This is a genomic window from Trichocoleus sp. Lan, from assembly GCF_039961855.1.
GTDB lineage: Bacteria > Cyanobacteriota > Cyanobacteriia > Cyanobacteriales > FACHB-T130 > FACHB-T130.
In genome coordinates this window covers 1-57,671 of the sequence record NZ_JAMPKA010000007.1, presented here as the reverse complement: position 1 = coordinate 57,671, position 57,671 = coordinate 1, and the positions used below count along the sequence as shown (strand labels likewise).

The 57,671-nt window shown below is 45.9% G+C and carries 27 protein-coding genes (1 of these 27 running past the window's edge); 23 read left to right on the top strand and 4 right to left on the bottom strand.

Going from position 1 to position 57,671, the window contains the following annotated elements:
• The 9 genes from NDA03_RS08250 to NDA03_RS08210 all read left to right on the top strand — a co-directional run.
• Window positions 1-1,194, top strand: the final stretch of a protein-coding gene (locus tag NDA03_RS08250) for an SDR family NAD(P)-dependent oxidoreductase (protein ID WP_348237793.1). Its footprint begins 3,438 nt before the window's first position; the window shows 1,194 of its 4,632 coding nt (coding positions 3,439-4,632); the start codon falls outside the window, past its left edge; it ends in the stop codon at window positions 1,192-1,194.
• Between the two features lie 295 nt (window positions 1,195-1,489).
• On the top strand, window positions 1,490-8,068 hold the full coding sequence (locus NDA03_RS08245) for an amino acid adenylation domain-containing protein (protein ID WP_348237792.1): 6,579 nt from the start codon (window positions 1,490-1,492) through the stop codon (window positions 8,066-8,068).
• A gap of 3 nt (window positions 8,069-8,071) precedes the next feature.
• The gene (locus NDA03_RS08240; RefSeq protein WP_348237791.1) at window positions 8,072-12,895 is read left to right on the top strand and encodes an amino acid adenylation domain-containing protein; all 4,824 of its coding nucleotides are present in this window, start codon (window positions 8,072-8,074) and stop codon (window positions 12,893-12,895) included.
• On the top strand, window positions 12,885-18,803 hold the full coding sequence (locus NDA03_RS08235) for an amino acid adenylation domain-containing protein (protein ID WP_348237790.1): 5,919 nt from the start codon (window positions 12,885-12,887) through the stop codon (window positions 18,801-18,803). The genes NDA03_RS08240 and NDA03_RS08235 overlap by 11 nt, the downstream gene beginning before the upstream one ends.
• 157 nt (window positions 18,804-18,960) lie before the next feature.
• Complete coding sequence (locus NDA03_RS08230; protein WP_348233790.1) at window positions 18,961-20,010, top strand: TauD/TfdA family dioxygenase; 1,050 nt, start codon at window positions 18,961-18,963, stop codon at window positions 20,008-20,010.
• 23 nt (window positions 20,011-20,033) lie between these two features.
• Window positions 20,034-23,531, top strand: coding sequence for an amino acid adenylation domain-containing protein (locus tag NDA03_RS08225; RefSeq protein ID WP_348237789.1), 3,498 nt, complete (start codon window positions 20,034-20,036; stop codon window positions 23,529-23,531).
• On the top strand, window positions 23,528-29,242 hold the full coding sequence (locus tag NDA03_RS08220) for an amino acid adenylation domain-containing protein (RefSeq protein ID WP_348237788.1): 5,715 nt from the start codon (window positions 23,528-23,530) through the stop codon (window positions 29,240-29,242). The genes NDA03_RS08225 and NDA03_RS08220 overlap by 4 nt, the downstream gene beginning before the upstream one ends.
• A gap of 195 nt (window positions 29,243-29,437) precedes the next feature.
• A complete protein-coding gene (locus tag NDA03_RS08215) occupies window positions 29,438-33,871 on the top strand; it encodes an amino acid adenylation domain-containing protein (protein ID WP_348237787.1) in 4,434 nt (1,477 codons plus the stop codon).
• Window positions 33,858-34,598 carry a thioesterase II family protein gene (locus NDA03_RS08210; protein ID WP_190666750.1) on the top strand — a complete coding sequence of 247 codons (741 nt, stop codon included), beginning with the start codon at window positions 33,858-33,860 and terminating at the stop codon, window positions 34,596-34,598. Before NDA03_RS08215 ends, NDA03_RS08210 begins: the two co-directional genes overlap by 14 nt.
• Window positions 34,599-34,692: 94 nt before the next feature.
• On the opposite strand, the gene NDA03_RS08205 is transcribed toward NDA03_RS08210, so the two are convergent.
• The 4 genes from NDA03_RS08205 to NDA03_RS08190 form a co-directional block, all read right to left on the bottom strand.
• Entirely contained in the window at window positions 34,693-36,762 is a 2,070-nt protein-coding gene (locus NDA03_RS08205; RefSeq protein WP_348234229.1) for an acylase, read from the bottom strand.
• Between the two features lie 475 nt (window positions 36,763-37,237).
• Window positions 37,238-38,071, bottom strand: coding sequence for an ABC transporter ATP-binding protein (locus NDA03_RS08200; RefSeq protein WP_190985789.1), 834 nt, complete (start codon window positions 38,069-38,071; stop codon window positions 37,238-37,240).
• A gap of 8 nt (window positions 38,072-38,079) precedes the next feature.
• On the bottom strand, window positions 38,080-39,123 hold the full coding sequence (locus NDA03_RS08195) for an iron ABC transporter permease (protein ID WP_348237786.1): 1,044 nt from the start codon (window positions 39,121-39,123) through the stop codon (window positions 38,080-38,082).
• On the bottom strand, window positions 39,120-40,151 hold the full coding sequence (locus tag NDA03_RS08190) for an iron ABC transporter permease (protein WP_348237785.1): 1,032 nt from the start codon (window positions 40,149-40,151) through the stop codon (window positions 39,120-39,122). Before NDA03_RS08190 ends, NDA03_RS08195 begins: the two co-directional genes overlap by 4 nt.
• 315 nt (window positions 40,152-40,466) lie before the next feature.
• Here NDA03_RS08190 and NDA03_RS08185 point away from each other — a divergent pair, with 315 nt between their 5' ends.
• The 14 genes from NDA03_RS08185 (at window position 40,467) to NDA03_RS08120 (ending at window position 57,388) form a co-directional block, all read left to right on the top strand.
• Entirely contained in the window at window positions 40,467-40,871 is a 405-nt protein-coding gene (locus NDA03_RS08185; RefSeq protein WP_190531335.1) for a hypothetical protein, read from the top strand.
• A gap of 6 nt (window positions 40,872-40,877) precedes the next feature.
• Window positions 40,878-41,303 carry an HNH endonuclease gene (locus NDA03_RS08180; protein WP_190531333.1) on the top strand — a complete coding sequence of 142 codons (426 nt, stop codon included), beginning with the start codon at window positions 40,878-40,880 and terminating at the stop codon, window positions 41,301-41,303.
• 60 nt (window positions 41,304-41,363) lie between these two features.
• Window positions 41,364-42,437, top strand: a complete 1,074-nt coding sequence (gene dhaK, locus NDA03_RS08175) for a dihydroxyacetone kinase subunit DhaK (protein ID WP_190677463.1) — start codon at window positions 41,364-41,366, stop codon at window positions 42,435-42,437.
• A 56-nt stretch (window positions 42,438-42,493) separates the two neighbouring features.
• Window positions 42,494-43,129: a dihydroxyacetone kinase subunit DhaL gene (gene dhaL, locus NDA03_RS08170; RefSeq protein ID WP_348237784.1), complete on the top strand. Its 636-nt coding sequence runs from the start codon at window positions 42,494-42,496 to the stop codon at window positions 43,127-43,129.
• Window positions 43,130-43,144: 15 nt separating this feature from the next.
• Window positions 43,145-44,170: an LD-carboxypeptidase gene (locus NDA03_RS08165; protein ID WP_348237783.1), complete on the top strand. Its 1,026-nt coding sequence runs from the start codon at window positions 43,145-43,147 to the stop codon at window positions 44,168-44,170.
• 395 nt (window positions 44,171-44,565) lie between these two features.
• Window positions 44,566-44,706 (top strand): hypothetical protein, encoded by a 141-nt coding sequence (locus NDA03_RS08160; protein ID WP_190415779.1) that lies wholly within the window; start codon window positions 44,566-44,568, stop codon window positions 44,704-44,706.
• A gap of 200 nt (window positions 44,707-44,906) precedes the next feature.
• Complete coding sequence (locus NDA03_RS08155) at window positions 44,907-46,433, top strand: glycosyl hydrolase family 57 (RefSeq protein WP_348237782.1); 1,527 nt, start codon at window positions 44,907-44,909, stop codon at window positions 46,431-46,433.
• A 332-nt stretch (window positions 46,434-46,765) separates the two neighbouring features.
• Window positions 46,766-47,305, top strand: a complete 540-nt coding sequence (locus NDA03_RS08150; protein WP_190415776.1) for a retropepsin-like aspartic protease — start codon at window positions 46,766-46,768, stop codon at window positions 47,303-47,305.
• Window positions 47,306-47,314: 9 nt separating this feature from the next.
• Window positions 47,315-47,506, top strand: coding sequence for a hypothetical protein (locus NDA03_RS08145; RefSeq protein WP_348237781.1), 192 nt, complete (start codon window positions 47,315-47,317; stop codon window positions 47,504-47,506).
• Window positions 47,507-47,589: 83 nt separating this feature from the next.
• The gene (locus NDA03_RS08140) at window positions 47,590-50,730 is read left to right on the top strand and encodes a HEAT repeat domain-containing protein (protein WP_348237780.1); all 3,141 of its coding nucleotides are present in this window, start codon (window positions 47,590-47,592) and stop codon (window positions 50,728-50,730) included.
• Between the two features lie 184 nt (window positions 50,731-50,914).
• On the top strand, window positions 50,915-52,555 hold the full coding sequence (locus NDA03_RS08135) for an SWIM zinc finger family protein (RefSeq protein WP_348237779.1): 1,641 nt from the start codon (window positions 50,915-50,917) through the stop codon (window positions 52,553-52,555).
• A gap of 312 nt (window positions 52,556-52,867) precedes the next feature.
• The gene (locus tag NDA03_RS08130) at window positions 52,868-53,392 is read left to right on the top strand and encodes a hypothetical protein (protein ID WP_190429718.1); all 525 of its coding nucleotides are present in this window, start codon (window positions 52,868-52,870) and stop codon (window positions 53,390-53,392) included.
• A 526-nt stretch (window positions 53,393-53,918) separates the two neighbouring features.
• Window positions 53,919-55,322: a reverse transcriptase family protein gene (locus NDA03_RS08125; RefSeq protein WP_348237778.1), complete on the top strand. Its 1,404-nt coding sequence runs from the start codon at window positions 53,919-53,921 to the stop codon at window positions 55,320-55,322.
• A gap of 227 nt (window positions 55,323-55,549) precedes the next feature.
• Complete coding sequence (locus tag NDA03_RS08120; protein ID WP_348237777.1) at window positions 55,550-57,388, top strand: VWA domain-containing protein; 1,839 nt, start codon at window positions 55,550-55,552, stop codon at window positions 57,386-57,388.
• Window positions 57,389-57,671 lie beyond the last annotated feature (283 nt).

Here is a 57,671-nt window from a genome sequence, read left to right as displayed (position 1 = left end):
GGCATGGGAGGGATGGGCTTAGTCTTCGCCGAATACCTTGCCAAGACAGTACAAGCCAAGTTAATTCTAATCGGACGTTCTGCACTGCCTGCAAAAGAGCAGTGGCAGCAATGGCTAGCAACCCATGATGCGCTCGATCCTACCAGCCGTAAGATTCAGAAATTGCAGGAATTGGAAGCATTAGGCGCTGATGTTCTGGTAGTCGCTGCCGATGTTGCGAATGATGAACAAATGCAGAATGCGATCGCGCAATCCCTAGAACGTTTTGGTGAGATTCACGGAGTTATCCACGCCGCCGGAGTTGCAGGTGGTGGCATGATTCAACTCAAAACACCAGAAGTTGTAGAAAGCGTTTTTGCTCCTAAAGTGATGGGAACTTTGGTACTAAATGATGTCCTCAAGGATGTCAATTTAGACTTCGTGGTTCTCTGTTCATCTCTTAGCTCAATCCAAGGCGGATTTGGACAAGTAGACTATAGTGCTGCCAATGCCTTTTTGGATGCCTTTGCTCACCGCAATCCTTTTAAATCCGCTCATACAATCTCGATTAACTGGGATGCGTGGCAAGAAGTTGGCATGGCGGTGAATACTGCCGTTCCTGAAAAGCTCAAACAGTGGCGGGAAGAAAGTCTGAAAAATGGAATTTTATCCGCAGAAGCGGTGGATGTCTTGAGCCGAATTTTGGAAAATTCCCTTTCTCAAGTTATCATTTCAACGCAAGATTTATCCGATGTCATTGAGCAAGCTTCTAACTTTTCTTTATCGACTTATCACGCTCAAACATCAGATGATTCTAGTCAATTATCAGCAACAAGACATCCCCGACCTCTCCAAGCAAATTCCTATGTGGCTCCTCGCAATGAGATTGAACAAGGGATTGCGAATATCTGGCAAGAACTCATCGGAATTGAAAAAATAGGAGTTTACGATAACTTCTTTGAGTTGGGTGGACACTCTTTACTCGCTGTACAAACGATTTCCCGGCTGCGTGAAGCCTTCCAAGTGGAATTACCGCTGCGTACTCTGCTTTTTGAAGCTTCTACAGTCGCTGAACTTGCTACTGTCATTGCTGAAAAACAGCCTAATCCAGAACAAATAGCTGAGATAGAGCAGATGTTAGCGGAGGTGGAAAATCTCTCTTTGGATGAAATACAAGCGCTGGTTGCTAAAGAATCACAAGCAAGCTTTCGTTAGCAAGCATAAAAATTAGATCGGTTATATCTGATTTGCGAACATTATCTTTGTGAACGAACCGCCAAGACGCAAAGAGCGCCAAGGAAGAGAGGAAGAGAAATGGAAAATCTTACAAATTGTTTATGGTGCTATATAGCAATCCTATTTGATTCGCGAACTCATCTTCTCTCTTCTTCTCTTTCCTCTGCGCCCTCGGCGTCCTCTGCGGTTCGTTAAAAAAATCTCACGAATCAAATGGGATTGCTATATACTCTCAGTTCTTTCTCTAGCACTAAGCTTTTATGGGTAATTAATTATGAATAATATTTCTCAAAGAATTGCTGGTTTATCTCCGGAACAACGGGCGCTACTGGAACTTCGGCTCAAACAAAAGGGTTTGAGTTCTGTTAAAAATCACTCGATTACTCAACGAAAAGATTCCAAATCGTTGCCTTTATCTTTTCATCAACAACGGCTGTGGGTTCTTCATCAGCTAGAGCCAGCTAGCCCTATTTACAATGTCCCCATCGCTATCCGATTGACAGGATTTTTAAATGTAAAAGCACTAGAAAAAAGTCTAAATAAAATTCGACAACGGCACGAAGTTCTGCAAACCCGTTTTATGGCGGTGGGGGGAGAACCCGTGCAGGAAAAATTTTCAGATTTGGTGTTAAATCTGCCCGTAATTGATTTGCGGGATTTGCCTGAAAACGAAGGGCAGCAGGTGTTAGAAGATGCGAAAAAAGAGGAAGCACAACGTCCTTTCGACCTATCCCAGGAACCACTGCTGCGAGTGAAGCTGTTGCATCTGAGTGAGGCAGAACACCTGATGTTGTTCACGATGCACCACATTGTTTCTGATGGTTGGTCTCGTGGTGTGATTATTCAAGAATTGGCAGCATTGTATGAAGCTTTTTGTCAAGGAAATCCCTCACCTTTACCTGAACTTCCAATTCAGTATGCCGACTTTGCGGCATGGCAACGACAGCAGCTTGTGGGAGAAGTTCTAGAAACTCAGCTTAACTACTGGAAGCAGCAATTAACGGGTGCTTCCCCAATTCTGGAACTGCCTACAAATAGACCGCGACCAACTGTTAATACTTTTAAGGGCGCTAGGCAATTTTTCACCATTTCCCAACCGCTTGCCTTATCGCTGAGAACGTTGAGTCAGCAGTCAGAAAGCACGCTGTTTATGACGCTATTAGCGGCTTTTAACACGCTGCTTTACCGCTATACGGGGCAGGAAGACATCTCGATTGGCACTCCCATGACCAATCGTAGCCAGAGGGAAACGGAGAATCTGATTGGGTTTTTTGTCAACACGCTAGTTTTACGCACGCTGCTGTCTGAAAACATAAGTTTTCGAGAATTGCTGGCGAGGGTGCGAGAAGTGGCGCTACAAGCCTATGCTCACCAGGATCTGCCCTTTGAAAGGCTGGTAGAGGAACTACAGCCAAGTCGCGATCGCAGTTATACACCCCTGTTCCAGGTGATGTTTGCCCTCCACACTGCCCCTAAAACAGCGTTGCAGTTACCAGGTCTGAGTTTGAGCCTTTTGGAGGTGGAAACTGGCACCGCCAAGTTTGATTTGACGCTAGAGATAACGGATACCGAGGAAGGGTTGACAGGGACGTTGGAGTACAACACCGACTTGTTCGATGAAGCCACAATTACTCGGATGCTGGGGCATTTTCAAACGCTGCTGGAAGGTATTGTGGCGAATCCCGATTGCCGTTTGTCGGACTTGCCGTTATTGACGGAGGCGGAAAAATATCAGTTGTTGGTGGAGTGGAATCAGACTCAGACTGATTACCCCGCCGATAGCTGCTTTCATCAGTTGTTTGAACAGCAGGTCGAGAAAACACCGGATGCTGTTGCTATCGTCTTTAAGAACCAACACCTCACCTACAAACAGCTAAATGAACGTGCGAACCAACTGGCGAATTATCTGCAAAAACAGGGGATAACAACGGAATCTCTGGTTGGCATCTGTGTAGAACGCTCTTTGGAGATGATGGTCGGACTCATCGGCATTCTCAAGGCAGGGGGAGCTTATGTGCCGTTAGACCCCTCCTATCCCCAAGAGCGCCTATCTTTCATGCTGTCAGACGCTCAGATGTCGGTGTTGTTAACTCAACAGCATTTGGTCGAAAAGCTACCTCACCACACCGCTAAAGTTATTTATTTAGATGCAGACTGGGATTGCATTTCCCAAGAAAGTGTAGCCAGTCCAGCCAAAGAAGTTAACGCTGATAACCTCGCTTATGTCATCTATACTTCCGGTTCCACAGGTAAGCCAAAAGGAACATTAATTCCCCATCGAGGATTGGTTAATTACTTAAGTTGGTGTTCGCAAGCTTACGCCGTCGAAGCCGGAAAAGGCGCTCCAGTTAACTCTTCCCTGAGCTTCGATATGACGATTACCGGGTTATTTTCACCTTTATTAGTGGGAAATCGGGTAATCTTGCTGTCTGAAGCGCAGGGTATCGAAGCTCTGAGTATTGCGCTGCGTCAAGGTGGTGACTTTAGTTTAATTAAAATCACCCCGGCTCAGTTGGATTTGCTGCGCCATCAGTTAGTACCTGAGGAAGTCGCAGGTCGAACCAAAGCCTTTATTATTGGCGGCGAAAATCTTTTAGCTCAAAGCCTTGAATTTTGGCGAAAATTTGCTCCAGATACTGTGTTGGTAAATGAATATGGCCCTACAGAAACGGTTGTGGGATGCTGCATTTATCAAGTTCCTTTAGGCAAGCATCAATCAGGCTCGGTTCCGATTGGTCGTCCGATTGCCAATACGCAACTTTATATTTTGGATCGGCATCTGCAACCTGTTCCAATTGGCGTAATTGGTGAGCTACATATCGGCGGTGCAGGAGTGGCGCGAGGGTATTTAAATCGTCCCGAATTGACAGCCGCAAAGTTTATTCCCAATCCGTTTAGCGATGAACCAAATGCACGGATGTATAAAACCGGGGATTTGGCGCGTTACCGAGCTGATGGCACGATTGAGTATCTGGGAAGATGCGATCGCCAAATCAAGCTCAGAGGCTTTCGGATTGAACTAGAAGAAATCGAGTCGGTGTTAGCACAGCACCCACAAATTCGAGACGTGGTGGTGCTAATTCGGGAAGATGAGGGAAATTCTAAATTGGTGGCTTATGTTGTTCCTAAGTCAGCAGCAGTTCCCACAGTTAGCGAATTGCGCTCTTACTTACAACAGAAACTGCCAGAGTATTCGATCCCATCTGCCTTTGTGACTTTGGAGTCTTTACCGCTAACTCCCAACGGCAAGGTAGATCGTCAAGGATTGCCATCTCCGGGGGTAGCTAGACCCAACTTAGACGATGCGTTTGTGGCACCTAGAACGCCCGCAGAGCAGGTGCTGGCGGAAGTTTGGCGCGAAGTTCTCAAGCTGGAGCAAGTTGGCATCCACGACAACTTCTTTGCTTTGGGTGGTGATTCGATTCGGAGTATACAAGTGCGATCGCTTGTGCAAAACCGAGGCTTAAATTTCTCTATACAACAACTCTTCCAATATCAGACGATTTCTGAACTTGCACCACATCTAGAAGCAAGTGAAATTGAAAAGACTGCTCCCGTTGCACCTTTTAGCCTGATTTCGGAAGCAGATCGTCAAAAATTACCCAATGGAATCGAGGACGCCTATCCCCTCACCAAGTTGCAAGCGGGGATGCTGTTCCATAGCGAATACAGTCCAGAAACAGCAGTTTATCACGACATTGTAAGCTTCCAGGTGCAAGCTACTTTTAACCTCGAAGCATTGCGAACAGCCATCAAATATCTAATCAGTCGTCATGCAGTATTACGCACCTGCTTCGACTTAACTACTTTCAAAGAACCCCTACAACTCATTCATCAGACAGTTGAAGTTCCTCTGCAAGTAGAGGATTGGCGTCATTCTGAACAAGCAGACGCACTCACTCACTGGTTTGAAATCGAAAAAAGCCGAAACTTTGATTGGACTCGTCCGCCGCTACTGAAATTTCACGTACATCGCCGCAGTGAGGCAACCTTTCAACTTACCCTCAGCTTCCACCATGCTATTCTCGACGGTTGGAGTGTCGCTTCTTTATTCTCTGAGTTGTTTCAACAGTATTCTGCCTTGCTGAAAGGCGAAAAAGCGCTAGCAACGCCATCACCCGTTAGTCATTTCCGAGATTTTGTATCTTTAGAACGTCAAGCGATCGCCTCCGAGGAATGTCGCAATTTTTGGAGCGAGAAGTTAAAAGACAGTACCATTACCAAACTGCCTCGCTGGTTTCCTCGCGCTGAAGAAACGCATCAAAAGAAACCCTGCGTGCAGGAAATATTCCTCTCTTCTGAGACTTCCGCAAATTTAAAGCAACTCGCTGAATCCGCAGGCGTTCCCCTAAAAAGTGTTCTCCTTGCAGCACATCTGCGAGTATTAAGTTTGTTGAGCGGTCAATCAGCAGTTTTAACTGGCTTAGTCTCCAATGGAAGACCAGAAAAAAAAGATGGTGAAAAGGTTCTAGGACTTTTCCTGAACACGCTGCCATTTCGCCAAGAATTGCCAGGAGGAACATGGATAGATTTAATAAAACAAACTTTTGCCTCTGAGCGGGAATTGCTACCTTTTCGCCGCTATCCCCTGCCAGAGTTGCAGAATGTTTTAAATAGAGAATCGCTTTTTGAAACAGCTTTTAACTTTACGCATTTTCATGTTTATGAAAGTGTTTTAGGTCTGGCAAACATTGAGATATTAGACGCAGCCTTTTTTGAAAAGACAAACTTTGCTTTAATTGCTAATTTTGTCTTGAATCCGGTAAGCGATCGCGTTCAAGTCAAGCTGGAATATCAAGCCTCATTTTCTCTACAAGAAAGAGAGGCGATTAGGGGATATTACGCTAAGACTCTTGAAGTCATGGCAAGCCAACCTACGGCACGTTATGAGTTATCCACTCTGCTTTCAAAACAAGAACAACATCAGTTACTCGTAGAATGGAACGACACTCAAGTTGACTACCCGAAAGATGCGTGTCTCCATCAATTATTTGCTGCTCAGGTAGAAAAAACACCAGATAATATTGCTGTTGTTTTTGAAGGCAAACAATTAACTTATGAAAAATTAAATCAACAAGCCAACCAAGTAGCGCATCGCTTGCAAAAGCTAGGCGTAAAACCAGAAGTTTTGGTTGGTATTTGTATGGAACGCTCCCTAGAAATGGTGGTGGGATTACTTGGCATCCTGAAAGCGGGTGGAGCTTATGTTCCTCTCGATCCATCCTATCCTCCAGAACGCCTAGCTTTCATGCTAGAAGATGCTGGGGTTCCCGTGCTGTTAACTCAACAGCATTTAGTTGAAAATCTTCCCAAACACAATGCTCAAGTTTTATGTCTCGATACAGATTGGGAAATCATTGCCCAAGAGAGCTTAGAAAATCCTTCTAGCAGGGTGACGGCAGAAAATTTAGCTTACGTTATTTATACCTCTGGCTCCACAGGAACTCCCAAAGGGGGGATGAATACCCATCGCGGTATCTGCAATCGCTTATTGTGGATGCAAGATACTTATCAACTAACACAAACTGACCGAGTTTTACAGAAAACCCCCTTCAGCTTTGATGTTTCTGTATGGGAATTCTTTTGGCCTTTGATAACGGGTTCTCGTCTGGTTGTCGCTAAACCAGGAGGACATCAAGATAGCGCTTATTTAGTGGAGCTGATTGCCCAGGAAGAAATCACTACGATTCATTTTGTGCCGCCAATGCTTCAGATTTTCCTAGAAGAGTTGGAAGTGCAAAAATGTCAATGTCTCAAACGAGTGATTTGCAGTGGTGAGGCTTTATCCTACGAACTTCAACAACGGTTCTTTGCGCGGTTGGACGCCCAATTACACAATCTTTATGGTCCAACGGAAGCAGCCATTGATGTCACGTATTGGGCTTGTCAACGGGAAAGCGAACTCCCTATCGTTCCGATTGGTCGCGCGATCGCGAATACTCAACTTTATATCCTCGATAGGCACCTGCAACCTGTCCCAGTCGGTGTGGCTGGTGAACTCCACATCGGCGGCGTTGGCTTAGCGCGAGGCTATCTCAATCGTCCTGATTTGACACAACAGAAGTTTATTCCTAATCCGTTTAAAAACCTAACGATTCAGCCCGATTCCTTAGCAGGGGACTCTTTGGGGGAGAGTCGCTTATACAAAACTGGAGATTTGGCGCGTTATCTACCTGATGGCAACATTGAGTTTCTTGGCAGGATTGACAATCAGGTAAAACTGCGGGGTTTCCGCATCGAACTGGGAGAAATTGAAGCAGCGCTAATGCAGCACCCAGCTATACGAGAAACAGTAGTTTTGTTGCGGGAGGATAACCCAGGTGACAAGCGTTTAGTCGCTTACATTGTGCCGAAAGAACAAGCACCCGACATTCACGATCTACGGGACTTCTTGAAGCAGAAACTGCCGAGTTATATGGTGCCATCTGCGTTTATGTTTTTAGAGGCGTTACCTTTAACTGCAAATGGCAAAATCGAACGTCGAGCATTACCTGCACCGAAAAATCTATCTTTATCAACAGTTGCTTATATACCTCCCCGGAATCCGTTTGAAGAAAAACTAGCGCAACTTTGGGCTGAAGTTCTCGACCTTGAGCGGGTAGGCATTCACGACAACTTCTTTGAGTTAGGCGGTAACTCTTTAGTCGCAACTCAACTGATTTCTAAGGTGCGTCGCACATTTCAAGTAGAAATTCCTTTGCGAAATCTATTTGAGTTGCCAACAATTGCTGGACTTGCTGAAAGCATTTCACAAACCAAAGAGAGTAACGCTGATGCTCAGGAAGCGGCGATTCAGCCAATTTTCAGAACGGCTCGACGCGGTTCCCATAATCAATCAAAAAAGGGAGAGTAAACGATGACATTGCATTCTTCCTGGGATGCTACAACAGACATTCAAGAAGACGATATTTTCGTTCTTCCGACTTCTTTTGCACAAGCAAGATTGTGGTTTCTGGATCAATTTGAACCAGGCAGTCCTTTCTACAACATTCCTGCCGCTGTCCGCCTTACAGGGAAGCTGAACATTGCTGCTTTGGAGCAAAGTCTCAATGAAATGGTGCAACGCCATGAAGCTTTGCGGACGACGTTTGCGGTTGAAGATGGTCAGCCAGTGCAAGTTATCCGAGCCAGCTTGACTCTAAACTTGCCGATTGTAGATTTAACAGCGCTACCTGCAAGTGAGCGAGAAGCTGAGATTTATGCAAGAGCAAATGAGGAAATCCAACAACCTTTTGATTTAACTAAAGTTCTTCTGTGGCGAGTCACGCTGTTACGACTAGATGAAGCAGATCATGTGTTGCTACTGACCATGCACCATATCATCTCTGATGGTTGGTCTTTGGGGGTATTTCTGCGAGAAATGGCAGCACTTTACGAAGCCTTTTCTAATCGCAACCCCTCACCGCTTCCGGAACTTCCAATTCAGTATGCAGACTTTGCTGTTTGGCAGCGTGACTGGCTTCAGGGGAAAGTTTTGGAAACTCAGCTCAATTACTGGAAACAACAATTGAGTGGTTCTTTGCCAGTGCTGCAACTGCCAAGCGATCGCCCTCGACCTGCTATTCAGTCTTACACGGGGAAAAAGCAATTTTTTGTCCTATCCAAAACCTTGACAGCAGCGCTCAAATCTCTAAGTCAGCAAACAGGTGTGACTTTGTTTATGACAATGCTGGCGGCATTCAAGACGCTAGCACACCGCTACACAAACCAAGATGACCTGATTGTGGGGAGCGCGATCGCTAATCGCAACCGAGCGGAAGTTGAGGGATTAATCGGGTTATTTGTCAATACCTTGGTGCTGCGAACAGATTTAAGTGGCAATCCCACTTTCAAAGAGTTACTAAATCGGGTTCGGGAAGTAACGTTAGGTGCTTATGCTCACCAGGATTTGCCCTTTGAAAAGCTAGTAGAAGAACTCCAACCAGAGCGGGATTTGAGTCAAAATCCTCTATTTCAGGTGTGGTTTGCTCTTAACAACGCTCCCATGCCAGCGATGCAGCTAGCGTCGGGACTAACCCTGACTCCTTTGGAAGTGGACAGCGGTACGGCACAGTTCGATTTGAGCCTGGATATGGTCGAGCGGGGAGAAGAACTGATTGGCTCGTTTGAGTACAACACTGACCTATTCGACGCGACCACGATTACTCGTATGGTGGGGCATTTCCAAACCTTGCTAGAAGGTATTGTTGCTGATTGCGATCGCCCCCTATCACACTTGCCATTACTAACAGAAGCCGAACAGCATCAGTTGCTAGTTGACTGGAATGACACCCAAGCGAATTACTCTCAAAATCTCTGTATTCATCAGTTATTTGAAGCGCAGGTAGAGAAGACACCAGATGCAGTTGCCGTTGTATTTGAGAACCAACAACTAACTTATGCAGAACTCAATGCAAAGGCGAATCAACTAGCGCATCACTTGCAAAAATTAGGGGTCAAACCAGAAGTTTTGGTTGGCATCTGTGTAGAACGCTCCCTAGAGATGATCGTCGGAATTTTAGGCATTCTCAAAGCGGGGGGCGCTTATGTACCGCTAGACCCTGCCTATCCTTCAGAGCGCTTGGCTTTCATGTTGTCAGATACCCAAGTGCCTGTGTTGCTGACTCAAAATCGGTTGTTAAACAGTCTGCCTCAACACGAAACAAAAATTGTGTGTCTGGATGCAGATTGGGAGGTAATTTCACAAAATAGTACCAAGAATCCACTTACCAAAGTGACTGCTGAGAACCTGGCATATATTATCTATACTTCCGGTTCTACTGGCAAAGCTAAAGGAGTGATGATTCAGCATAGCAGCCTGGTTAGTATCTATCTAGCTTGGGAAGAAACTTATCAACTTCGCGCTGCATCAAGTTGTCACCTTCAGATGGCGAATTTCTCCTTTGATGTATTTACAGGAGACTTCGTTCGTGCCTTATGTTCTGGTGGAAAGTTGGTTCTGTGTCCCCGCGAATTCCTACTAGATCCGCCAAAGCTTTATGAGTTGATGCTCCAGGAAAAAATTAACTGTGCGGAATTTGTTCCGGCTGTTTTGAGGAGCTTAGTTCAATATGTAGAGGAGAACAACAAACGTCTCGATTTTATGCGGCTGCTAGTTTGTGGTTCTGATAGTTGGTATGTACGAGAGTATGAAATAATCCGCCAATTTTGTGGAATTCAGACGCGACTGATTAACTCTTTTGGCTTGACAGAAGCCACGATTGATAGTTCTTATTTTGAAGGAACGGCTCATTTATCGAGTGAGCAGTTAGTACCAATTGGACGTCCCTTTACCAACACTCAGCTTTACATTTTAGACTCCCATTTACAGCCGTTACCCGTCGGCGTTCCTGGAGAATTGTATGTTGGGGGTGCTGGCTTGGCGCGGGGTTATCTCAACCGCCCTGAGTTGACAGCAGAGAAGTTTATTTTTACTCCTTTTAGAGTCAGAACCTCACCCCCTAGCCCCCTCTTTGCAAGCAGCGCGGGGGGACAAGAAATTTGTAATGAGCCAGAGTCCCGCCTCTATAAAACTGGAGATTTAGCGCGGTTTCTACCTGATGGGAATATTGAGTTTATTGGCAGAATTGACTATCAAGTAAAAATTCGCGGCTACCGGATTGAGCTAGGAGAAATTGAGGGGGTGTTAAGTCAACATCCTGCGGTGCGTGAGGCTGTGGTTTTAGCTGGCGAGCATGAACCAGGAAACCAACGCTTGATTGCTTATATAGTGAGCAATATTAATAATGTTGAATTAGGACAAACGCACGGCTGTGCGTCCCTACAAGATTCAGAATTAATTAAAGAATTGCGTAGTTTTTTGAAGGAAAAGCTACCGCATTATATGGTGCCATCGGCTTTTGTGGTGTTGGAGGCTTTACCGCTAACACCTAATGGTAAATTAGATAGGCGATCGCTTCCAGTTCCAGATCCCACTCGTTCCCAAGTCGAAGCAGCTTACACCGCACCTCAAACCACAAGGGAAGAAGTTCTGGCGAGAGTTTGGGCGCAGGCTCTGGGAGTTGAGAAAATTGGCATTCACGATAACTTCTTTGAGTTAGGTGGAGATTCTATCCTAAGTCTTCAGATAATCTCTAAAGCGCGTGATGCAGGACTTCAGCTAAGTCCAAAACAAATTTTTCAATATCAAACAATTGCAGAGTTAGCGGCGGTAGCGGGTACCACCCAGACCACAATTGAAGCTGAACAAGGTATTGTAACTGGAACGGTACTTTTAACACCCATTCAGCAATGGTTCTTTGAGCAAAATCTACTTGATGCTCACCATTGGAACCAGGCAGTTTTGCTAGAAAACCGGCGAAATTTGGATGTTACTTGGTTGAAAAAGTCAGTACAGGCATTACTGAGACATCACGATGCACTTCGATTGCGCTTTGTTAAGGATGCATCCGGTTGGCAACAGTTTCACGCTGATGTTGATGAAGTAATACCACTCATCAAACTTGATTTTTCTAACCTGTCAGCAACTCAGCAAAAACAAGCGATTGAAGCTACGGCTAATGAACTTCAAGCTAGCTTAAATTTATCTGAAGGGTCGCTGATTCGAGTAGCTTTATTTGAGCTTGGCGACAATCAGCCGAACCGTTTACTAATTGTCATTCATCACTTAGCGGTTGATGGTGTTTCCTGGCGAGTTTTACTTGAAGATTTACAGACAAGTTACGAACAAATCAGTCAAGGCAAATCAATTCAGTTTCCGCCTAAAACAACTTCGTTTAAACAGTGGTCTGAACAACTACGAGAATATGCAAATTCAGCCGCCTTAAAGCAAGAACTAAATTATTGGCTAACAGAATTGCAAAAACCGATTTCTTGCTTACCCATAGATGCTAACGGAATAGATGCTAACGGAATAGATGCTAACGGAATAGATGCTAACGGAATCAATACAATGGATACGGCTCAAACTGTATCCGTTAGCTTGAGTCAAGAAGAAACTCAAGCTCTATTACAAGAGGTTCCCAAGGTTTATAACACCCAAATAAACGATGTGTTACTAACCGCTTTGGGACAAGCTTTTTCACAATGGACGGGGATGGATTCGGTTCTCGTGGATCTGGAAGGACACGGACGAGAGACGTTCTCAGAATCAATCGATTTATCCCGCACTGTAGGCTGGTTTACTTCAGTCTTTCCTTTGCTGCTGAATGTAGGTAAAAATTGCAAACCCGGAGAAGCTTTAAAAGCAGTTAAAGAACAACTCCGCCGGATTCCCAATCGTGGCTTTGGCTATGGTGTGTTGCGCTACCTCAGCAGCGAAGAAGTCGCCTTGGCACTAAAAGCATTGCCTCAAGCGGAGGTAACTTTCAACTATCTTGGTCAATTCGACCAAAGTTTACCGCCATCCTCGCTATTTAAAATCGCCTCTGAATCTACTGGAAACCTTTACAGCCCACGGGGAAGCCGAGCCTATCTATTAGAAATTAATGGATTAGTTGCAGTCGGTCAACTGCGCCTGGAATGGAGTTTTAGCGAATCAGTACATCGCCGGGAAACAGTGCAGCGACTGGCAGAGGGATATATAGAGGCGTTGCGATCGCTTATTGCTCACTGTCAATCTCCAGAAGCAGGCGGCTACACTCCCTCAGACTTTATCGCCGCTAAAGCTAGTACCAGCGACTTCGATAAGTTGCTCGCCCAAATTAGTCAATCTACCAAAGGCAGCCGCCATGAAAGTTGAAAATCTAGAAGACATTTACGAACTTTCACCGATGCAGCAGGGGTTGCTGTTTCATACGCTGTATGCCCCAAAATCGGCAATGTATTTCGAGCAGTATAGCTGGACGGTGCAAGGAGATTTTAATGCCTTGGCGTTTAAGCAAGCTTGGCAAAGCGTAATCGACAGACATCCGATTTTGCGGACTGCCTTCTTTTGGCAAGATTTGGAAAAGCCCTATCAAGTGGTGTACCGCCAAGCTGAACTAATTTGGCAGGAACAAGATTGGCGGCATTCGCAGGAGTTGCAAGCAGAACGGTTAGAAATGTTTTTGCAAGCAGATCGCGATCGCGATTTCGACCTTTCCCAAGCCCCCTTGATGCGTCTCGCCTTGATTCGGTTAGCAAATGATACCTATCAAGTGGTTTGGAGCCATCACCACATCCTTTTAGATGGTTGGTCGGGTCCCCTGGTCTTTCAGGAAGTTTACGCCTTTTATCAAGCCTTCTGCCAAGGTCAAGAATTACACCTGGAACGCCCCCGTCCGTTCCGGGAATACATTACCTGGCTACAGCAGCAAGATTTGTCGAAAGCGGAAGCGTTCTGGAGAAAGACACTGCAAGGCTTTACCGCACCGACTCCGCTAGGACTAGACCGGATGCACGATCGGGCGAGTCTAGAAAACAACGAGAACGAGCAGCAAATCAAGCTATCGCCGGCTGTCAGCGCTGCTCTGGAAGCCTTAGCTCGTCAGCATCGCTTAACGATTAACACGTTAGTGCAAGGAGCCTGGGCGATTCTGCTGAGTCGCTACAGTGGCGAACAGGATGTAATTTTTGGGGCGATTTCTTCTGGGCGTCCAACCGATTTAGTGGGGGTGGAATCGATTGTCGGGATGTTTGTCAACACCTTGCCGATGCGGGTAGATGTAAATCCCGAAGCCGAACTTTTGCCTTGGTTAAATCGTTTTCAAGCTCAACAAGCAGAAATGCGTCAGTACGAGTATAGCCCTCTCGTCAAAATTCAGGGATGGAGTGAAATTCCTGCCAACGTATCTTTCTTTGAGAGCATTGTCACCTTAGAAAACTATCCCGTTGAACCGGAACAATGGGAAGAAAATCAGAACCTAAAGATATACAATTTGCAGGTTTTTGAGAAGACAAACTATCCCCTAACGATCATGGCAGGAACGGGAACCCAGTTGTCGCTCAGAATTTTGTACGACGATCGCCGTTTTGATACCGCCACAATTACCCGGATGCTGGGGCATTTCCAAACATTGTTGGAAAGTATTGCTGCTAATCCTAATCAGCGTCTTGGCGACTTACCAATTTTGACCGCCGCAGAACGATATCAATTATTAGTGGAATGGAACAATATTCAGGCGCAGGATAATGTAGAGACACGATTAATCGCATCTCTACAATCGATTCATCAGTTATTTGAACAACAGGTACAAAAGACACCTGATGCGGTTGCGGTAATTTTTGATAATCAACAGCTAACTTATACCGAACTCAATAGTCGAGCGAATCAATTAGCGCATTACCTGCAAAAACTCGGCGTGAAACCAGAAGTTTTGGTTGGCGTCTGCATGGAACGCTCTTTGGAAATGGTGATTGGACTTTTGGGGATTCTCAAAGCAGGTGGTGCTTATGTACCGCTAGATCCCAAGTATCCCCAAGAACGCTTAGCGTTCATGTTAGAGGATACGCAAGCATCGGTATTGTTGACGCAACAGCAACTGATTGAGAGTCTTCCTAAACACAATGCGAAGGTTGTTTCTCTAGACTCTGACTGGGACATGATTGCTCAGTCAAACCCGGAAAATCCTGCCACTCAAGTAAGCGCAGATAACCTCGCCTACATCATTTATACTTCTGGTTCTACTGGCAAACCGAAAGGGGTTGCGATCGCACATTACAACACTGTGGCGCTAATTGATTGGGCGAAAACAGTGTTTACACCAGCGGATATGGCAGGGGTTTTGGCTTCTACTTCTATCTGCTTCGACTTGTCAGTTTTTGAATTGTTTGTGCCCTTAAGCTGTGGTGGTACGGTCATTCTGGCTGAAAACGCCTTGTATTTGCCGACTTTACCAGTGGCGGATCGGGTGACGTTAATCAATACTGTGCCCAGTGCGATCGCGTCCTTACTCCGAGATAACGCTATCCCCGCAACAGTCCGCACCGTGAATCTTGCTGGCGAACCCCTGCCAAATAATCTGGTGCAGCAACTCTATCAGCTAAACCACATCCAGCAGGTATTTAATCTCTACGGGCCTTCGGAAGATACTACCTATTCAACATACGCCTTAATCGAACGCGGTAGCCAAGGCACTCCGCCTATTGGTCGCCCGATTGCCAATACACAAGTCTATGTATTGGATAACTCTCTACAACCTGTCCCCATCGGCGTTGCTGGCGAACTCTATCTTGGCGGTGCAGGACTGGCGCGAGGTTATCTCAATCGTCCAGAACTGACAGCCGAAAAGTTTATTGCCAACCCATTTAATCAAAACCTAACCCCCCTGCCCCCTTCCCTACGAAGGAAGGGGGAGTCTGACGCCCCTTCCCTCGTAAGCGAGGGGTTGGGGGAGAGGTTGCGCCTCTATAAAACAGGAGATTTAGTTCGTTATCTTCCTGACGGCAACCTAGAGTTTTTAGGTCGAATTGACCATCAAGTAAAAATTCGCGGCTTCCGCATCGAATTAGGGGAAATTGAGGCTGTATTGGCTAAACATCCAGCCATTGAGAAAACCGTTGTCTTAGCTCAAGAGGACGACCTGAATACTCAGCGTCTTGTTGCTTATTTGACAACAAAACAACTTCCTCAAGATTCAGATAAATTGCCAGAAACACAATGGCATTCTGAGCAGGTATCGGAATGGGAAACAGTCTTTGAAAAGACTTATCACCAAAATTCCAATATTCAGGAAGATACTTTGAATATTAGTGGTTGGAATAGTAGCTATACAGGCTTACCAATTCCAGCCGAAGAAATGCGGATGTGGGTTGACAGCACTGTTGAGCAAATTCTCGCCTTAAAACCCTCTCGCATTCTTGAAATTGGTTGTGGTTCTGGTCTACTTTTGTTCCCCATTGCGCCTCATTGTTCCCATTACTTGGGCACCGACTTCTCTCAATCTGCACTTGACTATATTCAGCAGCAATTAACAACGCAAAACCTGCCCCAAGTAACGCTAGATAGACGACTGGCAGATAACTTTGAGGGAATAGAAGCGGGTGCCTTCGACGTGGTGATTATTAACTCCGTGATTCAGTATTTCCCCAGCACTGACTATCTGTTGCGCGTCTTGGAAGGCGCTGTAAATGCTGTGAAACCAGGTGGTTCTATCTTCATTGGGGATGTGCGTAGTTTGCCGCTATTAGAAGCTTTCCATACTTCTGTACAACTGCATCAAGCTCCCTCTAACCTTTCTATAACTGAATTACGGCAGCGCATCCAAAAACGCTTACAACAAGAGCAGGAACTAATTATCGATCCGGAATTTTTCAGGGCACTGAAGCATGAATTTTCCAAAATTAGTCACGTCCAAATTCAACCCAAACCAGGTAAATACCAGAATGAATTGACCAAGTTTCGCTACGATGTGATTCTTCGAGTCGGTGCTGAAGTCGATTGTTTGCAAGATTTCCCTTGGCTAAATTGGCAGAAGCAAAATCCGACTCTTGGTATTCGTCAGTTACTGGAAGAAACCAACCCAGAGATTTTGGGAATCACGGGAATTCCTAATGCGCGTCTGCTATCTGAGATGAAAACTTTAGAATTGCTAGCTGAAAATGATGGAGGAGAAACTGTTGCCGATTTGCGAAAATCACTGCAAGAAAGCAATACAGAAGATGGGATTGAATCTGAAGAGATTCTAGCTCTAGGTCAAGACTTATCTTACTGCATTCAGCTTAATTATTCTGGCGATCATTACGATGCAGTATTTGTGCATAAAACCTTGGCATCTCCAGACAAATTACCAGCATTCTTGGAAACAAGTGGCAAACTAAAACCTTGGAGAAACTATGCGAATAATCCGCTGCAAGGAAAACTAACTCGTGAATTGGTTCCTCAATTGCGCGATTATCTACAGGAAAAGTTGCCGGAATATATGGTGCCTTCTAACTTTATCCTGCTGGATGAATTTCCCCTAAATCAGAATGGTAAAATCGATAGGCGATCGCTCATTACTCTTAGCCAAATTCGCCCAGATTTGGAAAAAACTTTTGTTGCGCCGCGTACACCCATTGAGCAAGCAGTTGCCAATATTTATGCCCAAATTCTAAATCTACAGCAGGTAGGTTCCTCTGATAACTTCTTTGAATTAGGCGGTCACTCGTTACTCGCCATGCAAGTAACTTCCCGGCTGCGGGAAACTTTCCAAGTCGAATTACCGCTACGGACTTTATTTGAATCACCAACTGTTGCAGAATTAGCTGAAGTAATTTCCTCAACTCAGCAAGCAAAACAAATAGATTCTAGTTCCATTCCGCGTGTTTCCCGCAATCAGCCACTACCACTATCTTTTGCTCAACAAAGACTGTGGTTTCTCGATAACCTAGAACCCGGTTCGCCTGACTATAATATTCCTGCACCAGTTCGCCTGGTAGGGCAATTGGACGTTGCAGCGCTAGAGCAAAGCTTTAACGAAATTGTGCGGCGACACGAAATATTTCGTACCCGTTTCGTGATGGAAGGGCAACCGATTCAAGAAATTGCTCCTACTCTGACAGTGACATTTCCTGTTATCGATGTTCAAGCGTTTCCAGAGGCGGAGCGAGAAGGAAAAATTCAACAACTAATTTCCCAAGAAGCATTAAAGCCCTTCGATTTAACTCAAGCACCGCTGTTTCGGATTCAACTGCTGCAACTCGGTGAGGAAGAACATATTTTAGTTTTAGTTCTGCACCATATCATCTTTGATTTGTGGTCAATTGGAGTGATGTTGCAAGAAGTGACTGAACTCTACAAAGCTTTTACGACTGGGGAAATTTCTTTGCTGCCTGAATTACCGATTCAATACGCCGATTTTGCGGTTTGGCAGCGGCAATATCTCCAAGGAGAGGTGCTGGAAAAACATTTAAGTTATTGGAAACAGCAATTAAGCGGTAATTTACCATTAGAATTACCGAGCGATCGCCCTAGATCCGCCGTTCAGTCAAATCGAGGTGCCATCCATAATTTTGCTTTCCCCAAAGATTTGAGCGATGCAATTCAAGCTTTTAATCGGCGGGAAGGAGCTACCTTATTTATGACGCTTTCGGCGGCGTTTAAAACCTTGCTCTATGCCTACACGGGACAGCAAGATATCCTCATCGGCTCCCCGATTGCCAATCGCGATCGCGTTGAACTAGAGCCACTAATTGGATTCTTTGTCAACACTTTAGTTCTTCGCACTGATTTATCTGGAAATCCCAGTTTTCGAGAATTATTAGCACGAGTGCGCGAAGTCACTTTAGGCGCTTATGCTCACCAAAATTTGCCCTTTGAGAAGCTAGTAGAAGCGCTACAACCCAATCGCAAACAAAGTGAATTTCCCTTATTTAAAGTCTGGTTTGCGCTGGAAAATGCCCCCATCCCAAATGTGAAACTGCCGAAATTAACGCTTAGTCCAGTTGACTTTTACAGCGGTATCGCGCGATACGACTTAAGGCTGGGGTTAACGGAGACAGCCGCAGGTTTAAGAGGCTCATTAGAGTACAAAACCGAGTTATTTGATGCCGCAAACATTGCTCGAATCGTCGGAAATTTAGAAGCTATTCTGCGACAAGCCGTGGCCCAACCAGACATTCGATTAGAACAACTTGCAAGTGCGATCGCGCAAGCTGAACAACAACAGCAAATCGCCCAAGAAAAAGAACTAGCACAGACAAGTCTGCAAAAGTTAAAGCGAGTCAAACGCAAGGCAATGCACGGATAGAAACGCGCGGAAATCAATTTCCGAGCTAATAGCAGAAGTCCATTAAAACGGACTAATACATTCAAGATTTAGTCGCTTTAAACCGACTTTGGCTATGAGCCAGGAATTTAAATTCCTGGCAGTACTACGGAAAAAGCACACTTTTGTAAGAAGTCTAATGAAACCCTCAGAATCGCCCAAACTCAGCCTTAAAAAAGTAGGAACTGCCCAAAGAAAATCAATTACTGTCTCTGAGGATGAATTGATTAAAGCAGCACCTCTACAATCTAACCAACCTTTACCGCTCGTTATCGAACCAATGGTAGACGGATTGGATTTAATTACTTGGGCGCAGAATAATCGTTCGTTCCTAGAAACTCAACTTCTCAAGTACAGGGGAATACTCTTCCGCAACTTCAAAATTAAGGGGATTGAAGTATTCGAGCAGTTCGTCAAAGCCACTTCTGATGGTAAACTTTTACCGTATCAAGATGGTTCGTCGCCGCGGACTCTGGTGAAGGACAATGTTTATACTTCCACCGACTATCCAGCCGACCAAACTATCTTTCTTCACAGCGAACTTTCCTACGCCAATACATGGCCTTTAAAAGTTTATTTCCACTGCGTAAAGCCTGCGGAACAAGGTGGAGAAACGCCAATAGCGGATATTCGGAAAGTCTGCGATCGCATTTCCCCTAAAATACGCGATCGCTTTCTCCAAACACAAGTGATGTACGTTCGCAACTTTGGCGCTGGACTCGGACTTCCCTGGCAAAAAGCGTTTCAAACTTCAGATAAAACCGTTGTCGAAGCATACTGTCATGAGAACGGTATTGAGATGGACTGGAAAGAAGGCGACAAGCTGAGAACTCGCCAAATTCGTCCGGCGGTAGTTAACCACCCGAAAACTGGTGAAACAGTTTGGTTTAATCATGCAGCTTTCTTTCACGTATCAACTCTAGAACCAAAAGTTCGTCAAGCATTGTTAGCGTTTTCGGAAATTGAGCTTCCCTACAACACTTATTACGGAGATGGTTCCCCCATTGAACCCGAAGTTTTAGAGGAAATTCGTTCTGCTTATCGCCAAGAAACTGTGATGTTTCCTTGGCAAACAGGAGATATTCTGATACTCGACAATATGTTAACGGCTCACGGAAGAACACCCTTCGTCGGTTCGCGCAAAGTTGTTGTAGGTATGGCTGAACCTTTTAGCAGAAAACATATTTAATCCAGAATAGATGAGTTTTAAAAATGGATAATAAAGTTCTAGAAATGCAAAATGAAATCATTCAAGGCTTTCACATATCTCCCCAACAAAAGCGCCTGTGGGGTTTGCAAAAACTTAATTCACTTCAAGCTTATCAAGCGAAGTACTATCTTTTACTTGAAGGCGTTCTTAATGTAGAGATGTTGAAAGCATCCTTGCAAAAAATTGTTAATCGACATGAAATCCTTCGCACCCATTTTCGCTGTCTACCTGGAATGACGATTCCCTTACAAGTTATTTCAGATAGCAGCTCTATTAACTGGCAATCTATTGATTTGAGTTCTAGCAATATCCAAGAGCAAAAAAAACAACTGGAAGCGCTTTTTAACAAAATAAGTAATGAACACTGCAATTTTGAGCAAGATTCGCTATTACACCTATCCTTAATTACTCTGTCCGAGCAGAAGCATATTTTGCTGATTAATTTACCGGGTCTTTGTGCCGATGCTGCAACTTTACAGCATTTAGCAAAAGAAATTAGCCGGACATACGCTGCTTGCTGTCTCGGTACGGAACTCGACGATGAAATAATGCAGTATGCAGATATCTCCGAATGGCAGAATGAATTGCTAGAAGGAGAAGACACGGAAGCGGGACGAAACTATTGGGGAAAACAAGACTTTTTTGCACGGTTAAATATCGAGCTACCGTTTGAAAAGTTAGTTTCAGAACCAGCAAATTTTCAACCGCGATTTATTACAAAGACAATCAATCCCGACCGAGTAGCCGAAATAACAGCATTCGTGAGTAAGAATGGAACTGTGTCGTCATTCCTTCTGACTTGCTGGACAATTTTGCTTTGGCGGCTCACCAAATCTGGCTGTTTGGTAATTGGGACAGCTTTCGATGGTCGAAAATACGAGGAATTGGAATCAGCGCTGGGATTGTTTGCCAAATATTTACCGATTCAAAGCCATTTAGAACCAAAGCTTTCATTTGTTGACTTACTGCAAAGAGTTCATCAAGCGCAACAAGAAGTTTACCAATGGCAAGAATACTTTAGCTGGGATTTGAACGCATCGCCAGATTCATCATTTTTCACAGTTTGTTTTGAATTTAATCAAGCGGCTGATAAATATTCTGCTAATAGCGTTACCTTTTCAATTGAACGGCAGTATATTTGTATTGATCGCTTCAAAATCAAACTGGCTGGCGTTGAGCGGGATGACTCTTTGAGTATCGAGTTCCACTACGACGCAAACTTATTTGATGAAGCGGATATTCAGCGATTAGCTGAAAACTTTAGCACTTTAGTTGATAGTATCCTCGAAACTCCAGATGTTGCGATTAGTGAGTTAGGTATTCTCAGCAACGTAGAACGCCAGCAACTTCTAATTGAGTTTAACAATACCAAGATTGATTTTCCTCAATTTCAGGGAATACATCAACGATTTGAGCAACAGGTTGAAAAAACGCCGGACGCGATCGCGCTCGTTTACGAAGGCGAACAACTCACTTATCAACAGTTAAATCAACGCGCAAACCAACTCGCTCATTCCTTGCGAAAGCTGGGTGTTGCACCAGAAGTTTTAGTCGGTCTTTATCTAGAACGCTCCCTAGAGATGGTTGTTGGACTCTTGGGAGTGCTGAAAGCTGGGGGAGCTTATGTCCCCCTTGAACCCACCTTGCCATCGGATCGTCTAGCGTTCATCCTGCAAGATACGCAGGCAAAGGTGTTGTTAACGCAACAACAGTTAGTCAAAAATCTTCCCGACTCGACAGCTAGCATTTTCTGCTTAGATTCCGAGTCTGAAATGCAACAAGAGAGCGATTGCGCTACCGCGCAGCCTTCGGATCGCAACTTAGAATCAGTTGCCACAGTCGAAAATCTTGCCTATATAATTTACACCTCCGGCTCTACCGGAACACCCAAAGGCGTTGCGGTAGAACATCGACAAATTCTCAACTATCTCAATGGCATTTGTGAAAGATTGGATCTTCCCGATGGTGCCAGTTTTGCAATGGTTTCTACCTTTGCTGCCGACTTGGGAAATACAGTCTTATTCCCCTCTTTGTGTACGGGAGGATGTCTGCACATCATCTCCCAAGATCGCGCCGCCGATGCTGAAGCGCTATCGCAATATTTCCAGCAGCATCCAATTGATTGCCTCAAGATAGTTCCTTCTCATTTATCGGCTTTACTGACATCCTCTCAACCAGAATTTATTTTGCCTCGTCAGCGATTAATTTTAGGTGGGGAAGCATCTAGTTGGGGTTTGATTGAGAAAGTCCAGAACTTAGCTCCCTCATGTCGCATTCTCAATCACTACGGGCCAACAGAAACAACGGTCGGCGTACTTACCTATCAGGTGGAGAGTGGGAACGTAGCTAATGTTTCAAAGACAGTTCCACTCGGTCGTCCTTTAGCAAATACCCAAATTTATATCCTAGATAATCATCTCCAGCCTGTGCTTATTGGTGTATCTGGCGAGATTTACATTGGTGGAGAGAGTTTAGCGCGAGGTTATTTAAACCAGCCGGAACTAACCGCCAAAAGATTCATTTCGGACCCATTTTTAAAGAATTCAGGAGTCATATCAAGTCCCCTTCATGAACCAGCATTTCCTCTGAACCCCACCTCGCCACAGCCTACGGCTCCGGCTCCCCTCCCCGCCTGCGGGGAGGGGTTGGGGGTGGGGTGCTTTCCTGATGCGGTAAACGGATTTGATATCAAAAGTCAGGAGTCAGAAGAAAACTCAAAACTCAAAACTCAAAACTCAAAACTTTATAAAACTGGAGACTTGGCTCGCTATTTACCGGATGGAAACATTGAGTTTCTGGGACGAATTGACCATCAAGTAAAAATCCGGGGCTTCCGCATCGAATTGGGAGAAATTGAGGCAGTGCTAAGGCAGCATCCCGCCGTAGAACAGGCTGTGGTTGTAGTTCGCGAGGATTTGCCTGGGGACAAGCGTTTAGTTGCTTATTCGGTTTTGAGTCAGCAGCAGGGGAGTAGAGAAGAAGCCAGTCAATCAAATCTAATGGGTGACTTACGTTTTTTTGTAAAAGCGAAGTTGCCGGAATACATGATGCCTTCAGCTTTTGTGATTTTAAAGACTCTGCCTTTAACTGCTAATGGGAAAGTGGATCGGAAAAAACTGCCAGTACCTGAGCAAATTCGACCAGAGTTAGCAGGAACGTTTGTTGCTCCCCGCACCAATGTGGAGGAGATATTAGCTGGAATTTGGGCTGAAGCCATCGGGATTGAACAAGTGGGTATTTACGACAATTTTTTCGAGCTAGGAGGACATTCGCTGCTAGCAACTCAGGTGATTTCCCGATTACGTGACGCCTTTAATGTGGAGTTTCCCTTGCGGCAGTTTTTCGACTCTCCCACTGTCGCGGATTTAGCAGTCGCGATCGCGCAAAAACTTGCTGAACAGACCGATGAGGAAATGATGGCTCAAATGTTAGCAGAGTTAGAGGAAATCTCGGAGGAAGAAGTTCGAGAAGTTTTGGCTAAGGAAGGAGTAGGCAAATGAGTAATTTAAGCGAAGCGAAGCGCGACGACTTCGTCGTTCGCATCGCCGGACTTTCTCCAGAAAAACGCGAATTGCTGCTAAAACGGCTTAATCAGAAAAAAGAGCCGATCGTATCAACCCAAATCCCCCGCCAAAACCGGGATTCTAACTCGTTTCCCTTGTCATTTGCTCAACAGCGGTTGTGGTTTTTCGACCAATTAGAGCCGGGAAATACCAGCTATAACATCCCTGCGGCTGTGCGGGTTAAGGGAACGTTGGATGCGATCGCTCTCGAACACAGCCTCAACGCAATTATCGAGCGTCACGAAGCCTTGCGAACTGTCTTCACGACAGTTGATGGACACCCCGTTCAAGTCATTACCCCACAGTTGAAATTAACGCTTCCATTCGTCGATTTGCGGGAACTTCCCAACACCGAACGAGAGCAAGCAGTACGGCAATTAGCCACCGCAGAAGCGCAAAAACCCTTTGACCTCACACAGGCACCTTTGCTGCGAGTTAGCCTGCTGCATCTGAGCCAATTCGAGTATGTGGTGTTATTTACGATGCACCACATTGTTTCAGATGGGTGGTCAATGGGGATATTTATTCAAGAGTTAGTCACCTTTTATAAAGCTTTCTCTAGTAGCAAATTTTCACCCCTTCCTGAATTAAGTATTCAATATGCAGACTTTGCATTTTGGCAGCGACAGTGGCTACAAGGAGAAGTTTTAGAAACCCAGATTGCTTATTGGAAAAAGCAATTAGGATGCAATCTTCCCGTACTAGATTTGCCGACAGACCGACCGCGACCTGCGGTGCAAACCTTCCAAGGCGGAGAGGAAAAATTTGTTTTGTCCAAGGCGCTGACTGAGGCACTGACTAAACTAGGTCAGCAGCAAGGAGCGACTTTATTCATTGTTTTGCTGGCGGCGTTCAAAACGTTGCTTTATCGTTATACCGGACAGGAGGATATTTTAGTTGGTTCGCCAATTGCCAACCGCAACCGTGCCGAACTAGAAGGAATTATTGGCTTTTTTGCGAATACTTTAGTTCTGCGGACTGATTTATCGAATAATCCTACTTTTAAGGAGTTGTTAGGACGGGTGCGCGAGGTGGCGTTGGGAGCATACAGCCACCAGGATTTGCCCTTCGAGAAACTGGTAGAAGTGTTGCAGCCGGATCGGGATTTGAGCCGTAATCCGCTGTTTCAAGTGTTATTTGCTCTCCGTAATGTGCCGACACAAACTTTAGAATTGCCGGGAGTTTCTCTCAGTCTTGAAGAGATGGAGAGTCAAACGGCAAGATTTGATTTGGTACTCAACTTATCTCAGGAAGCAGGAGGTCTTACAGGAGTATTTGAATACAACAAAGAATTGTTTAATGCCAGCACCGTACAGCGGATGGCAGGACATTTTCAAACGTTGTTAGAAAGTATTGTTGCCAATAGCGATCGCTCTATCTCCACTTTGCCATTTTTAACGCAACCCGAACGGCATCAGTTGTTAGTGGAGTGGAACAATACTCACACGAACGACTCGACGGATCGCTGTCTGCACCAGTTGTTTGAAGAACAAGTGGAACGAACACCAGACGCGATCGCCATTATTTTTGAAAACCAGCAACTCACCTATGCCGAACTCAATGCCAAGGCAAATCAACTAGCGCATCATCTACAAAAACTCGGCGTGAAGCCAGAAGTTTTAGTGGGAATTTGTGTAGAACGTTCCCTAGAAATGGTCGTGGGATTGCTGGGCATTCTCAAAGCAGGTGGAGCCTACCTACCCCTAGATCCAGCCTATCCCCCAGAGCGTCTTGCTTTCATGTTAGAGGATGCTCAAGTTTCGGTGTTATTAACCCAAAAGCGGCTGTTAAATACCCTACCCTCGCATAATGCCGAGGTTGTATGCTTGGACGATTGGGAAAGCCTACAAATGGGCAGTCCAAATTTAGTTCAAAATCCCTCCAACTTAGCTTACGTTATCTACACTTCAGGCTCAACCGGACGACCCAAAGGTGTACAAATTTCCCACGCCTGTGTAGTCAATTTTCTAATTTCTATGGGTCAGAAATTAGAAATAACCGAGCTAGATATTTTATTAGCTGTCACCTCCTTATCTTTTGATATTGCGGCGCTGGAAATATTCCTCCCCATAACTGTAGGATCTCGCGTTGTCGTAGTACCCCGTGAAATCGCATCGGACGGCGCACAGTTGTTAACAACATTAACCAATTCTGGGGCGACCATCATGCAAGCAACGCCTGCTACTTGGCGACTGCTTTTGGCAGCAGGATGGCAGGGTAGTAAGAACTTGAAAATCCTCTGTGGTGGCGAAGCCTTACCTCGACAACTCGCCGCTCAATTGCTCGTACGAGGCGATCGCTTGTGGAACTTGTACGGCCCTACCGAAACCACGATTTGGTCTACTATTCATCCAGTTGAAAGTAGCGACGCTTGCGTTTCCATCGGGCGTCCCATTGCCAACACGCAAGTTTACATACTCGATACCCATCTACAGCCTGTCCCAGTGGGTGTTACGGGTGAACTGTATATCGGCGGCAAAGGTTTATCCAGAGGCTACCTAAATCGACCTGAACTGACAGCCGAGAAGTTCATTCCCAATCCATTTTTAGAGAAGTCAGAAAAGTCTGAATTACTGTACAAAACTGGAGATTTAGCGAGATATCTGCCGAATGGTGAATTGGAATATTTGGGACGCATCGACCACCAAGTTAAAGTGCGTGGCTTCCGTATCGAACTGGGCGAAATTGAAGCGGTACTAAGCCAACATCCAGGCGTGCAGCAAGCTGTCGTGATTGCTAGAGAAGACAATTCTAGCGACAAGTGTTTGGTTGCTTATGTCGTACTGAAGCAAGAAGCTGCAACGACACCCGTACAACTGCGCTCATTTCTCAAGGAGAAGCTACCTAATTACATGGTGCCTTCTAGCTTTGTACTGCTAGAGGCAATTCCTCTAACACCCAACGGAAAAATTGACCGTCGCGCATTGCCAGAACCCGACACCGCTAGACCAGAGTTAGAAAGCGCCTATATTGCTCCCCGCACCGCCATTGAGGAAGTTGTCGCAGGGATTTGGACTCAAGTTCTCGGTTTAGAGCAAGTCGGTATGCGCGATCGCTTCTTTGACTTAGGCGGACACTCGCTGCTGGCAACTCAGGTAATTTCTCGCCTCCGGGAAGCCTTTCAAGTTGAAATTCCCCTGCGTTCTCTGTTTGAGTCGCCTACAGTCGTTGGTTTGGCAGAACGGATTGAAACAGCTTGTCGCGCCCAAGAAAATCTTCAGGTTCCGCCTCTGGTGCCAGTTGCGCGGGAGGGGAAACTGCCCCTTTCTTTTGCTCAACAGCGATTGTGGTTCCTCGACCAATTAAATCCAGGCGATTCTGCCTATAACATTTCGGCAGCAGTGCGTCTGGTCGGTGCGCTCAATATCGTAGCGCTAGAGCAAAGCTTTCAGGCGATTATCCAGCGTCACGAAGCTTTAAGGACAACCTTTGCGACGGAAGCAGGACAACCTATTCAGGTAATTATCCCCTCTGCGGCTTTCAAACTGCCAGTAATAGACTTGCGAAAGTTGCCGCCGACTGAAAGAGAAGCCTCTGTGCTGCGACTTGCCACAGAGGAAGCGCAACGACCTTTCGACCTTACTCAATTGCCCTTGCTGCGCGTCACGTTATTACAACTGGATGAGGCAGAGAATGCGGTACTGCTGACCATGCACCACATCATTGCTGATGGCTGGTCGATGGGGGTACTGATCCGGGAAGTGGCGACCCTCTACGAAGCCTTTTGCGCCGGGAAACCCTCGCCACTGCCCGAATTGCCCATACAGTACGCAGACTATGCGGTTTGGCAACGACAATGGCTGCAAGGGGAGGTTTTGGAAGCCAAACTTGATTACTGGAAGCAGCAGTTAGGTCACAATCCGCCCCAGATTAAACTACCCACCAAACAACCGGCTGCTTCTACTTTTCAAGCTGGCATTCAATCCTTTGAGCTATCTCCAAAGCTGTCTGGGGCACTAAATGTACTCAGCCGCCAAGAAGGTGTAACTCTCTTCATGACGCTGCTGGCAGCCTTTCAGACACTGCTGCACCGCTACACCAGTCAGGATGACATCATTGTTGGCACCGATGTCGCCAATCGCACTCAAGTTGAAACTGAATCGTTGATTGGTTTCTTTGTCAACATTTTGGTCTTACGCACCGATCTGCGTGGCAACCCCAGTTTCCGCGAATTGCTGAAGCGAGTGCGCGACATTACTTTAAAAGCTTATGTCCATCAAGACTTGCCTTTTGAGAAGTTGGTCGAGGAACTGCGTCCTGAAAGGAATTTGAGCCGCACTCCCCTGTTTCAAGTGTTGTTCGTGATGCAAAATACGCCCGTACCCACTTTAGAACTTTCGAGTTTAACTTTAACCCCAATTGAAGTAGAGGGCGGGACAGCGAAATTTGATTTAGTGCTGTTCGTGTCAGAAACAAAGAATGGCATTGTTGGCAGTTGGAAGTACAACGCCGATTTATTTGATGCGGATGCGATCGCGCGCCTATCCGCTCATTTTGAAACCCTCCTCAACAGCATCGTCGCACAGCCGGATACGCGCCTCAATCGTTTAGAAATAGTTACCGAAGCTGAAAAAAAACAACAAGCCATGCAAGAAGTCAAACGCGAAAAGAGTAATTTCAGTAAGTTCAAAAACATCAAACCTAAAGCAGTTACTCTGCCCAAAGGCGAATTAGTCAAAACTGAAGATTTACAAGTCGGGGAAACATTCCCCTTGGTTCTCAAACCTGCGGTAAACGAGGTGGATATCATTGACTGGGCAAAAAATAACCAAGAATTCATCCAAACCAAGTTATTACAACATGGAGCAATCCTGTTTCGAGGCTTTAATGAACCTTTAGTGTCCGTTTTTGAGCAATTTGCCCAAGCCATTTGTCCCCAGCTATTTGGGGAATATGGAGACTTACCCCGTGAAGGAGTTAGCGGGCGAGTTTACGGTTCGACTCCTTATCCGGCGGATAAAGCTATCTTGTTTCATAATGAGAGTTCGCATTTACACCGTTGGCCTTTAAAAATTTGGTTTTTCTGTGTCAAAGCTGCACAGCAAGGCGGAGAAACCCCCATTATTGACTGTCGCAAAGTTTACCAGCTACTCGACTCCCAACTTAAAGAAATATTTGCCGAAAAGCAAATTATGTACGTCCGTAACTATACAAACGGATTAGATGTTAGCTGGCAAGAGTTTTTTAGAACGACCGATAAAAGTGTGGTAGAGGATTATTGCCGAAAAGCTGCAATCGAATTTGAGTGGAGAGAAGACAATGGGTTGAGAACTCGCCAAATTCGTCTGGCGATATCCAAGCACCCAAAAACGGGAGAGACGGTATTTTTTAATCAACTTTTCTTGCACCATGTCTCCTGCTTAGATCCAGCAGTCCGCACCTCTTTATTATCTGTATTTGGAGAAGAAAACCTGCCCCGGAATGTCTATTACGGAGATGGCACGACCATTGAAGATTCAGTAATAGCAGAAATTCAAGAAATTTATCGACAGGCATCTGTTAGTTTCCCTTGGCAGGAGGGAGACATATTAATGCTAGATAATATGTTAGCTGCACACAGCCGCAACCCATTTACAGGTTCGCGGAAGATTGTGGTAGCGATGGGGGAAATGACAACTGACCCAGAAATTAAAAGAGAGGCTTTTTAACGCAAAGGATCGCCAAGGAACCGCAAAGGAACCGCAAAGAAAAGTTAGCAACATTTGCGTTATTGCCTTAACGCCTAAATAGAGTTTTGCCAAAAAGTTCAAATATTTTTTTGCGGTTTCATAACCAAATTTTATTTGGTAACGAGTCTAACTTCTTTTACAAATCAATTAACGTGCATAGTGAGAGCATTAAAAATGCAAACCATAAATGGATTTCGGTTATCTCCTCAACAAAATTATCTTTGGCTATTGCAACAAGATAGCGCCGCTTATTGCGCTCAATGTGCCATTTTGATAGAAGGCAATCTCAAGACAAGAGCCTTAAAAGAAGCTATTCAGAAAATTATCAATCGGCACGAAATTCTCCGGACAAGTTTCCATCGAGAACCAGGGATAAAAATACCGATCCAAGTCATCAGCGATCGCTTCAACATCACTTCTTGGCATTCCATCAATGTAAGCAATTGCAATCCCCAGGAACAAGAAGCAAAAATCGAGGCAATTCTTCAAGAAGAAAGAGACTCAATTTCTACTTCCGAATCCGCTGGTTCGCTGCTACGTGCATCTTTAATTACTCTGTCGGATGACCAACATATTTTAATTGTTACTTTGCCTTCCCTTTGCGCCGACAGTTGGACATTGAAGAATCTGGTACAAGAAATTAGTCAAGGATACACCGCCAGTCTTCAAGGTGAGGAAATAGCCGAGGAAGAAGTTGTACAATACGTGCAATTTTCCGAGTGGCAGAATCAATTGCTTGAGGATGAAGAAGATTTAACAGGGAAAGAATACTGGAAGCAGCAAGATTTCGCTAACTTGGCTAATTTGAAGCTACCTTTAGAGAATAAATTGCTTGGTTTCCCAGGTAACTTTGAACTCAACTCTATTGAGGGTCAGATTGAGCCGGATTTAGTTGCCAAGATTACAGCGATCGCGCAAAAATACAATACTTCTATTTCAGCCGTTTTACTCACTTGCTGGAAAACTCTACTTTGGCGACTAACTAGACAGCCAGATATTATCGTTAGCACTGCTTTTAGTGGTCGGAAATATGAAGAATTAGAGTCAGCTTTAGGACTGTTTGCCAAATTTATACCACTTCGCACTCATTTAGAAGATAGCTTGAAACTCAGTGAAATATTACAACAAGTTCAGCAGTCTGTAAGTGATGCCGATAACTGGCAAGAGTATTTCTGTCAGGAAAATATTAGGAATGCAGCCTTATCCGTTTTCCCCTTTGGTTTCGAGTTTGAAGAACAGCTAAACACGTATTCTGCTAGCAATTTATCATTTTCGATTTACCAGCAGTATGTCTGCTGCGATCGCTTCAAAGTCAAACTCTCTTGCGTGCGTCGGGATGAGTCGCTGAGTGCAAAGTTTGACTATGATGCTGGCATCATCGGTCTAGAGGTGATTCAAGCCTTGGCAGAACAATTTCATGCCTTAGTAGAAAGTGCTGCTAACAACCCAGAAATCGCAGTTGGTGAGTTAAATATACTCAGCGATCGCTCTCGACACCAATTATTAGTTGAATTCAACAATACTCAAGCCGATTACCCCCGATCTAAGTGCATCCACCAACTGTTTGAAAAACAAACGGAACGCACCCCAGACAACATTGCCGTTGTATTTGAAAATCAGCAATTAACCTATCGAGAACTCAATGCGCGTGCCAACCAAATAGCACATCACCTGCAAGAGTTGGGAGTTAAACCAGAAGTCGTAGTCGGTATTTGCGTTGAACGTTCCCTAGAGATGGTGATAGGAATCCTAGGCATTCTTAAAGCTGGTGGCGCGTATCTTCCCCTAGATCCGGCAATGCCGACAGAACGCCTAGCTTTAATGTTGCAAGATGCTCAAGTCTCAGTGCTTGTAACCACACAGGATTTGGTCAATAAATTTAGCGACGAAGCAAGACAAATAGTTTGTTTGAATACAGAGGGCGATACCATCGCTCAAGAAAGCGACCGAAATTTGCCCGCTAAGGCAAGCGTACAGAACCTCGCTTATGTAATCTACACCTCCGGTTCCACTGGCAAACCTAAAGGAGTTGCCATCGAGCATCAACAACTACTAAATTATCTCAACGGTATTATTAATAGACTAGATTTGCCAGCAGGTGCAAGTTATGCCATTATTTCCACCTTCGCCGCCGATTTAGGTCATACCGTTGTTTTCCCGGCTTTGTGTACGGGTGGGTGTCTCCATATAGTCTCCCAAGAACGCGCAACTGACTCAGAAGCACTGGCAAATTACTTTCAAAACCATCCGATTGATTGCCTCAAAATTGTCCCCTCCCATCTATCTGCTTTACTGACTTCTAATTCCGCACATATCTTGCCTAGAAAGCGATTAATTCTAGGTGGTGAAGCTTTAACTTGGAATTTGATTGAGACAATTCAAAAACTAGCTGCCGACTGTCAAATCTTCAATCATTACGGACCAACAGAAGCAACGGTAGGCGTACTTACCTATCAAGTAGCGGGTCAGAAAGGGGAGCGGAATTCTGAAACAGTTCCTCTAGGTCGTCCAATCCCAAACACGCAGATTTATATCGTGGATGCTCATCTTCAGCCAGTTCCGATTGGCGTACCGGGTGAGTTATACATCGGTGGTGCTGGTTTGGCGCGAGGCTATCTGAATCGACCGGAACTCACAGCGCAAAAGTTTATTGCCAACCCGTTTAATCAAAACCAAACCCCCCGACAGACTTCCAGCCAAGGGAAGGGGGAGAGGTCTGAATCCCACCTTTACAAAACTGGAGACTTAGCTCGCTATTTGCCAGATGGAAACATCGAGTTTCTGGGACGAATTGACGACCAGGTGAAGCTTCGGGGTTTCCGTATAGAGTTAGGAGAAATTGAAGCGGTACTGTCGCAACATCCATCTGTACGCCAGAGTATTGTTTTGCTGCGAGAGGATGTGGGACAGCGTTTAGTGGCTTATATCGTTTCAAATTCAGCATTCATTAACGATAACGATCTGCGTTCCTTCCTCAAAGAGAAGCTACCCGAATACATGATGCCTTCTGCTTTCGTGATACTGAAAGCGTTGCCACTCACTCCAAATGGCAAAATAGACCGTTTGGCACTGCCAGCACCGGAGACAATAAAACCCGTAGCAGATACGTTTGTAGCTCCTCGCAACAGCGTTGAGGAGGTACTGGCTGGAATTTGGGTTCCACTTCTCAAACTGGAAAAGGTAGGGATTTATGACAATTTCTTCGACCTAGGGGGACACTCTTTACTCATCCCGCAGTTGCTTGCCAAGGTGCGAGAAACTTTCCAGATAGAACTGACCTTACGCGATTTTTTTGATGCTCCTACCATCGCCGATTTAGGGAAAAGCATTGAGATAAAACAGGGGACAATTCCTTTTGTAACTCCCGCCTCGAATTTAAATCTCAACGCTGAAGCTGTCTTAGATCCGACAATTCGCCCTAGCTCTATACTTACTGAGGCTATGGCTGAACCTAGTAGCATCTTTTTAACTGGAGCCACCGGATTTTTAGGAACTTTTTTACTATACGAACTTTTGCAACAAACTCAAGCAGATATCTATTGCTTGGTACGTTCCGCTAATGCAGAGAATGGTAAAAAACGGCTACAAAACAGCCTGGAATCTTATTCACTTTGGGAGGAAAATTTAAGCTCCAGAATTATCCCTGTTATGGGAGAGCTGTCTAAACCGCTTTTGGGGCTTTCAGATGAACAATTTCAAGAAATGGCTAGCAAAATCGATGTCATCTATCACAATGGTGCATTGGTTAATTTTACTTTTCCTTACTCTGCCCTTAAAGCTGCCAATGTACTGGGAACTCAGGAAGTTTTGAGATTGGCAAGTTTAATTAAACTTAAGCCAGTGCATTTTATTTCTAGCACTAATGCTGTTTCTCCGGCGGGCGGTTCTGGAGTCAGGGTCATTCGAGAACAGGATTCTATCAATTCTGAGGAAGTGATAGATACTGGTTACGCTCAGAGTAAATGGGTTGCCGAAAAGTTAGCAACGATTGCACGCGATCGCGGAATTCCGGTCTGTATTTACAGACCCGGACGGATATCCTGGCATAGCCAAACCGGGCTTTGCAACAAAAGCGATAATACCTTCAGATGGGTAAAAGGTTGTATCCAACTCGGTAGCGTTCCCAAGCGTGATGCAATGGTGAATTTAGTTCCGATAGATTATGCGAGTAGAGCGATCGCTTATCTATCCAAGCAGCAAGAATCCTTAAACAAGGATTTTCACATCGTCAATCCCTATCCCGCCCATTGGAACCAGGTTATTAATTGGGTTCGCTCGTTTGGCTATCCCCTTCAGGAAGTTTCATACGATCAATGGCACAGCGAACTATTGGAGGCGGCTAAAACATCTTCAGGAAATGCCTTGTCTCCCCTAGTGGATTTTATGAATCAACCAACATCACAAGAACCAGCCTCCACTACAGCAATTTTACAGTTTGACTGTCAGAATACCCTAGACGGGCTTGCCGGTTCTTCTATTGTTTGTCCGCCCTTAGAGGCTGAGTTGTTTGCGCCCTACTTTTCCTACCTAATTGATAACGGTTTGCTGGATGCTCCCCCAGTGGGTGAATTCGCTGCAACAACTCTTAACAATCATGTATTGTCCTAAGCCAAATCCTCTCTCCAGCCTGCGCCTGTTCTGCTTTCCCTATGCTGGTGGTGGGGCGCTCAATTTTCGCACCTGGTCTCAGGGTCTACCTGTGGGTGTCGAAGTTTGTGCTGTCGAACTTCCCGGACGAGGAAAGCGGATTTTGGAAGCGCCATTTACTCAGGCTTTACCTCTGGTGCAGGCGATCGCTCGCGCCCTTTTGCCATACTTAGACGAGCCATTTGCCTTCTTCGGTCACAGCATGGGCGCACTCGTCAGCTTCGAGGTGGCTCGTCTACTCCGCAGAGAGTACGGGATGAGTCCAGTCCATCTGTTTGTATCCGGTCGCAGCGCCCCTCAACTCCCGGCAAAAGAGCCGCCCATCCACGCCCTGCCAGAACCCGCTTTTATCGAGGAACTGCGCCGTCTTAACGGGACTCCCGAAGCAGTGCTAGAGAATGTGGAACTGATGGAACTGCTTCTCCCCATCCTGCGGGCAGATTTTGCCGTTCTTGAAACTTATGTTTATGCTACCGAACCGCCACTTCAGTGTCCTATCACTGCTTTTGGTGGTTTGCAGGATGTCAAAGTCAGCGTTGAGCGTCTTGAGGCTTGGCAACAGCAGACAAGCGCTGACTTCTCACTGCAAATGCTTCCCGGCGACCATTTCTTTGTGCAATCCGCTCAACCCCTGCTGCTTCAATTCCTTTCTAGAGAACTGGACTCAATCAGCACGCTTGGAAAGTAACACTCACGACTTTGCTTTTGATCGGGAGCGATCGCTTCTGGAAGCACAAAGCCCCTGGCATCAGTGCTAGGGGCTTTATTTTCATGAATGCGCCTCAGAATACCTTGCGCTCATCCAAATGAGCAACGATATCCTGACGCGATCGCCATACTGAACGCAACTGTTTTCGAGCAAATAGCGGTAACTGATCGTTAATATGGAGCGATCGCGGTTGAGTTGCATTGCCGTAGCTAATGAGTGCCATCGCCTTGACTGGGTTAGAAAACTCGACCGCAGCGATGTAAGAATCGCCCCCGACCGCTTGAAAGCGACCATCTTGCCTCGGGGCAAAATCAACAACGCGGAAGATGCCAAGGTCTCCAGAACCGCCATTGGCAGGCAAATCCACACCCTCAGAACGCAGCCGGAAAACTTCCCCCCAGGGGACATCTAGGGTTTTATAAGCCTCCTCCACCTTGGCTGCTGCCGTAGAAAGCACCTTCACTGCGCTCTGAGGATCTGCTAAACCGTCGGGTGTAGTACGCGGGGAATTCTCATTCCAGGGGGTACTAAATGCATTATCGAATTCCATCTCTTCCACCCAAAGGTAAAAGAGTACGCCACCCCGACTATCTGCATCCGCATTTCGATCCCAAGCTTGCAGCACATCAGCGGCTCGACGCGCTAATTTATCTCCATACTGCCGTGCAGCGGGAATTAGATCATCCAGGAAACGATCTGCCAGTTCCATGCGTGTCGAGTGCTTGTACTGAATCATTTCCTCAAAAGAAATTTGTTTATCCTCATCCAGCATTCTTGCGGAACGTTGCGCTCGAAAGTGCATGAAATGCGGTGCCATGTAGGGCGGGAAATCTGCTGGATTTAACGCTACTGGGAAAGTCGTTGCCCACGGTGGATCGTTGGTATTTTGCAACCAGCCGCTAGGTGGGTCAATGACGCGGGGCAAATCGCGGTAGGGATGCGTTTTCGTCCACAAGGTTTTAGACGTGTCGCCACGGATAATGCCTTCCCAGTATTCAAAGTTTCCAGATGTGCGAATTGGCACCTGCCCGTTAAATAGGTGCATGATATGTCCCTCGCGGTCTGCATACATCACCGTGAACATCGGAATCTGCAACCGCTTTAGGGCAGCCTCAAATTCAGGCAGTTTAGTGGCACGCGCCATCGAGTACCACTGCTCCAACGCTCCGGGTTGCTCAAGCCCCACAACCCGCAATGCCACGGCTTTTCCCTCCTTGCCTGCGACAACAGGGCCGTGAAGGGAACGTTGTACGACCAGTGATTCTGAGCGCAGTGTGCCATCATGCTGCTTCACCTTCAAGATTTTCTTTTCTGTCTCAAAGGCTTGAACCTTACCGTCGAAGCGATAGCCGCCGTCTTTTAGTTCCAGTTCGTAAGCGTCCCACCCGTCATGGGTATTGACTGTGTGAGTCCAGCCGAGATTATTGTTGAATGCGATCGCGAGTACGGGAAGTCCAACGAGTGTCGCCCCATAAGCATCAATTCCTGGTGCCGTAATCTGGGCTTCGTACCAGACAAATAAATCTGACCAAGGCAGGTGCGGGTTTGCCAGTAGCATCGCGTTTCCGCTTGCAGAATGCTTCGGCGCGATCGCCCACGCATTAGAACCCATTGATTTGTTATCGGCAAGGCTTTGAACAATCTGCGGATTCACAATAAATGTAAAATTCATCACCCGCTGTTCGTGAGCCAGGATATCTACTGGCTGGATTGGCAGCACCGCCTTCACTTCATCATCAATCAGTTCGGGATGTTCCTTGGCATAGGCATTGATTCCTGCGGCAAAGGCATCCAGATAACTGCGGAAAGCGGGACTCTGCGACTCATACCACTTGCTGGCACGTTCGGGAATTCCCATTGTTTGTACCCATTTATCTGACTCTAGGTACTCTTCTCCCCAGTATTCGGCACTTCGTCCCCGTGCCTGACCGTAGAGGCGCAACAGCAGGTTGCCATGACTTTGCATCTGCGCCCAACCAAAGGCACGAAATGCACTTCCTGCATCTTTGCCATAGATATGCGGTACGCCGTAGGTATCCCAGAGAATTTCAGTCGAGGCTGCTGGTAAGCTTAGACTCTGGCTCCCCAAAAATAGAGTAAAGATGAAACCTAATATTAATGGGAAAATCCGGAAAAATTTTATTTGAAAACCTCTGATTGCGTAGCGTCTACTACTTTTTTGCAACTTATCAAGAGAACGCAAACGCTTTTTAATAAAACACCACCCTGAAAGAAAATTTAACATTACGTTCTTGACAAATTGATAATTTAAAAAACAAAAAAATACGGCTTCAAATTTTATTTTTGTATTAACAAGTGTGAATAGAAGGGAGCAGAAGTTGCTTCACTTCTATTCAACCAAGTCCGCCTGCGCGGGTTCAATTCAGCCTGGGTCGGCAGGCTTTGTTTGTGTAGCCCCATTCCAGCTTGTGGGAGATTTGCTGTGGGCGATTTGCAAATACTTGATGAAAAATTTTATCATCATTTTCCTAACGAATAGTTGAAAATTATTCTCGTTAACTGCAAAAGTTTAATGTGTTGTGGCGCAGTTGCACGCGGAAGTGAAAGCGCGATAGCTTCGCTTGCGCCAAGGGCGATCGCGACTTGTTTCTACGCCCTCAGTTTCCAGTGAAGCGATCGCCCTTTAAGGCAGCCTCTTGGCTTATCTTCAGCTTCCGCCCCAGCGGAATACACATCGGTGTTCCGGCTACGGGATCTTCCACGATGCGACAACCCAGCCCAAATACTTCGCGCACCATTTCTTCGGTCATCACCTGCATCGGGGTTCCGTGGGCATAAACGCAACCTTCTTTTACCGCTACTAGGTAATCTGCATAGCGACAAGCTTGGTTTAAATCGTGCAACACCATTACCAGCGTTCGTCCTTGCGTCTGGTTCAACTCCAAAAGCAAATCCAACACCTCAATTTGGTGCGCCAAGTCTAAGAAAGTTGTGGGTTCATCTAAAAGTAAAATCTCTGTATCCTGAGCCAGCGCCATTGCAATCCAAGCACGTTGTCGCTGTCCACCGGAAAGCGTATCGAGCGATCGCTCTGCCAATTCGGTCATCCCAGTCGTTGCCAAGGCTAACGCGACCAACCGCTCATCTTCTTTTGACCACTGCTGCAACCAGTTCTGATAAGGATAACGCCCCAGCGCTACTAAATCTCGCACAGTTAACCCTTCCGGTGCCACTGGCCCTTGGGGAAGAATTCCCAGTTGCTTGGCGACCTCTTTCGTGGATAACTTGAACAAATCAGCCGCATCCAGATAAACCGTCCCGTTCCGTGGCTTGAGCAATCTCGCCAAACCCCTCAGCAGTGTAGACTTACCGCAACCGTTGGCACCCACTAAAGCGGTGATTTTCCCTTCGGGAATTGCCAAATCAAGATTTTTGATAATTGGCACACCTTCATAAGCCAAGGTGAGCCTGCGGGTGGAGAGTCGGTTCATCTTTGGGTTCATCGTTTGCGGTTTTGCACCAACAGATAGATAAAATAAGGAGCGCCAATCACGGCTGTAATGACACCACAGGGAAGTTCAGTCGGAGCAAATAGCGATCGCCCTAGCAAATCCGCAACCACTACAATCATTGCCCCAATCGTTGCCGAGACAGGAATTAACCCCTCATGAGTTGAACCCACCAATTGACGGGCGATGTGCGGTGCCATTAACCCAACAAAGCTAATCGTACCAGCCGTAGCCACTGCCGCACCCGTCAACGCGGTAGCGATCGCAAGTAACCAGCCGCGTTCCCATTCCACCGAACTACCCAGCCCTTTGGCAACATCATCGCCCAAATTTAAAGCATTCAGCTGTCGCGCTTTCCCCAAAGCCAAGGGCACCAACACCGCGAACCAAGGTGCAACAGACCATACCTCCTCCCAACTGCGACCGTAGACACTCCCCGCCAACCACACCAACGCCTGACTCACACTATTAATCTCACCGAATGTCACCATCAAGCTAGTCAAAGCGCCAATCACGGCGGCAATCCCGACACCAATCAAAATCAGGCGAACCGGAGAACTCCCCTTATCCCATGCCAAAAAGTAAATCAGGAAAGCGACTGCCAAGGCACCCCCAAAGGCAGACACCGGCAAGATTGCAATCGGGACGCTGGGAAACAAAACAATCAGACTAACCGCCGACAGACTCGCACCCGCGTTAATCCCGATGATGCCTGGGTCGGCTAGGGGATTGCGGGTAATGCCTTGCAAGATCGTACCGGAAACCGCCAATGCCACTCCCACAAGAGCCGCGACTAAGGTTCTCGGCAGTCGCAGTGTATTGATAATGAAGGGATAGTCAGCGTTTCCGGTTTCCAGTCCGAGTAGGGTTTTGATGACAGAAATGATGGGAATTGGATATTCCCCGTAAGAAACACTGACAACCATCGCCGCCAGAGTAACGAACAGCAGGATACTCAGAATCGTCGGGATACGCCGATCGATCCGGAAGGATACCGGAAGCGCCTTAGAACGAACGACCAACCAGTTGTTCATTTTTTCACCTTGAAGCGGGCAAGATAAACGAACAAGGGCGCACCCACGAAAGCAGTCATGACTCCGACTGGAAGTTCTTGCGGCTTAATCAACAATCTGGCACCGATATCCGCTGTTAACAGTAAAATGGCTCCAAAAACCGCCGAATAGGGCATAATCCAGCGGTAATCGACGCCAACCAGCAAGCGGACAACGTGGGGGACAACTAAACCGATAAATCCAATCGGGCCAGCGGCAGCAACGGCACTGCCTGCCAGTAAGATGACACTGAAAGCAGCGGCAATTTTTACCCATGCGGTTCGTTGACCTAAGCCTTTAGCGACATCTTCACCGAGATTCAAGGTGGTGATTTGTTTACCTAAAGCGAAGGCTAATATCAGTCCGAGGGTGATATAGGGCAGCACTTGCCAGACAATCGTGAAGTCACGCCCCGCAATCGATCCAGCCATCCAAAAGCGGATTTCATCAAGGGTGCGTTGGCTGAAAATCAGGATGCCGGTTGTTACTGAAGACAGGAAGGTGCTAATCGCTGCACCAGCGATGGTGAGGTTGAGTGGGGTGAGTCCACCACGACCCAAGGAACCGAGGAAATAGACAGCGATCGCAGCGGCACCGGCACCCAGAAAGGCATACCAAGCATAAAAACTCGGATCGGTTGTTCCGAAAGCAAATACGGCGATGACCACTGCCATTGCGGCACCGGCGTTGATTCCCAGGATTCCGGGGTCAGCTAAGGGGTTGCGGGTGATGCCTTGCATAATCGCACCCGCGATCGCCATTGCGGCACCAACCAGGATAGCGATGAGCGATCGCGGTAGCCGGATTGTCCGAATAATCAGGTGATCCGCAGACCCATCAAATGCTGTCAACGCTGCATAAATAGTGCTTGCGGAAATGTCGGCTGCACCATAGCCAATACTGACGACCAGGCAAATAAGGAGAATCAGGAGGCTCAGAATTAAGCCGACAAGAAGAGAGGGTCGTGGCTGTATAAATCCTAAAACTTCCCCGATTAACCGATTTTTCACTATTTTCTGGATTGGTGCCAACTCTATCGATGCCTTCTGCCTTGTGTTTGTTTATTGCTATTGCAACCCTAAATATGCTGGCGTAACGTCAAGCGCCTCGGAACGATGAGAAATCGCCGCTTTGGTGCGCTCAACCAGGAAACTAGAAATTACTTTAGACTTATTGCGATTATTTATCAATATCTTTGCGAAAATTATCCTTGAATTGCCAGTTATACAAGGATTCCAGATTTCAACAACGGCAAACCCCACAGTTGCCTGGTGAGTTAAAGTTGCAGTCTGGCATAACATTGAGAAAACATCACCAGGCTGGATATGGCAGTTGAAACTGTTACACTTCAAATTCCAGAAATACTCTATCAGCGTTTAGTTAATACTGCTAATGCAACGCAGCGCCCTGTTGAAGAAGTCATGCTTCATGCCTTACAAATAGGTAGCCCCCCGGAATGGGATGATGTGCCAGAGGAGTTTCAGGCTGACATTGCTGCCTTGGATAAACTTGATGACAAGATGCTATGGCAGATTGTTAATAGCCGCAAAACAGCAGTAGAGATGGAACGATATAATACCCTGCTTGAGGGCAATTCTAGCGGTACGCTGATAGAGGGAGAACGCTTAGAACTAATGGCGCTGCGGCACGAGGCTGACCTTTTCATGTTAAAAAAAGCTCACGCAGCAGTATTACTCCGATGGCGGGGACATCGCGTGCCAACCCCTTAAGATATCGTGTCTGCATACATACCGGAAAGTTTACGAAATCAAATCGCGGATAGCGATCGCGGGCGTTGTTGCTATTGCTTAACCAGTGAAGCCAATAGTGGAATTCCCATGACGCACGATCATATTCAGCCTGTCTCTAAAGGTGGAGAGACAAGCTTTGAGAACATTTGTTTAGCTTGCCGTTCATGCAATGAATTTAAGGGTGACTCAACCGAGGCGATAGATCCTTTGACGGGCGAAACTGTGACTTTTTTCAACCCACGCACGCAAATATGGTCTGACCATTTTGCCTGGAGTCCTGACAGCACAAGGGTTGAAGGTCTTACAGTGATTGGTCGGGCTACAATTGTTCGTCTGCGAATGAATAACCCAGTTATCATTGCCGCTAGGAGGCGTTGGGCAGTCAGTGGTTGGCATCCTCCGACTGACTAATCTTGAACAAAAGCTAATTTAATTAACTTAAAAATTAATTCCCAGCGAAATTAAGACGATATGAAAAAACTCATCAACAACTCCGATAATGTAGTGCGCGAAAGCCTGGAAGGAATGGCAGCAGCGCATCCCGATTTAATTAAAGTCCACTTTGACCCCCACTTTATCTATCGCGTCGAGGCACCCATTCCTGGCAAAGTCGCCCTCATCTCCGGGGGGGGTAGCGGACACGAACCGATGCATGGCGGTTTTGTCGGTTTGGGGATGCTGGATGCTGCTTGTCCGGGTGAAGTCTTCACTTCTCCTACTCCTGACCAGATGCTAGAAGCTGCCAAAATGGTTACGGGGGGTGCGGGTGTCCTCAATATCGTCAAGAATTACAGCGGCGATGTGATGAACTTCGAGATGGCAGCAGAACTGGCGCACTCAGAGGGCATTTCGGTACTCAATATCTTGATCGATGATGATATCGCGGTCAAAGATAGCCTTTATACTCAAGGGCGTCGGGGTGTCGGCGCGACGGTACTCGCTGAAAAAATCTGCGGTGCTGCTGCCCAACAAGGTTACGATCTCACGCAGGTTGCCAACCTCTGTCGCCAAGTTAATCTCAACGGGCGTAGCATGGGTATGGCGCTGACTTCTTGTACCGTCCCCGCGAAAGGTAGCCCGACTTTTAGTTTGGGGGATGATGAAATAGAATCCGGCATCGGCATTCACGGAGAACCGGGACGACAGCGAATGTCCTTGAAGTCAGCCGATGAAATTACCGAGATGCTAGCGGTTTCTATCATCGAAGACAGAGATTACACCCGCACAGTGCGCGAGTGGGATGCAGATAAGGGAGAATGGGTGGAACAGGAACTCATTGACCCTGCGTTTGAAAGTGGCGATCGCGTTCTTGCCTTTGTTAACAGTATGGGCGGCACTCCCCTTTCTGAGTTGTACATTGTCTATCGAAAATTAGCAGAAATCTGCGAAAAGAAAAAACTTCAAATTGTTCGTAATTTGATTGGCCCTTACATCACCTCTTTGGATATGCAAGGATGTTCCATCACTCTACTGAAGTTAGATGATGAGATGATTCAACTTTGGGATGCACCCGTGAAGACACCAGCTTTAAGGTGGGGAATATAAAAGAGTTTAGAGTTGTAGAGACGCAACAAATCGCGTCTGAGTTTAGAGTTTTGAATATGGTCAGTAAAGAACAAATCCTGCAATGGTTGCAAGCCGTAGCAGTAGTTTTAGAACAAAATAAGGATTATCTAACCGAACTAGACGCGGCAATTGGAGATGCTGACCACGGCATCAATATGAACCGGGGTTTTCAAAAAGTGGCGACTCAGCTACCCAGTGTGGCAGATAAGGATATTGGCAACATCCTCAAAACTGTCAGCATGACGCTCATTTCCAGTGTCGGGGGTGCCAGCGGGCCGTTGTATGGCACGATGTTCCTACGAGCTAGTACGGCAGTCGCAGGCAAGTCAGAACTGACCGATGAGGAGATGGTGACGCTTTTCCAAGCGTTTGTGGAAGGTATTGTGCAACGGGGTAAGGCGAATTTGGGTGATAAGACCATGCTGGATTCTCTATCACCTGCTGCGGATACTTTTGAGCAAGCTGTCGTGGCTGGTGCAAGCACCCTAGAAGCTTTACAACAAGCCGTAGCTGCGGCTGAGGAAGGGATGAAACAGACGATTCCCTTGGTAGCGAAGAAAGGCAGGGCGAGTTATTTAGGCGATCGCAGTGTCGGTCATCAAGATCCGGGTGCCACGTCTACTTATCTGATTCTCAAGACGCTGTGGGAAACTGTCAATAGCCAGTCGTGATTTGTTAATCGTCATTTGTCATTCATTATTAATCGCCGCCAGTTTCTTAAAACCGTTGCGCTTTCCGCGATCGCAACTGAGTTCCCGCAGATTGCGATCGCAAATCCATTTTTAAAAACCGCCTCAAAACCACCCCGCCTCAAAGTCGGCGATACGGTGGGATTAATTAATCCAGCGAGTCCCATTGACGCGAAAGACATTGCACAGGTACAGCAAACCCTGGCAAGTTTGGGGTTAAAGGTTAAATTAGGGAAGCATCTTCTCGACCGTTATGGTTATTTGGCAGGAAGCGATCGCGATCGCGCATCTGATGTAAACGCCATGTTTGCCGATGCTTCTGTCAAAGCGATTGTTGCTGTGCGTGGCGGTTGGGGTTGCAATCGGATTTTGCCACTCTTGAATTATCCTCTGATCCAAGCTTCTCCCAAGATTCTCCTTGGTTACAGCGATATTACTTCGTTGCTATTAGCAATTTATGCCAAAAGTGGCGTTGTCACTTTTCATGGCCCTGTCGGCACATCCACTTGGAATCCGTTTACCGTAGATTATGTTAAACGCATTCTCTTTAATGGGGAAGCCATCACAATGCAAAATCCCCCGAATGCTAGCTTTAAAGCAGAAATAATTACGCCTGGAAAGGCTAGGGGAAAATTAGTCGGGGGCAATTTATCAGTGCTGGCGGCAATGGTGGGGTCATCTTATCTGCCAGATTGGAGACAAAGTATCTTATTTGTAGAAGAAATTGGAGAGGAAGCTTACCGGATAGACCGGATGCTGACTCAGCTAAAACTCGCCGGTATTCTAGAGCAAATTTCTGGTTTTATTTTTGGGCAATGTACCGATTGCCAACCCAAAGATAATCAACCTTCCCTAACTTTATCGCAAGTCTTGAGAGAACACATTCAACCTTTAGGAATTCCAGCTTGGTATGGTTCGCAGATTGGTCATATTAAAGATAAATTTACTTTGCCAGTTGGCGTGCCAGTAGAAATTGATGCCAATCAGAATACAATTCGGATGTTAGAGTCATCTGTTCAATGAGTCGGGTTAGGTTGCGCTTATCCGGCTTGCATCTTAAATAGGCTATAGCAATCCTAATTCATTCATAAAATATTGGAACTCTCTTCTTCCTCTTTCTGCGCGCTCTTTGCATCTTCGCGGTTCCTAAAAAAAATACAACTGCAAGACGACTGCTATAATCGCTCTATTCCGCCTGAATGGGGTTGAATTTATAAATTTAACCTATCGTTTTACTTAGAGTAATTTTGTTGATACAAGATGTCGGTTAAAACTGAGTAAAAGCTTTAACATTAAATTCATTGAAACGAAAAACGGGTAATAAGACTTTTAACCCCTTAGCGGGATGCGGATTTAAAAATTATTAGTAATAATAGAGAATAAAGCCCCCAATAACACTTTTACTTAGTAGGTAAATTATGGCAAGTGCAGATGACCGCAAGAAGCGAATTATGGAACATTTATCCCGGAGTTCGGGGGATTTTATCAAGCCATCTCCTAGAAACTCAGAGGAACGCAAGCAGCGAATTTCCGATCATGTTCGCCGAACCAAAGGTTAAAGCAATCTGAAAGCGATCGCTTTCAGCATCGACTCCCTTACCGCGCCTTATCTTAGTGCGATTTTTGGATAGGTTTTGGTACTGTAAATGGTTGAAAAAATTCCTTTTTGACTATTTAGAGTACCAAAGACAATATAATTATTTGACTAATCCTTTATATAATAATTAAATAAATTCATCTAATATTAGAGCAATCTGTAATGGTTTCCTCATCTCCTAAAACGACGCTTCCCGTTTTATCCGAAGTAATTGATGGATTGCCTAACATTTCCGGATGGGAAAAAGAAGTTAGTGCTGTCGTAAACCAGGATAACCCTGTATTTTTACCTACTACGAATATTCGGTTAGAAGATGTAACGGCTGGATTTGCGATCGCGCTCCATATGCACCAGCCTACCATCCCCGCTGGGGCGAATGGCGAACTCCAGAGCAACCTGCAATATATGTTTGAGCATCCCTACGAAGGAGACAACCATAATGCAGGGCCATTTGCCTATTGTTATAGCCGTATGGCAGATTTTATTCCCGAATTGGTTGCGAATGGTTGCAATCCCCGCGTCATGCTAGATTTCTCCGGGAATCTATTCTGGGGACTGCGACAAATGGGACGAGGAGACATCTTAGAAAATCTCAAGCGCATCACCTGTAACCCCACTTACCAGCCTTATGTAGAATGGCTGGGAACAATGTGGAGTCATGCGGTTGTTCCTTCTACCCCGATTCCCGATATCAAATTACATATTCAAGCATGGCAACATCATTTTGCAGCCATTTTTGGATGGGATGCACTGGCGCGAGTGAAAGGATTTTCTCCTCCAGAAATGCACCTCCCCAACCACCCAGATACGCTGTATGAATTTGTAAAAGCCCTGAAAGAATGTGGATACCGTTGGTTAATGGTTCAAGAGCATTCTGTTGAAACCCTAACTGGTCAATCTTTGCCCTATAAGCATTTGCCTCACCGCTTGGTGGCGCGAAATTCTAATGGCGAAACGATTAGTATTACGGCACTGATTAAGACTCAAGGTTCCGATACAAAATTAGTGGCGCAAATGCAGCCTTACTACGAAGCTAAAACCCTATCTCGGCAGCAGTTAGGAAATGTTTCGGTACCGCCCATTGTTACCCAGATTGGAGATGGTGAAAATGGCGGCGTGATGATGAATGAATTTCCTAGCGCTTTCAACCAAGCCTGGTATCAAATGGCAAATGAAGGCGGAGGAAAAACAGGCGTTGTCGGAATGACAGGTACAGAATACTTGGAACTCATAGAAGCCGCAGGTTGCACGCCTGAAGATTATCCAACTTGTCAAGCAATTGGTCAACATCAAATTTGGGAGCGAGTAACCGCCGAAAATTGTACTCCAGAAGCGGTTGCCAATGCGATTGCAGAATTGAAGCAGATTAATCCAAACTTTCACATGGATGGAGCTTCTTGGACAAATCACCTGAGTTGGGTGAATGGATATGAAAATGTCTTGACTCCAATGAATAAACTCAGTGCTTTATTTCACGATAAAATCGACCGATTGCTCCAAGGGGAAGCAGAATCAAGCCAGAGTTCTGCTGGGGAATCTGTTACCCAACAATCTAGCTATCGAGAGGCACTGATGAATAATCTTTTGCTTCAAACAAGCTGTTTTCGTTACTGGGGACAAGGAGCTTGGACTGACTATGCTCGTGAAATATATCGACGCGGTGAAACACTTCTTCAGAATACTTTCTAAGGCGCGAGGTTGTCTAAAACGAGAGGTTGTACTGGCTGGTGCCAAGGTTGAGAGATTCTTGAACCCGCTTCAAAAGCTTACGGTGTACATACAAGTCGGCAGACCTCTCCTCAGACCCCTCTGCGAGGCGGAGTTACAGAATCAATCCTCTAGCGATTAGGAGAGACGCGATTCATCGCGTCTCTCCTAGAAAGACCCACGCAGGCGATCGCCCTCGACAAAAGCACTTGCCATAAGCCAGAGTTGTAACACCATTCAGCAGCCATCAGAAATTAACGAATTGAGCAATAATCAATCTGCTGGGCGCTCAATTAATGAGACAGGAAAGCAAGATGAAACGATTTTTAACCGTGGTAGTTTCTCTAACTGGGCTGGTTTCCTACGCAGCCGTGGCGGGGGTGCCAGAGGCGGCTAAGGCTCAGGACGCGGCTTGCTTCATGGTAGCACCGGGGGGCAGAACGATAGATTTGGGGAGTCTCTGCGGCACCGATGAGGCGAACAAACGCGTCTTTCAAGCTAGGATCAAACGCCGCGCCGGTGGCACACCCGTCATTGATGTAACCTTTAATGGCGGGCAGACTTTTGAGATGATTGTAGACACCGGGGCTAGCGGTACGATGATTACCCGCCGGATGGCATCAGCATTGCGAGTGGTGCCGGTGAAGACTGTTAAGGCAGATACGGCGAGTGCAGTGGGAGTCGAGTTTCCCGTCGGCTATGTGCAATCGATTGCCGTGGATGGTGCTGTCGCTAACAAAGTGCTAGTTGCGATCGCTGGCCCAGAACAAGATATGGGATTGTTAGGACACGACTTCTTTGGCAATTACGATGTCACGATTAAACGCGATGTCGTCGAGTTCCACCGTCGCTAATGTTGTGTGGTGAGGCTATGCGGTGAGGCTGAATTTGGGGGAGAATCGCTCTTTGGGCACTTCTTTCGGCACGTTGATAATCGCGATCGCTTCAGCGATTTTCCCACCCTGCGCCTACGCACCCGCCTAATTTCTGCATACTTCCAACTTGAGTTGGGTTTTGTATTCGAGTCAACCGAGAACCGCGATAAACAGCGTTGATGAGTTCTCCAAAGAAGGCGATCGCTTCTGGCAATTATCTAGTACATTTATACTATTTACACACCAAGCCTTGAGACACTCGTATGGAACTCATCCAACGGACTACGCTTCTCTACCAAGCCGGGAGTTCAGATAAAGTCTACGAAGTCGATCTCTGCAAGACAGGTGAAAACCGCTACCTCGTTAACTTCCGATACGGACGACGCGGTACAACTCTCAAGGAAGGGACAAAGACGGTTCAGGCTGTACCTTTAGCCCAAGCGCAGCGAGTGTTCGATAAGCTGGTTGACTCCCAAATTCAGAAGGGCTATCGGGATGTCACCGCTGGGGCAGTTAGCGAGCCAGCTGCACCCGCACCAGTCCAAACTGCAAGTAATGTACCAATCACCAGCGACCCACGCCACCAAGCCATCCTCAACCGTTTGGCGAACCGGGACAATCGGAAATGGCCTCTGGAACGGGCAATTTGGCGGGCTGGCGAACTTAAAATTAGAGAAGCTACGCCGTTGTTAATTCAACTCATTAGAACTGGCGAAGCTTTGAGAGATTATTGCATCGCTTGGGCTTTGGGTTGGTGTGGGGATGAGAGTGCCATTCCCTTTGTCAGGGAACTTTCCCAGCATAAATCTGTTGCTGAATTCGTCCGCCGCATCGCCTGGGAAGCACTATTTAAATTATCAGATGAACAGACACAAGGGCAGATGCGTTCTGAGAAGATAGAACAACTGCCGTTAGAGTTGCGCGATTTAGCCCGAAATGGAACAGCAGAAACATTTGCAACTACACTTCGCGATTATTTAAATAGCAGCGATTACAGGCATTTTTCCGTTCTCGATACTATTTATCAAATTGATAACCAATACGTGCGTCCAGCACTACTCGATATTTTATGCGAAACCCCTTTTAAATCTAACTACTTCCAGCGAATTCGCCATATTTTTAAGATAGCTGAGTATCGCCATGATGCAGAAGTTTTCGGAATCCTTGCTTATGCCTTTGAGAAAGAACCGGGGACGTTTAATAATCAGCAAACGGGTTGGCAATGGGACTCAGTGAAGCGCGAATATTATAGTAGCGGGAAACGTCACACTGAAGAACTTAAGAGTCCGCAGTCGAAAAAAGCTTACAGCCAACAAACTCGTGAATATCTGCGGCGGCGAGTTTGGCGTACTCTTAAAACTTTGGGTGAAGAAAGCGATTCTAACTATATCAATCTTGCAGTCAATATTCTCCTACAGTATTCGGATGATGACGCTCAACCAGCCAAGCAGTCAACTTTCAGGAGATGGAACGGACAACGCCGTTCCTATGAAAGCTTTACTAGAGGTTGGGATACTTATGCTGGCTACCTAATTTTTAATCATATTCTTTACGAAAACAGTCCCCGCTATGCCTCCCATCCTAAAGCATGGCGTTGTCAAGATGGTTACAAACCGGGAGATCCAGAACCGCAAGTAAGAGAAGAAGCTTTTTCCGAACTTTGGCAGCAAAACCCAGCAGCACTTGTACAGTTATTAATAGAAAGTGATTGCCGTCCCGTTCATCATTTTGCAGTTAAAGCGTTGCGCGTCTGCAAAGAATTTTGCGATCGCCTTGACACAGACACATTAATCAAATTCCTGAATAAACCTTACGAAATAACCGCCGAATTCGGCTTTTTACTGGCACGCGATCGCTACGACCCCGCCCAGCCCAACAGTACATTAGTCCTGGCTCTTGCTAATTGTGCATTCCCAGAAGCACGTACACAAGCCTATCGTTGGATCGAACAGCAACGAGAATTCTTTTTTGAATCCAGCGACTTTATCGCGGGTTTAGTGACCAGTCAACAAGCTGATACCCGTGCTTTTGCGCGAAGGTTACTAAGTTCATCAATTTTAACCGATACCACCGCCAGGGTACTCATCGGAAGAATTATTGCTGCTGTGTTGGCACTAGAACCTACGCAAACAGATAGTTCAAGAGAAATTAGTGAAACTTTGTTGCTCTGTTTTGCGCCGCAACTGCGTAATTTGGGGTTGGGTGTAATCCTCGATTTACTGAATCATCCGATGGCGGAAATTCAAGAATTAGGCGCAATAATTTTATTAAATCATGAAATTCGTGCAGTTGACTTGCCACCAGATTTAATTGAATTATTATTAGAATCGCCTTATGAAGCTGTGCGTGGCATTGGGGTGAGGATTTTTGGACAATTACCTGATGAGAGATTGTTAAGCGATCGCATCCTCATCGTCTCAATGGCAATTAACGCTGTCGCTGATATCCGCAATGCAATCCGTCCGGTGATTCGACGTTTGGCAACCAATCAACTCAATTTTAGCGCCGAGTTAGCGGCTGACTTGATTGATGTCTTAATTACGCCAGAACGACACGAAGGTGTTCACAAATATTTATTGGGTTTGTTGCGAGAAGATATCCCCGGATGGATGTCTAACATCAGCAAAGAACGTGCGATGCAGCTTCTTCGCGCTAAATCATTAGTCGCCCAGGAATTGGGGGGTTTGGTTTTGCAAGAAAATAGCGATCGCTTTCTCCCCGACTTCGAGACAAGTGAGATTGTCAAACTGGCAAATCACGAAATTTTATCAGTGCGTGAAGCAGCAAAAGAAATGTTTTTAAAAACCTTAAACCGCATCCGCGCCAACTCCCAAGAAATGTTATCAGCAGTGCGGCTACTAGAGTCAAAGTGGGATGATTCGCGAGAATTTGCATCTAGAGTTTTTAGCACAGATTTCACCAATGAAGATTGGACACCAGAAGTAATGGTTAGCGTCTGTGACAGCATTCGCGAAGATGTCCGTTCCTTTGGGCGCGATTTAGTAACTCGCAACTTTAAAGAAACCGATGGACAAGAATACCTACTCAAATTCAGCGAACATCCCTCAACGGATATGCAGACATTTGCTACTAACTATCTAGAAAATCATGCTGTAAATAATTATCAACGCTTGCGACAACTAACGCCATACTTTATCAGCGTTTTGTCCGGTGTCAATCGCGGAAGAGTTGCCAAACAAAGAATATTTGCTTTTCTAGATGCCGAAGCCCAAAAAAGCGAGGAATCTGCACAAATTGTCGCTGAAATTCTCACTCGACAATCTGTAACGATGGCAATTGGCGACAAAGCTACAGCAATTCAGATAATGCTGAAAATTCAAAAAGCTTATCCTCAGATATCCTTACCGATTCAGGTGAAAGCTGTTTCAGAAGTGAGAAGTTAGAGATTTACCGAACCGACAAGGTGCAGAAAAGATGGGAGATTCTTAACCAGCTTTACGCAAAACTTATATTCTCTGAGTGTTCCCTTTTTGTCCTTGTGTCTTTGTGGTTGATTAATCTTCTAACCACCAAGGCGCGAAGACACTCAAAAATCACCAACTCAAGCAAAAAAATAAGAGGTAAATTATGGAATTTAACTACAGCTACAACGGAAGTACAGAAGTTAGCGATCGCGGTTCCAATACCCAAATGTCTTTCTCTCCCGATACGAAGCGTGAACCCACTTACTTTATCGGAGAATTGCGTCAGAATGTCGCCTTTCGGGAGGCAATTAGCGCCTTACACGATGTTGTCGTCTCCGATATGCGGTTCAAACCCAAAGACAAAACGGCATATAAAGAATGGGCAGCAAAACAACAGGATCTAGACTGGCAACTCATCGCCGCACAACGCCAAGAAGTTGCGAATCAAATCAAGCCGTTGCAGGAGGAACTTAATCAATTAAGCCAGCATAGTTACCAGCGGCGGGAATCTTTCTACAAAGCACAACGCCGCTATTTTAATTACCTTTTTCAAAAAGACCGCGATGCTTGGTTTGTTCTCGATCCGGTGATTACAGTTCATCCAGATGAAGTATTTTTTGAATGTTTCAGCCAGGATGAATCAAGTTATGGTCGTCTCGGTGCCAGCTACGAGGTTTTTAAAAATATCAACGAGTTTGCCTGCGGTACGACTAATATTGATTACTCAGCGGCACTTTACGACGAGTTTCAAAAAATCCGCAGTTACAAAAATACCAAATTTGAAATAGATCCCTCTGGTTTTGAAGTTCAAACTACGCACGAAGAAACTTTTAAAGAAGTCAAAATCGATTTACCCGACAGTTGGGTAAGAGGTTTTTTGCAAGTTAGTTCTGCGATGTCTTTACCAGCAACGCGAGTTGATTTGCATCCGATGGATATTTACAATATGTGCTTTGTGCTGCGTCGCCACAAGGAAAAACAAGGGCCTCGCAGTATGCGCTACCATCTTAAACCTGGGGAACCCGTGCGGATAACGTTCGATCCGTGGGAAATTGAAGTGGTTTGTGCGCGATCGCTCTACACTGGATCGCAATCACAAGAAATCCGCGTTTGGGGACGCCGCCGCCTCCATATCCTCGAACGTCTCATCCCCGTCGCCAAAAAGTTTACCGTTCACCTACTCGGTACGGGTATGCCTTCCTTCTACATCGCTGACTTAGGCGATATGTCTTTTACCCTTGGTTTATCGGGATGGACGGCAAATGACTGGTCGCAATCTGGTAACTTTGATTTAATGGCACCCCGCGCCGATATCGACAAATGGACGCAGCAACAAATTTTCGAGGCGCTGAAGAAGAATTGGGTAGAAAGTCCCGACTCGCTTGCGGAACGTCTTGGTTTAAACCGTGCTGTAGTTCTCGGTGCATTAAATGCTTATACGCAAGCTGGACGTGCGATTTATGACTTAAATAAGCGAGTTTATCGAGTGCGGGAACTGACGCGAGAACCTTTGCCGATGGAACGCCTGCGCTTTGCCAACGAGCGAGAAGAGAAGGCAACCCGTTTCTTGGTTTACAATGCTGTGCAGGTGACTAATGTTACCAGCGATGCCACGAAAGCATTTACTCTGCAAGGTAATGTTTCAGACAAAGATAAAACCTTGAATCCCTCGTTGACAGTTGACGCAGATGAGCGTATAATATCCGCAGAATGTACTTGCAACTGGCATCAACAGAATAAACTGTACAAAGGCCCTTGCGAACACATTCTGGCGTTGCGAATGCAACACGCCCGTCAGTATTGACGAATCACGCGCACCTAATCAGTTGGTAAACAGCCTTGCAATCCGGACGATGGATCGTCGTCCTTGCGTTTAGCCTAGCGATGCACCACTAGCCTGCTCTTAACTGTGCGGTCATTCAGGGCTACCCCCTTTCCCGGTGGGACTTCCCTGAAGTGTAAGAAGGGGGTAGCCCTGAGACCGCTTGAGTTGAGCAATCTAGTCCTGAGATGTTTACGAAGGGGCAACCAACTGATAGCTGCGCGTAATTTTTTTATTTCAGCTTTTATTAGTGCAGACTTTACCTACACAATAACTACGCAAATCTAAACTTTAATGACATCTGCATCAGATAGAAATTACTTAAACGTTAAATACCTCAAGCTGGTAAACAATACTATTCGTAAAAGAAAAGAGTGGTCTTACGAGAAATGTCTGAGAAACCATGAGTTCGAGTTGCATTGGGCAGTGAACGAAAGCAGTAAGCAAGGTAAGAGCCAGGAAGAAATTAAGAGGATGCTGGCGGGTAAGGAAAGAGATGCCAAAAAAGCCAGTAAGGGTGATCGCATAGTCTTGTGTCAAAATCATTTCTCTCATGGTCATCGCGTAACCCATGTGGTTGAAATAGTAAATCATCCTGATGAAGCTGAGTGCCAAAATGGTATATGGACACGTCGAGTTCAGGTAGTGTGGGTGGTTCCAAGACCTTTGGAGGAGTGGAATGACAAAGCACCGTGGACAAAAGAGGTAATCGGCGAAAAATTTTCATTCAAGGGTGGCAACTTAGTCAGCATTAATGCACCAACTATTGACCTTAACTTAGATATGCTGAGGACTCATTTGGTAGGTGGGCGTGACTAGAAAATTAGACACTACATATAGCGGTTTGTTGCGATGCCTGCCTATATCTAGTGCTTTTACCAAAATCTTGGTACAATAATCCGATCGCGCGCCTTAGCTCAATTGGTAAACAGCCTTGCAATCCGGACGATGGATCGTCGTCCTTGCGTTTAGTTTAGACACGCATCACTAGACTGCTCTTTACTAAGCGGAGCCACCCCGGAGTATTACGATTTGGTTTCCGTGAAATTACTAGCCTACCCAGAGCATTACGGGTGAGTTTCACCAACTAATGACTCCACTGGTTAGGGCTGGCTCCGCTGAGTAGAGCAATCTAGTCCTGAGGGGTTTACGAAGGGGCAACCAACTGATAGCGGCGCGTGATTTTTCTTACAAGTAATGATTTCTCTGATTCCTAGTCAAATGCTGGGAATGCTTTTTTAGAAGCTTCAGCCTCCATTCCTTCTAGGTTTCAGGGATTATTGCCCGATTGCCATTAAGTACAGATGTACTATAATTGCGGAAACGCATCGCTACTTCTACAAATATGTCAGATCAGCCTCGTACCCGTCAGGAACTCTACGATCGCATCCGACAAACGGGCAAAGAGGAATTTATCCTCGAAGAGATGATACGTTATGGGTTCTGGCCTGCACAAGGCGAGATACCCCAAGATCCAGCCGATGACATTCGGCGGATGGGGGAGATCCGGCGAGAACTGGAGCAACTGCGGCAGGAAAGTTCGCGCCTTCACAACGAAAAGCAACTTCGCAAGCAGCTACTCAAACAACGCCTCGCCGAGTCGCGGCGCAAGCGACAGGAAACGAAGGAACGGCGGGAACGGGAACGGCAAGAACGAGCGGAAGAGTGGCGGCAAAGAAAAGAGCGAGAAATCCTTTATCTCGGTGAAGATGTCTCAGGTGGACTTAACTATACTGAGTGCGATGAGGAAAGGTTGCGAAGTTATGGATTACCTTTGTGCGGTACACCCTACGAAATTGCCGCTGCAATGGGAATTACTGTGGGACAATTGCGCTTTCTCGCTTTTTCCCGCAAGACTTCGACAATTTCTCACTATATCCGCTTCAAGATTCCTAAAAAAACGGGTGGAGAAAGGCTAATTTCCGCACCGATGCCACGCTTGAAGCAGGCACAGCATTGGATTTTGGGCAATATTTTGGAAAAGCTGGAACTGCACGATGCAGCTCATGGTTTTAGACGCGATCGCTCTATCGTCAGCAATGCTCAACCTCACGTAAAACGTGATGTAATTATCAATTTTGACCTGAAAGATTTCTTTCCCTCAATTTCCTATCAGCGCGTGAAAGGTCTTTTCCGGTCATTTGGTTATTCCGAAGCTGCGGCAACAATTTTCGGGTTGCTGTGTACGCAACCGGATATCGAGGAGGTTGAATTAGACGGCAAAACTTATTATGTAGCACTCACAGAACGACATTTACCCCAAGGTTCACCAGCTTCTCCAGCAATTACTAATCTAATGTGTCGCCGCTTAGATCGGCGGCTTACCAGTATGGCTGAACAATTGGGTTTTGTTTATACTCGCTACGCTGACGATTTAACTTTTTCTGCTTCCGGTGAGAGTCTTCGCAATATCTGCAACATTCTCAAACGCACCCAGTCAATCGTGACTCACGAAGGGTTTACGATTAATGAGCAGAAGACTAGGATATTGCGGAAAAATCGACAGCAAGAAGTTACTGGAGTTGTGGTGAATGATTATCCTAATATTTCTAAAAAAGAGCTAAAACGTTTTCGTGCTACTTTATTTCAAATTGAGAAAGATGGTTTAGAAGGTAAGCATTGGGGAAATTCTGATAATGTGATGGCTTCAATTCAGGGTTATGCCAATTTTGTCGCTATGGTTAACCCGCGAAAGGGTGTTGAGTTTCAAGAGCAAATTCGTCGAATTCGGGATAAATACAGACGCTAATCCTGAAAAAAAATTATCACGGCTAAGCGATATATCTATAGGGGCATGGCATTGCCATGCCCCTACAAATTTTGATTTTGTTGGAAGTTGAAAAATAGGCAATTTTCCCCATAAAAAATCCGAAATTCCCATCTCTACTCTTGTAGTTTATCTAAGTCACAACTCACCAAAACGGCATTCTCGACTCGACGCTAGAAACTGCACAAAATATCTAGAGGACGCTACAGATGAAAGCAACTTACTCCCTGAGTCAATCGCTTATTGCAGCCGCTACCCCGTCCACTGTAGACTTGATTGTTAGTTTCCAGGCTGAAGAAGAAACGCGCAACAAAGTACCGCGTCTTCCGCTTAATTTGAGTGTAGTAATTGATAGATCGGGTTCGATGGCGGGAGCGCCACTTAAGAATGCTATTCAAGCTGCACAAAGGCTAGTGGAATATTTGACACCGGAGGATTTTCTTTCAGTCGTAATTTATGACGATACGCCGGAAACAATTCTTCCGCACCAACAAGTTCAGGATAAAGCTGCCATTCGTTCGCTAATTGGTAAGGTGAAAGCTGGTGGGTGTACCAACTTGAGTGGCGGTTGGTTAATGGGATGCGACAATGTAAAATTTCAGCAGTCCACAGAACGCATCAATCGCGTTTTATTATTAACAGATGGACAGGCGAATGTTGGCATTACTGATTCTCAAGTATTAATTAACACTGCAAGACAACAAGCCGAACAAGGAATAATTACTACAACTTTAGGGTTTGGAACTTATTTTAATGAAGATTTGCTCATCGGTATGGCAAATGCTGCCGGGGGAAACTTCTATTTCATCCAATCACCTGACGATGCTACTGATGTATTCAGAATTGAACTAGAAAGCCTCACGTCTGTTGTCGCGCAAAATCTGATGGTGACGCTGCAACCATCAGATTCTGTAAAAATTACCGGGATTCTCAACAATTATCGATCCAATCCGATTGGCAACAATTTAGAAGTTTTCTGCGGCGATGTTTATGAGGTAGAAAATAAGCAGCTAGCCGTAGAATTGTCAATCCCTCCGCAAACAAATATTGGGGTGACAAATATTGTCACCATTGCTTATAAATATCAAGCAGTTGTCGATGGCAGCATTCAACAATTCACTGACGAAATCCCGATTAGTATAACGGTTGCTGATGCTGAATCAGCCAGTAACGTGCAGCCAGATGCAGCAGTTGTGGAGCAAGCAAGTAAGCTGAGGATTGGTAAGGTAAAAGATGAAGCGATCGCACTCGCTGACAAAGGAGATTATACCGCCGCATCCCAGAAACTTCGCAAGACAATTGAGGATTTAAAGCTGAAAGCATTGCATGAATCCTTTGAAGTTGCTGAAGAGATGGAACAACTGGATTATTATGCACAACGCCTGGAGAGCAAAAAGTTTGATAGTGTCAGTCGCAAGGAGATGCGAGATCAATCTTACCAGGCTCTTACACGCGATCGCGGCGATTTAAAATTGCGCGGACTTGCTGCGAGTGCCAACAGCTTACAAGCTGTTTCCAGCGTGGATGCGGGAGTTGTGGTGAAATGCGATCGCATTAGTGGTAAATTGCGGATTCACGTCATTTCTGACGGTTACAATCCTGATTTCAATGTGCAATTCCCCCGCAATATTCGGGAAGAAGGTGTCACCTACATCGTTGATGAAATCAATCTATCTGCTGACGGTAGTTTTTATCGCGTCTCTGGTAACATTCGCCGCTTAGTGCAACCCGGACAAGAACGCGCCGCATCATCTCAAAATGGTACATATTCTTCCAGTCCAAAACGACAAAAGCTGAATGCACCTGCTTCTGCTGCTGATTTAGAAACAATTGATACTGTAGGTGATGGGGTTCTCGTCCAGTGCGTAAAAGAAGGCAGTAAATTGAGAGCGAGAGTCGTGTCGGATGGGTACGATCCTAACTACAACATCCGCTTTCCTCGCGACATTCGAGAAGAAAACGTTCTTTATGTTGTTGATGAAGTGGAAGAGGCAAAGAATGGGGGGTCTTATGTTGCTTATGGAAAGATTCGCAGGTTAGTTCAATAGGACTTTTTTAACGCAAAGGTACGCAAAGGATAGCGCAGAGGTACGCAAAGAGTGCCTATGTTCTTTGCACTATCCTTGATTTTTTTCACTCGTGTATCTGTTGAAGAGGTTATGTAGGTTGGCTTGAATGATAGTAAAAACCAACAAATATACTGGTAACTACTTAACGGGACTTAAACAGATTTCAAGCCCAAATAAAACCCAAAGCAGCTTTATAGGCTGAGAATACATCTCGATTAGCGTTCACCCACTCCATAAAACGGAAAGACATCGCTGTCCGAAA

What these genes read in the sequence shown, in the direction of transcription:
- NDA03_RS08245 (WP_348237792.1), top strand. Translation starts at nt 1,490, where the DNA reads ATGAATAATATTTCTCAAAGAATTGCTGGTTTATCTCCGGAACAACGG.
- NDA03_RS08240 (WP_348237791.1), top strand. Translation starts at nt 8,072, where the DNA reads ATGACATTGCATTCTTCCTGGGATGCTACAACAGACATTCAAGAAGAC.
- NDA03_RS08235 (WP_348237790.1), top strand. Translation starts at nt 12,885, where the DNA reads ATGAAAGTTGAAAATCTAGAAGACATTTACGAACTTTCACCGATGCAG.
- NDA03_RS08230 (WP_348233790.1), top strand. Translation starts at nt 18,961, where the DNA reads ATGAAACCCTCAGAATCGCCCAAACTCAGCCTTAAAAAAGTAGGAACT.
- NDA03_RS08225 (WP_348237789.1), top strand. Translation starts at nt 20,034, where the DNA reads ATGGATAATAAAGTTCTAGAAATGCAAAATGAAATCATTCAAGGCTTT.
- NDA03_RS08220 (WP_348237788.1), top strand. Translation starts at nt 23,528, where the DNA reads ATGAGTAATTTAAGCGAAGCGAAGCGCGACGACTTCGTCGTTCGCATC.
- NDA03_RS08215 (WP_348237787.1), top strand. Translation starts at nt 29,438, where the DNA reads ATGCAAACCATAAATGGATTTCGGTTATCTCCTCAACAAAATTATCTT.
- NDA03_RS08210 (WP_190666750.1), top strand. Translation starts at nt 33,858, where the DNA reads ATGTATTGTCCTAAGCCAAATCCTCTCTCCAGCCTGCGCCTGTTCTGC.
- NDA03_RS08200 (WP_190985789.1), bottom strand. Translation starts at nt 38,071, where the DNA reads ATGAACCGACTCTCCACCCGCAGGCTCACCTTGGCTTATGAAGGTGTG.
- NDA03_RS08195 (WP_348237786.1), bottom strand. Translation starts at nt 39,123, where the DNA reads ATGAACAACTGGTTGGTCGTTCGTTCTAAGGCGCTTCCGGTATCCTTC.
- NDA03_RS08185 (WP_190531335.1), top strand. Translation starts at nt 40,467, where the DNA reads ATGGCAGTTGAAACTGTTACACTTCAAATTCCAGAAATACTCTATCAG.
- dhaK (WP_190677463.1), top strand. Translation starts at nt 41,364, where the DNA reads ATGAAAAAACTCATCAACAACTCCGATAATGTAGTGCGCGAAAGCCTG.
- dhaL (WP_348237784.1), top strand. Translation starts at nt 42,494, where the DNA reads ATGGTCAGTAAAGAACAAATCCTGCAATGGTTGCAAGCCGTAGCAGTA.
- NDA03_RS08160 (WP_190415779.1), top strand. Translation starts at nt 44,566, where the DNA reads ATGGCAAGTGCAGATGACCGCAAGAAGCGAATTATGGAACATTTATCC.
- NDA03_RS08155 (WP_348237782.1), top strand. Translation starts at nt 44,907, where the DNA reads ATGGTTTCCTCATCTCCTAAAACGACGCTTCCCGTTTTATCCGAAGTA.
- NDA03_RS08150 (WP_190415776.1), top strand. Translation starts at nt 46,766, where the DNA reads ATGAAACGATTTTTAACCGTGGTAGTTTCTCTAACTGGGCTGGTTTCC.
- NDA03_RS08140 (WP_348237780.1), top strand. Translation starts at nt 47,590, where the DNA reads ATGGAACTCATCCAACGGACTACGCTTCTCTACCAAGCCGGGAGTTCA.
- NDA03_RS08135 (WP_348237779.1), top strand. Translation starts at nt 50,915, where the DNA reads ATGGAATTTAACTACAGCTACAACGGAAGTACAGAAGTTAGCGATCGC.
- NDA03_RS08130 (WP_190429718.1), top strand. Translation starts at nt 52,868, where the DNA reads ATGACATCTGCATCAGATAGAAATTACTTAAACGTTAAATACCTCAAG.
- NDA03_RS08125 (WP_348237778.1), top strand. Translation starts at nt 53,919, where the DNA reads ATGTCAGATCAGCCTCGTACCCGTCAGGAACTCTACGATCGCATCCGA.
- NDA03_RS08120 (WP_348237777.1), top strand. Translation starts at nt 55,550, where the DNA reads ATGAAAGCAACTTACTCCCTGAGTCAATCGCTTATTGCAGCCGCTACC.